This window comes from Chondromyces crocatus (assembly GCF_001189295.1).
Classification (GTDB): domain Bacteria; phylum Myxococcota_A; class Polyangia; order Polyangiales; family Polyangiaceae; genus Chondromyces; species Chondromyces crocatus.
Window position 1 is genome coordinate 1,153,430 of sequence record NZ_CP012159.1, and the last position, 57,671, is coordinate 1,211,100.

45 protein-coding genes (2 of these 45 running past the window's edge) are annotated in these 57,671 nt (G+C 67.1%); 21 read left to right on the top strand and 24 right to left on the bottom strand.

Going from position 1 to position 57,671, the window contains the following annotated elements; genetic code table 11:
* The 6 genes from CMC5_RS04390 to CMC5_RS04415 form a co-directional block, all read left to right on the top strand.
* On the top strand, positions 1 to 879 hold the 3' portion of the coding sequence (locus tag CMC5_RS04390) for a metallophosphoesterase (protein ID WP_245678625.1). Its footprint begins 660 nt before the window's first position; only the last 879 of its 1,539 coding nucleotides appear in the window; the start codon falls outside the window, past its left edge; its stop codon occupies positions 877 to 879.
* Positions 876 to 2,936 carry a CHAT domain-containing protein gene (locus CMC5_RS04395; protein WP_050429238.1) on the top strand — a complete coding sequence of 687 codons (2,061 nt, stop codon included), beginning with the start codon at positions 876 to 878 and terminating at the stop codon, positions 2,934 to 2,936. Before CMC5_RS04390 ends, CMC5_RS04395 begins: the two co-directional genes overlap by 4 nt.
* 117 nt (positions 2,937 to 3,053) lie before the next feature.
* Positions 3,054 to 4,469: a phosphomannomutase/phosphoglucomutase gene (locus tag CMC5_RS04400; protein ID WP_050429239.1), complete on the top strand. Its 1,416-nt coding sequence runs from the start codon at positions 3,054 to 3,056 to the stop codon at positions 4,467 to 4,469.
* Positions 4,466 to 5,350, top strand: coding sequence for a peptide chain release factor N(5)-glutamine methyltransferase (prmC, locus tag CMC5_RS04405; RefSeq protein WP_050429240.1), 885 nt, complete (start codon positions 4,466 to 4,468; stop codon positions 5,348 to 5,350). The genes CMC5_RS04400 and prmC overlap by 4 nt, the downstream gene beginning before the upstream one ends.
* Positions 5,351 to 5,405: 55 nt before the next feature.
* Positions 5,406 to 5,789 (top strand): phage holin family protein, encoded by a 384-nt coding sequence (locus CMC5_RS04410; RefSeq protein ID WP_050429241.1) that lies wholly within the window; start codon positions 5,406 to 5,408, stop codon positions 5,787 to 5,789.
* On the top strand, positions 5,786 to 6,313 hold the full coding sequence (locus CMC5_RS04415) for a hypothetical protein (protein ID WP_050429242.1): 528 nt from the start codon (positions 5,786 to 5,788) through the stop codon (positions 6,311 to 6,313). The genes CMC5_RS04410 and CMC5_RS04415 overlap by 4 nt, the downstream gene beginning before the upstream one ends.
* A gap of 5 nt (positions 6,314 to 6,318) precedes the next feature.
* Here the strand turns inward: CMC5_RS04415 and CMC5_RS04420 are convergent, their stop codons facing one another.
* Entirely contained in the window at positions 6,319 to 6,729 is a 411-nt protein-coding gene (locus CMC5_RS04420; RefSeq protein WP_050429243.1) for a hypothetical protein, read from the bottom strand.
* 264 nt (positions 6,730 to 6,993) lie between these two features.
* Between CMC5_RS04420 and CMC5_RS04425 the strand changes: the two genes are divergently transcribed.
* A complete protein-coding gene (locus CMC5_RS04425) occupies positions 6,994 to 8,451 on the top strand; it encodes a lipase maturation factor family protein (protein ID WP_245678286.1) in 1,458 nt (485 codons plus the stop codon).
* Positions 8,452 to 8,501: 50 nt separating this feature from the next.
* Here the strand turns inward: CMC5_RS04425 and CMC5_RS04430 are convergent, their stop codons facing one another.
* A complete protein-coding gene (locus CMC5_RS04430; RefSeq protein WP_050429245.1) occupies positions 8,502 to 9,800 on the bottom strand; it encodes a PAS domain S-box protein in 1,299 nt (432 codons plus the stop codon).
* Positions 9,801 to 9,932: 132 nt separating this feature from the next.
* The gene (locus CMC5_RS04435) at positions 9,933 to 12,155 is read right to left on the bottom strand and encodes a putative metal-binding motif-containing protein (protein ID WP_245678287.1); all 2,223 of its coding nucleotides are present in this window, start codon (positions 12,153 to 12,155) and stop codon (positions 9,933 to 9,935) included.
* A gap of 95 nt (positions 12,156 to 12,250) precedes the next feature.
* Here CMC5_RS04435 and CMC5_RS04440 point away from each other — a divergent pair, with 95 nt between their 5' ends.
* Positions 12,251 to 13,558, top strand: coding sequence for a sensor histidine kinase (locus CMC5_RS04440; RefSeq protein ID WP_245678288.1), 1,308 nt, complete (start codon positions 12,251 to 12,253; stop codon positions 13,556 to 13,558).
* 98 nt (positions 13,559 to 13,656) lie between these two features.
* Here the strand turns inward: CMC5_RS04440 and CMC5_RS04445 are convergent, their stop codons facing one another.
* The 4 genes from CMC5_RS04445 to CMC5_RS47220 form a co-directional block, all read right to left on the bottom strand.
* Entirely contained in the window at positions 13,657 to 14,091 is a 435-nt protein-coding gene (locus tag CMC5_RS04445) for a hypothetical protein (RefSeq protein WP_156338187.1), read from the bottom strand.
* A gap of 61 nt (positions 14,092 to 14,152) precedes the next feature.
* A complete protein-coding gene (locus CMC5_RS42030; protein WP_082363389.1) occupies positions 14,153 to 14,536 on the bottom strand; it encodes a hypothetical protein in 384 nt (127 codons plus the stop codon).
* Between the two features lie 93 nt (positions 14,537 to 14,629).
* On the bottom strand, positions 14,630 to 15,823 hold the full coding sequence (locus CMC5_RS04450) for a site-2 protease family protein (RefSeq protein ID WP_342673931.1): 1,194 nt from the start codon (positions 15,821 to 15,823) through the stop codon (positions 14,630 to 14,632).
* A 228-nt stretch (positions 15,824 to 16,051) separates the two neighbouring features.
* Complete coding sequence (locus CMC5_RS47220) at positions 16,052 to 17,212, bottom strand: sensor histidine kinase (protein ID WP_245678290.1); 1,161 nt, start codon at positions 17,210 to 17,212, stop codon at positions 16,052 to 16,054.
* A 556-nt stretch (positions 17,213 to 17,768) separates the two neighbouring features.
* Here CMC5_RS47220 and CMC5_RS48330 point away from each other — a divergent pair.
* The 7 genes from CMC5_RS48330 to CMC5_RS04485 all read left to right on the top strand — a co-directional run bounded on the left by CMC5_RS48330 (position 17,769) and on the right by CMC5_RS04485 (position 25,971).
* Positions 17,769 to 17,903, top strand: a complete 135-nt coding sequence (locus CMC5_RS48330) for a hypothetical protein (RefSeq protein ID WP_281180826.1) — start codon at positions 17,769 to 17,771, stop codon at positions 17,901 to 17,903.
* 289 nt (positions 17,904 to 18,192) lie between these two features.
* Positions 18,193 to 20,340 carry a methyl-accepting chemotaxis protein gene (locus CMC5_RS04460; protein ID WP_050435710.1) on the top strand — a complete coding sequence of 716 codons (2,148 nt, stop codon included), beginning with the start codon at positions 18,193 to 18,195 and terminating at the stop codon, positions 20,338 to 20,340.
* 16 nt (positions 20,341 to 20,356) lie between these two features.
* Positions 20,357 to 21,412: an FHA domain-containing protein gene (locus CMC5_RS04465; RefSeq protein ID WP_050429250.1), complete on the top strand. Its 1,056-nt coding sequence runs from the start codon at positions 20,357 to 20,359 to the stop codon at positions 21,410 to 21,412.
* Positions 21,413 to 21,619: 207 nt separating this feature from the next.
* Positions 21,620 to 21,994, top strand: a complete 375-nt coding sequence (locus CMC5_RS04470) for a cupin domain-containing protein (protein WP_245678292.1) — start codon at positions 21,620 to 21,622, stop codon at positions 21,992 to 21,994.
* Positions 21,995 to 22,040: 46 nt separating this feature from the next.
* Entirely contained in the window at positions 22,041 to 23,210 is a 1,170-nt protein-coding gene (locus CMC5_RS04475; RefSeq protein ID WP_050429252.1) for a flavin reductase, read from the top strand.
* A gap of 1,460 nt (positions 23,211 to 24,670) precedes the next feature.
* Positions 24,671 to 25,486: a hypothetical protein gene (locus CMC5_RS04480; RefSeq protein ID WP_050429253.1), complete on the top strand. Its 816-nt coding sequence runs from the start codon at positions 24,671 to 24,673 to the stop codon at positions 25,484 to 25,486.
* A 101-nt stretch (positions 25,487 to 25,587) separates the two neighbouring features.
* On the top strand, positions 25,588 to 25,971 hold the full coding sequence (locus CMC5_RS04485) for an SPW repeat domain-containing protein (protein WP_050429254.1): 384 nt from the start codon (positions 25,588 to 25,590) through the stop codon (positions 25,969 to 25,971).
* Between the two features lie 121 nt (positions 25,972 to 26,092).
* On the opposite strand, the gene CMC5_RS04490 is transcribed toward CMC5_RS04485, so the two are convergent.
* The 4 genes from CMC5_RS04490 to CMC5_RS04505 all read right to left on the bottom strand — a co-directional run bounded on the left by CMC5_RS04490 (position 26,093) and on the right by CMC5_RS04505 (position 31,516).
* The gene (locus tag CMC5_RS04490; RefSeq protein WP_050429255.1) at positions 26,093 to 26,392 is read right to left on the bottom strand and encodes a hypothetical protein; all 300 of its coding nucleotides are present in this window, start codon (positions 26,390 to 26,392) and stop codon (positions 26,093 to 26,095) included.
* A gap of 93 nt (positions 26,393 to 26,485) precedes the next feature.
* Entirely contained in the window at positions 26,486 to 27,544 is a 1,059-nt protein-coding gene (locus tag CMC5_RS04495) for a hypothetical protein (RefSeq protein WP_156338193.1), read from the bottom strand.
* A gap of 249 nt (positions 27,545 to 27,793) precedes the next feature.
* The gene (locus CMC5_RS04500) at positions 27,794 to 30,739 is read right to left on the bottom strand and encodes a hybrid sensor histidine kinase/response regulator (protein WP_050429257.1); all 2,946 of its coding nucleotides are present in this window, start codon (positions 30,737 to 30,739) and stop codon (positions 27,794 to 27,796) included.
* Between the two features lie 15 nt (positions 30,740 to 30,754).
* Positions 30,755 to 31,516 carry an alpha/beta fold hydrolase gene (locus tag CMC5_RS04505; RefSeq protein ID WP_245678293.1) on the bottom strand — a complete coding sequence of 254 codons (762 nt, stop codon included), beginning with the start codon at positions 31,514 to 31,516 and terminating at the stop codon, positions 30,755 to 30,757.
* Positions 31,517 to 32,256: 740 nt separating this feature from the next.
* Here CMC5_RS04505 and CMC5_RS46825 point away from each other — a divergent pair.
* On the top strand, positions 32,257 to 32,721 hold the full coding sequence (locus CMC5_RS46825; protein WP_063796208.1) for a TM2 domain-containing protein: 465 nt from the start codon (positions 32,257 to 32,259) through the stop codon (positions 32,719 to 32,721).
* Positions 32,722 to 32,795: 74 nt separating this feature from the next.
* Positions 32,796 to 34,589, top strand: a complete 1,794-nt coding sequence (locus CMC5_RS04515; protein WP_050429259.1) for a hypothetical protein — start codon at positions 32,796 to 32,798, stop codon at positions 34,587 to 34,589.
* Positions 34,590 to 34,773: 184 nt separating this feature from the next.
* On the opposite strand, the gene CMC5_RS04520 is transcribed toward CMC5_RS04515, so the two are convergent.
* From CMC5_RS04520 to CMC5_RS47225, 6 genes are all read right to left on the bottom strand, one after another.
* Positions 34,774 to 35,205 (bottom strand): hypothetical protein, encoded by a 432-nt coding sequence (locus CMC5_RS04520; RefSeq protein WP_050429260.1) that lies wholly within the window; start codon positions 35,203 to 35,205, stop codon positions 34,774 to 34,776.
* Between the two features lie 133 nt (positions 35,206 to 35,338).
* Positions 35,339 to 37,489 (bottom strand): beta-galactosidase, encoded by a 2,151-nt coding sequence (locus tag CMC5_RS04525; RefSeq protein WP_245678294.1) that lies wholly within the window; start codon positions 37,487 to 37,489, stop codon positions 35,339 to 35,341.
* Complete coding sequence (locus CMC5_RS04530; protein ID WP_156338195.1) at positions 37,482 to 39,689, bottom strand: complex I subunit 4 family protein; 2,208 nt, start codon at positions 39,687 to 39,689, stop codon at positions 37,482 to 37,484. The genes CMC5_RS04525 and CMC5_RS04530 overlap by 8 nt, the downstream gene beginning before the upstream one ends.
* The gene (locus tag CMC5_RS04535) at positions 39,686 to 41,308 is read right to left on the bottom strand and encodes a hypothetical protein (protein WP_050429262.1); all 1,623 of its coding nucleotides are present in this window, start codon (positions 41,306 to 41,308) and stop codon (positions 39,686 to 39,688) included. Before CMC5_RS04535 ends, CMC5_RS04530 begins: the two co-directional genes overlap by 4 nt.
* A gap of 15 nt (positions 41,309 to 41,323) precedes the next feature.
* The gene (yihA, locus tag CMC5_RS04540; protein ID WP_050429263.1) at positions 41,324 to 42,187 is read right to left on the bottom strand and encodes a ribosome biogenesis GTP-binding protein YihA/YsxC; all 864 of its coding nucleotides are present in this window, start codon (positions 42,185 to 42,187) and stop codon (positions 41,324 to 41,326) included.
* Positions 42,184 to 42,519: a gamma-butyrobetaine hydroxylase family protein gene (locus CMC5_RS47225; RefSeq protein ID WP_050429264.1), complete on the bottom strand. Its 336-nt coding sequence runs from the start codon at positions 42,517 to 42,519 to the stop codon at positions 42,184 to 42,186. Before CMC5_RS47225 ends, yihA begins: the two co-directional genes overlap by 4 nt.
* A gap of 252 nt (positions 42,520 to 42,771) precedes the next feature.
* On the opposite strand from CMC5_RS47225, the gene CMC5_RS04550 reads away from it, so the two are divergent.
* Entirely contained in the window at positions 42,772 to 43,938 is a 1,167-nt protein-coding gene (locus CMC5_RS04550) for a metallophosphoesterase (protein WP_050429265.1), read from the top strand.
* Between the two features lie 46 nt (positions 43,939 to 43,984).
* On the opposite strand, the gene CMC5_RS04555 is transcribed toward CMC5_RS04550, so the two are convergent.
* The 4 genes from CMC5_RS04555 to CMC5_RS04570 form a co-directional block, all read right to left on the bottom strand.
* Positions 43,985 to 45,370: a hypothetical protein gene (locus CMC5_RS04555; protein ID WP_050429266.1), complete on the bottom strand. Its 1,386-nt coding sequence runs from the start codon at positions 45,368 to 45,370 to the stop codon at positions 43,985 to 43,987.
* Positions 45,371 to 45,460: 90 nt separating this feature from the next.
* Positions 45,461 to 46,438, bottom strand: a complete 978-nt coding sequence (locus CMC5_RS04560) for a Gfo/Idh/MocA family protein (RefSeq protein ID WP_050429267.1) — start codon at positions 46,436 to 46,438, stop codon at positions 45,461 to 45,463.
* Between the two features lie 258 nt (positions 46,439 to 46,696).
* A complete protein-coding gene (locus CMC5_RS04565; protein WP_050429268.1) occupies positions 46,697 to 47,647 on the bottom strand; it encodes an acetyl-CoA carboxylase carboxyltransferase subunit alpha in 951 nt (316 codons plus the stop codon).
* 24 nt (positions 47,648 to 47,671) lie between these two features.
* Positions 47,672 to 49,684 carry an adenylate/guanylate cyclase domain-containing protein gene (locus CMC5_RS04570; RefSeq protein WP_050429269.1) on the bottom strand — a complete coding sequence of 671 codons (2,013 nt, stop codon included), beginning with the start codon at positions 49,682 to 49,684 and terminating at the stop codon, positions 47,672 to 47,674.
* Between the two features lie 143 nt (positions 49,685 to 49,827).
* Between CMC5_RS04570 and glpK the strand changes: the two genes are divergently transcribed.
* Entirely contained in the window at positions 49,828 to 51,345 is a 1,518-nt protein-coding gene (glpK, locus tag CMC5_RS04575; protein ID WP_050429270.1) for a glycerol kinase GlpK, read from the top strand.
* A 294-nt stretch (positions 51,346 to 51,639) separates the two neighbouring features.
* Positions 51,640 to 52,479, top strand: a complete 840-nt coding sequence (locus CMC5_RS04580; protein ID WP_082362239.1) for a UPF0158 family protein — start codon at positions 51,640 to 51,642, stop codon at positions 52,477 to 52,479.
* A 469-nt stretch (positions 52,480 to 52,948) separates the two neighbouring features.
* Here CMC5_RS04580 and CMC5_RS04585 read toward each other — a convergent pair whose 3' ends face one another.
* Positions 52,949 to 53,881: a hypothetical protein gene (locus tag CMC5_RS04585; protein WP_156338200.1), complete on the bottom strand. Its 933-nt coding sequence runs from the start codon at positions 53,879 to 53,881 to the stop codon at positions 52,949 to 52,951.
* Between the two features lie 156 nt (positions 53,882 to 54,037).
* Positions 54,038 to 55,180 (bottom strand): lysylphosphatidylglycerol synthase domain-containing protein, encoded by a 1,143-nt coding sequence (locus CMC5_RS04590; RefSeq protein WP_245678295.1) that lies wholly within the window; start codon positions 55,178 to 55,180, stop codon positions 54,038 to 54,040.
* A gap of 80 nt (positions 55,181 to 55,260) precedes the next feature.
* Between CMC5_RS04590 and CMC5_RS04595 the strand changes: the two genes are divergently transcribed.
* Positions 55,261 to 55,797, top strand: coding sequence for an OmpA family protein (locus CMC5_RS04595; RefSeq protein ID WP_050429272.1), 537 nt, complete (start codon positions 55,261 to 55,263; stop codon positions 55,795 to 55,797).
* A 468-nt stretch (positions 55,798 to 56,265) separates the two neighbouring features.
* Here CMC5_RS04595 and CMC5_RS04600 read toward each other — a convergent pair whose 3' ends face one another.
* Positions 56,266 to 57,671 carry the 3' portion of a solute symporter family protein gene (locus CMC5_RS04600; RefSeq protein ID WP_050429273.1) on the bottom strand. Its footprint extends 142 nt past the window's final position, so only the last 1,406 of its 1,548 coding nucleotides appear in the window; its start codon lies off the right edge, out of view; the stop codon is at positions 56,266 to 56,268.

Genomic DNA, 57,671 nt, shown 5'->3' on the forward strand with positions numbered 1-57,671 from the left:
GTGCCCGTCCCCGCCGTGCTTCTGGGATTGCCGGCGAAATACAGGACCTCTCTCTTTTCGTTCGCGAGGATCGCGGTGCGGCGCCTTTACGACCAGGGGCGGCTGTCTGCCGGCTTCCTGGGTGGGGGAATCGACGAGGGGATGGCGATGGACCCGATCGATGGCCAGCGAGCACTCGATATCCTCACGAGGCCAGAGATATGGGCGGCCGGGACCCGCAGTGGGTCGAGCACCACGGCTGAAACGCCAGTGCGTCCCGTCGACTGGCTGCGTCAAGCATGTGAGGACGACGCTGCGGGACTGCGCCCTACCGACGTGGTGTTGACGGGTGGGGATGAGAGACTGGGTATTTCTCGCATCCTTCTGGACCGGGCACGAGGGCGCGACGCAAGGGAGAGCTTGCGGGATGCGCTTGCTCGCTACCTGAAAGATGATCAGAGCTTCAGCTTCGGGGCCGAGGACGAGACGTTCGTTGCTCTGGACAAGAGCGTGGGCGAGGCGGACTTCCTGGTCGCCGGTCATACCCACCTCGCTCGGATGATCCCTCGTCGGGCTGCGTCGGGGTTCTATTTCAACAGTGGGACGTGGATTCGGCTGATCCAGCTCACCGGGAGCATGCTCACCCAGGAGGGCTTTACACCGATCTACGATGCGCTGCGTGCTGGCTCCCTGGAGGCGCTCGACGTGATCCCGCAGCTGGTGATGCAGCGGCGGACCGTGGTGTCCATCTGGGCCGAGGGAGAAGAGGTGGTGGGGGAGCTGCGGGCTGCGCTTCCGGCTCCGTCGCCTGGCCATGACCCCAACGAGGCGCCGTGGCGTCCCGAGCCAGGGACCCGAGTCCGTCTTCCTCGTACCGAGAGCACGCAGGTCACCCCATGATTCGCACCGTCACCCTCGAGTTGCTGCGTCATGGACCGGCGCACAACCAGATGCTGTCACCCCTCACGCCCTATCTTGCGCTGTGCGGCAATCATGATGCCGAGACCGTGCAGGTAGGGTTCGAGCATCTTCAGCTGATGCGCCGCATTCGGGCCCTCCGTTACGAGGAGGGTTCGCGTCAGGCGCGTGCTGCGCTCTCGGAAGCTGCCGATGAGGTTGCACGGATCATTGCGGCCATCCGGTCGCTGACTGCCGAGCTCTCGTCAGCGCCCCGAGGTGATCGGCGGCTGGTGCATCTGCGGCTCGTCCTTTCAGCGTCGGAGCTGTCGCTCCTGCCCTTCGAGCTCGTCACTGCGCCGTCCGGTTTTCCTGGGCAAGGGCAGCCGCTCTGTCTACAGACCGTCGCCCCCATTGCGCTCACCCGTGAGGTCCGGCGCGTCTCTGCATCGACTGTTCGCTGGCCTGCTGCGCCGCGGATCTTGGTGGTGGCGGCTGGGCCCCGGACGGCGCGCGGCGTCGACGGTCGACCAGCGGCACCGATCCCGCTTCGGGCCCATCTGCTCGCGATCCGGCGTGCCCTTGCGCCGTGGCTCGTCAGCAGCTCGCCCGAGGAGTTCAGTCGACACGTCACCGTTCTTCCTGAGGCCACGCTCGCAGAGGTGCGCGACGTGTGCGCCGCGGCGACCTTCACGCACGTGCATATCCTTGCTCATGGCTACGGCTCCGAAGAGGATGGCGAGCTGCGTTACGGGCTGGCCTTCCACAAAGACGAGAACCGAGAGCTGGTCGATGTGGTCTCCGGGTCCCGCCTGGCGGCTGCGCTTCGTTGCCATCCGCACTCGGCAGAGGGCACAGAACTGGCTTCGCCCACCGTGGTGACCGTCGCGAGCTGTGACAGTGGCAATGTAGGCTCGGTGGTCGCGCAAGGGGCGAGCGTTGCTCACGAGCTGCACGAGGCGGGGATTCCGTTGGTGCTGGCGTCTCAGTTTCCTCTCTCGGTGCGCGGTTCGGCGATCCTTGCCGAGGTCGTCTACAGGCGACTGTTGCGGGGGGACGATCCGCGCCTGCTCGTTCACGATGTCCGGCAAGAACTTCACGTCACGTGTCCAGACACCCACGACTGGGCAGCGGTGGTCGCCTATGCAGCCCTTCCGGCGGACATCGAGGCGCAGGTCAAACAAGCGCGGTTCCAGCGGGCCCGCAGGGCCGTGGACACGGTGATGGCGCGGCTCGATCGGACACAGACCCCTTCGGATGCGGACCTGCGCGATCTGGAGGAGGTGATGCGCTCGTTCGAGGGGGCCGTCCCCGACGAGGACACGCCTGCAGAGCGGGTGCGAGCCTACGGGTTGCTGGCGAGTGCAAAGAAGCGTGCGGCGTTGCTGTACTACGGCGACCCTCCATGGCCGTTGCTCACGCGAGGGGGGCAAGTCGCGGCGATCATGGCGCGTGCTGTTCCAGGTGGCTCGTTGCCTCCGCCTCCGGTCCCCGAGCACCGCGAGCTTCCCGATGGTGAATCGCGGGCGCTTCGAGCGCAGCTGGCAAGCAGGACGGCCCTGGAGGAAGCGCGCAGTTACTACATGAAGGCCTTTCGCCTGACGGCCAACGAGCCTTGGTCTGCCGTCCAGTGGCTTGCACTCACTGCCGCGCTCGATCCTCTCGATGACGAGCCGGCGCAGCAGTCGTTCTTCGATCGGTGGACGGCGGCTCGCGTCATCGCAGAGGACAACCTGACGTCTCCGTCGATCCAGCAGGTCGTGTGGGCGCATAGCGCCCTGGTGGAGCTTCACGTGCTCGCGCAGGTGTTCCCGGAGGGGAGCCAGGCGCAACGCGATGGGGAGGCCAAGGCGAGCCGCTACGTCGACGACCTGCTCATGCTGGTGGCTTCAGACCCCTATCCCAACGCGCGCTTCGATGCTTACTCGGTGCTGCGCCAGCTCTTGCGCTACGTGGAGTGGTGGTGGCGTGAGCGGCCCGCCCTGCGCGCTCTGCCTGCGCGGCTCGCCGAGCGGATGCGGCTGCGCGGTGTGCGGGTACGCTGGGAGTTCGTGGACTGAGCGAGGGGCCAGAATCGTCCTGGCGCTGCCCCGCGCAGATCTCCTTGCGCTCGGGCCCTTGGCGGTGTTGGTTTCGCACCGGCACGCCAGCTCCTGCGCTCGGCGGCCAGGCCCAACATGACCTTCCCTCGCCACATCTTCCGCGAATACGACGTCCGCGGCGCCGCCGATCGTGATCTGTCCGATGATCTCGCCCGCGCGCTCGGGGGCGCGTTTGCATCGATCCTCGGGAGCCACCCGGAATTCCAGCAGGCGAGGGCCGCGCTTGGGCGACGGCCTCGGGTAGCAGTCGCCCGCGATGCGCGACTTTCCAGTGATCGGCTGTTCGACGCGCTCACGGCTGGCCTGCGTGACGGGGGAGCCGATGTCATATCCGTCGGAGTGGGCCCCACACCTTTGCTCTACTTCGCTGCGCACCACCTGGAGACGGACGGTGCAGTGATGATCACGGCGAGTCACAACCCGGGCCCCGACAATGGCTTCAAGCTGATGCGAGGCAAGGCATCGTTCTTCGGTGCCGATGTCCAACATCTGGCGGAACTCGTCGAGACGCGCCGCTTCTCTCCCGCGCCGGAGTGCGGAAGCCTGGAAGAGATCGACGTCACCTCGGCGTACATCGATTCCGTACGCGCTGCGACACGGCTGGAGCGAACGCAGCTTCGCTTCGTCATCGATGCAGGGAACGGAGCCGCCGGGCCTTTGGGGTTGCGTACGCTGCAGGCCCTCGGTTTCTTGCCCGATGCATTGTTCTGCGAGCTGGACGGGACCTTCCCGAACCATCATCCCGACCCGACGGTGCCCGAGAATCTCGAAGCGCTACGCTCCCGTGTCCTGGAGACGGGGGCTGACCTGGGAATTGCCTGGGATGGCGATGGCGATCGCCTCGGTGTCATCGATGATCGAGGCGATGTGATCTGGGGGGATCGGTTGCTGGTCGCCTTCTCCCGCGCGGTCCTCCGTGAGCGCCCTGGAGCGACCATCCTGGGGGAGGTGAAATGCTCCGAGGTCCTCTATGCCGACATTGCGGCGAAGGGAGGCAGGCCCATCCTCTGGAAGACCGGCCACTCGCTGATCAAGACGAAGATGAAGGAAGAGGGAGCACTGCTTGCCGGTGAGATGAGCGGGCACATGTTCTTCGCCGATCGTTGGCCCGGGTTCGATGACGCCATCTACGCGACGGCGCGCCTGCTCGAGATCCTCGTCAGCGAGGGGCGGCCACTGCGTGAGCTGCTCGCGGATCTGCCGGAGACCCACGCCACGCCCGAGATCCGCGTGCCGTGCCCCGACGAGATCAAGTTCGAGGTCGTACGCCAGGTGACGGAGCAGTATCGGCGCACCCATCGGGTGATCGACATCGATGGCGTTCGTGTCGATTTCGGTGATGGCGCCTGGGGGCTGTGCCGTGCGTCGAACACGGGGCCGGTGCTGGTGCTTCGTTTCGAGGCCAGGAGCCCGGAACGGCGTGATGCGATCCGTGCGGAGGTCGAGAGGGCCGTCGACACCGCGCTGCGCGTCGTCATGGGGGCACGGTGAGCAACTCGACCCAGGAGGGAGCAGGCGATGCATGGACGGTTCGCCGCATCCTCACCTGGTCTGCCGATGACTTGAAGAAGCGTGGCTCGGCGTCGCCTCGGCTCGATGCAGAGCTGCTCCTCGGGAAGGTGCTCGGGCTCAGTCGGGTCCAGATGGTGATCGATCCGGAGAGGCCGCTGCAAAAGATCGAGCTTGCGGTCTACAAGGCGCTCCATCAACGCCGGAGGGCGGGTGAGCCCGTCGCTTATCTTCTCGGCGTTCGCGAGTTCTACGGCCGCCTCTTTCGTGTTGATCGGCGCGTCCTAATCCCGCGACCCGATACGGAAATCCTGGTCGAGGTCGGGCTGGCTGCGACACGTCACATCGCCTTGTGCGCGCGGGTCCTCGACCTTTGCACGGGGTCCGGCTGCGTGGCCATCTCTCTGGGTAAGGAGCGTCCCACGACCCGGGTGCTCGGCATCGATCTTTCGGAAGATGCGCTCGTCGTGGCGCGCGAGAATGCGCTGCGGCTCGGCGCCGTGAACGTGGGGTTCTTGCAATCGAACAGGTTTGGCTCCCTGGCTGCTGGGGCCCGCTTCGACCTCATCACGGCGAATCCGCCTTACGTCTCCGATGCCGACATGGAGGAGCTGGCCCCGGACATCCGCGATTACGAGCCACGGTTGGCACTGGAGGGGGGACGTGATGGTCTGAATGTTGCTCGCGCCATCATCGAGGAGGCCGCGCCCTGGCTCGCACCGGGCGGGGTTCTCGCCATGGAAGTGGGCGCGGGACAGGCCGAGGCGGCGGCTGCGCTGTTTGAGCGCGCTGGTTTTGACGAGATCAAGCGCACTCGTGACCTGGGCGGGCACGAACGAGTCGTCTCAGGCGTGCGCAGGTAGGCCACGGCACCTGGCGCAAGGCATGCATCCCAATCGTCCGGGAGAGAGGTGAGGCATGCAGCACGTGGAGCCCGGTCCGTCGACGCCGACGGTCGACCTACTCAAAGAGGCCATCCTGGACACCCGGGAGCTGGTGCAGACGGAAATCGCGCTCGCGAAAGAAGAGGTGCGAGGAGAAATCCAGCGAGCGAAGATGGCCGGCATCGCCCTGGGGGCTGCGCTCTGTGCGGCGATCATCGGCGTCACGATGCTCTTCGTGGCGCTGGCCCTGGCGATTCAGCTCAGCGCCTTGCCGGCGTTGCTGATCGGTGTGGTCCTGCTGGTCGTTGCTGCCCTGGCCATGTTGCTTGGCTACAAGGCCATCCCTTTGAAGCCCTTGCCTCGTACCCGGGCACGCGTCGAGGAGGACCTGCGCACGTTGAAGGAGCACCTGGCATGAGCGACATCAAGCTTCACGAGGACCACCTCGAACACCGTGCCAACTTGCTCCGCCAGCGGCTCACACGCACGCTGGAGGAGCTGGATCGCCGGCGACGGAGCGCGCAGCAGATGGTCAGCGTCAAGACCCAGGCGCAGCGTCATCCCGAGGTGCTTCTTGCTGGAGGAGCGCTGGCGATGCTGGCGATCGGTGGTGGGATCCTGGCTGCCGTGCTGGGGATACGCGGCCGTGAGGAACGCCTCCGCAAGGAACGGGTTGCGGCACTTCAGCGAATGTGGTGGCAACCACAGTATGTCGCTCGCAAGAAGCGGGGGGTGCTCGCGAGCATCGGTCGCGGCGTGATCGTGTCTGTCAGCGTGAGTGCTGGAGCCTGGGGACTCAGGAAAGCGGCGCGCTATGCGCTGCTCACTGCGGCGCAGCGATACCAGATCGCTCCGGGTCGCGTCCCCTTGGCACTCCCCGAAGGAGAGGTTGTGCCTCGTCACGAGGTCATGGATGGGCCCCCGTCACACGACGAGGACTGAGGGACTCAGAACACCACGGCTCGAGCGAGCCCGGTGAGGCTCAATGTTTCGTAGGACAGGACCTGGCCTCTCACCATGCGTGGGCCCCCGACGCTGCTGCGATGCCGCGTCACGATGGCGATGGTCGAGATGGCTGACGCCTCCCCGTCCAGATTCACGGGCGGGAGCAGCAAGGTCAAGGTGAGCGCCTCGAGATCAGGGGTTGCTTCGAGGGTAACGCTGAGCTGGCGTCCCAGTTCCGTGGGGACGGTGCGGATCTCCTCAGCCCGGAAGACATAGCTGCGATCCGGAATGGCGTAGCTCAGCTGGGGCTTCCCATCGATTCCGCTCTCCGAGTACGAGATCGAGGCCTCCTCGCAAGACAGCTCGTAGAGGTTCAACTCGACAGGCGTCCGCGGGTCGCGAGGTGAATCCATGGCGGCAGCGTAGTCTCGTCGTGACCGAGGGCAAAGTGAGCGGAGTCCGGTCTCACGAGCCGCAGCGATCTCATGACGTGGGAGACATCCCTCTGTGAAGGTATTCTCTCTCGTCACCGTATGATCGCAGCGCCTGAGTCCCCAGATCGTACGGAAGCGTCGGACCCGGAGCATGACGCCTGGGTTCTGAGGTTGAGGACAAGCTCTTATCGAAAGCTGGCCTTCCTGGTTCACGCCGGTGCTGGGTACACATGCACCCGGTTCGTGCTCCTGCGACTGCTCGGCCTCGTCTACCTGGCGTCGTTCGCTTCTGCTGCGACACAGATCGTGCCACTTCTGGGGCCAGAGGGGCTCCTGCCCGCGACCAGCTACCTCGATCGTGCGGTCGCCGAGGCTGGCTCTCGTCTCGACGCATTCCTTCGGGTGCCATCCCTTTTTCTGTGGCTTCCACCCTCGGAAAAGGCACTGCTGGGCACCTGCTGGCTGGGTGTGGCGCTGGCCATCGCGGTTCTGTGTGGCGCCACCAACGCCCTGCTGCAGCTCCTCCTCTGGGCCCTTCATCTCTCGCTCATCAAGATCGGGCAGCTCTTTTATGGGTACGGCTGGGAGATCCAGCTCGCAGAGACAGGATTCCTAGCGATTTTCCTCTGCCCTTTGGGCTCTGTCTCCCCGCGAGGGGCCAGTCCGCCGCCCGTGATCGTCATCTGGCTTTTTCGATGGCTCATCGCGCGCATCATGCTCGGCGCTGGCCTCATCAAGCTTCGCGGAGACCCCTGCTGGCGGGATCTCACCTGCCTCGTTTACCACTACGAAACTCAGCCAATACCCAGTCCTCTCAGCTGGATTTGGCATCACGCGCCGCGTGACGTGCACCGCATGGGGGTGCTCTTCAATCACCTGGTCGAGCTGGTTGCGCCGTTCTTTGCATTCGGCCCGCAGCGCGCACGCTGGGTGGCGGGGGGGTTGTTCGTCGTCTTCCAGGCTGCGCTGATAGCGAGTGGGAACCTGTCATTTCTGAACTGGCTCACCATCATCCCCGCGATCGCTTGCTTCGATGACGAGCTCATGAAGAAGCTGCTGCCTCGGAAGCTGAGTCTGTGGCTCTCGGACGAGATGCCTGCCGAGCCTTCGCGCCCACACCGAATCGGGGCTGCAGGGCTGCTGGTCGTCGTGCTGGGGCTCAGTGTCGATCCGGTGGTCAACCTGATCTCGCCACGCCAGGTGATGAATACTTCATTTGATGCCCTCGCTCTGGTGAACTCCTACGGTGCATTCGGTAGCGTGGGTAGAGAGCGTTATGAGGCCATTCTATCAGGCAGGCGTGGTTCCAGCGAGGAGGACGATGCCTCTTGGCTCGCTTATGAGCTGCCCTGCAAGCCGGGCGATATCCATCGTCGTCCGTGTTTCCTGACGCCGTGGCATCTCCGGCTGGACTGGCAGATATGGTTCGCAGCGCAGTCGGACATCGAGCGGCAACCATGGCTCGTGCACCTCGCATACAAGCTGCTGAGCGGCGACCCTGCAGTGAAGCAACTGTTCGCCGTCGATCCATTTCCCGACAGTCCTCCCCGCTTCATTCGCGCCGAACTCTACCGGTATGAATTCACCCGACCAGGCGAGGAAGGCTGGTGGAAGCGAACCTATGTCGGTGAGTACCTGCGGCCTATCGCGCTGGAGGATCGCACCCTGCGCAGCTTCATGAGGGCACAGGGATGGAAGTAGCACGAAGTGCTGCACCCTGTTCGGGAGGACGAGACGGGAGCTACGTGGGGCTATCGAGGCCGCCGCACCGGAGATGCGCCTTCACGCTTCAGGCGAAGAGCATAGGCGATGCCGCTTTGCAGCGTGTTCAGTGTGACGAGATCGTGCAGATCCAGGCTCAGTGCTGCCAGTGTCTGGGCCACTGCTGGGCTGATGCCCGTGAGGAGAACCTTGGCACCCAGAAGGCGTGCGGCGCGTGCGACCCCTACGAGGGCGTTGGCCACCTGGGTGTCCACGATCTTGACGCCAGTGATGTCGAGAATCGCCGTGTGGGCATGCTCGCGCACGATGCCGGCGAGCAACGTTTCGAGGATCTCTTTCGCCCGGATGCCGTCGATCGCTCCGACGAGCGGCATTGCGAGCACACCATCGATGATGGGCATCAGGGGCGTCGAAAGCTCACGGAGTGCGTCGCGCTGCGCCTCGATGATCTGCTCCTGGAGCGCGAGCCGATCGGCTTCAGCGCGCTTTCGATCCGACACGTCCGTGGTGATGCCACATATGCCGAGGGTTTTCCCGGACGGTGCGCGTACGGGGAATTTGAGCGTGAAGAAATCACGGAGTCCCTCGGTCGTAGGGATCACTTCCTCGTATTGAACGGGTTCCCCCGCGGTGAGCGCCGCCGTGTCCACGTTCTGGAGGGCTGCTGCGACGTCTGGCGGGAAGAGTTCCGAGTCCGTTCGGCCCAGGATCTCTTCATGCGTCGCCCCGAGGATGTCGAGGAAACGCTGGTTGATCATCACATAGCGACCACGAGTGTCTTTGACGAAGATCACACTCGGTGAGTTGTTGAGCAGCGCGATGAGGAACGTCTGGCTGTGTCGGAGGGTCGCGTCCAGCTCGTCCTGCTCTACCAGCTCGATCCTGCTCAGCACGGCATGGGGCACGCCTTGCTCGTCGCGAGCGATCGTATTGGTCCACTGGCATTCGATGAGCTGACCGTCACGGGTGGTGTTCGAGCTGCGCGCGGATGCGAGCTGTCCGGTCAGCGTCACTTGTATGCCCAGCCGTACTTGCTCTAGGGCCACGCCGGGGGGGATGACGATCTCCCAGAGAGGTCGACCGAGGACTTCTTCCCGCTTCCAGCCAAAGAGCTGCTCGGCCTCTGGAGACCAGTCGATGAGCAAGCCCTCTGGACTCCACTGAATTTCGGCAGGTCTCGATGTCAGGAAGGCTTTGGTGTCGAAGGTGTCGGCTGGCTCGCCGAAGTGTTCCTCGTACTCCCGCAAGCGTGCCTTCAACGCGGTGTTTTCTGCGTGGAGCCTCGCAAGCTGCGCCCGCGTATCCTGCTCCGGGTCCGCTTTATCCATGCACTCCCCGTCGATGGAGGGTTCCCTCGGGTTGCTGTTCGATGATGAAGGCATGGCGTCGAAACGGGTGAGACGCTCCGTGGAACGGTTCGGGGATCGACTTCTGGACTGCCCCTGACGTGCGAGAGAGCTTCACGATGGCGGATCGACGACGCGAACATCCAGGAACCACGGACCTTCGTTGCCTGCGAGGCCGTCAATCTGCAGGTAGTAGGTCCCCGGATCCAGGACGAGGTCGAGGAAGCTGCCTTGGCCCGTCCCGATCGTGCAGGCGAACGGCATCTCGGCGCCGGGGCACGCTGGACCCCGCCGCACGTTCAGCAACGTGGTGTAGCCCGACCCTGCCATGTCGAGAACCACCCGCTTCCGGGCGGGTAGAACGAGCTTCAGTATCTGATCAGCGGCGCCTCCAGGGGGTACGCCGGACTGATCACAGCCTGCATCGAAGTCGGCCCTGGCATTGGCGGTCGTGCCTTGGAAGCGCCCACCCCCAGGAGGAATCTCCATGGCGTCGCTGCATCCGTCGGAGAAGACCACCAGGGTGGGCGGCGACGCCGGCCTGACGAGAGCCGACACCTCGACTGGCTGAGCGAACAGGGTTTCGGCGACCACCCGGTACTCACCCGTTGGCACGTTGTACCTGGCGGCTCGCATCGGGGAAGACGAGCCGGAAGAGCACACGAGCAGATCCGAGGGGGCCTCGCAGGCCGGGGCCAGGAGCGAGATGGCCCCGGTATCGCCCTGGGAGAGCCTTTCAACGAGCAAGACGTCCGACGCCACCGAAAGGTCCAGCGTATAGGCGGCGTCTCGTGCGCCGACGAGACAGGTCGCCTGAATATCGTCCTGGTGAGCTGCCAGGCTGATCTGGACGGTCTGGTTCACCGGCATCGGAGGGGCTCCGAGGCAGGTTTCGTCAGCCGGGGAAGGGGTGGGGGGCGCAACTTCGAGGGTCAAGGCGACGGTCGTCGGAGCCGTCGCGCTCACCCCGACGAAGTACGTGCCAGGGGGGAGCGCGTGGCGGAAGAGATGGCTCGGATTCGCGGTCTGGCAAGTGACCTCGTTCTCCGGCAGGGCGCACCCCGGATCGCGGAGCGAGATCGAGGGAACACCGTCTCCGTCGAGGGAGGTAGCGTAGACGTGGACATCCTGGGGCGTGAGCAGCTCGAAGCTGTAGACCAGCTCACCTGGTGTCGTCTCGCATGCACTTCCGAGATCCTTTGTTGCGTCGAGGATCTCCACGTTGACTGGCGCCCCGGCGACCAGCGGGACCGCCGTGCCGCATGTTTCGTTGGTTGGGATGGGGGTCGGGGAGCGGAAGGCAACGTCGAGGAGCACCGCCGAGCCTCCAGCCGTCGTCACGTAGAGGGGCAGGGCCGTCGATGCCGTCGGATCTCCCAGGTTTCGGCCACGTAGCTTCGCGATTTTTCCGAATTGCGGGGCCGGGTAGGACTTGCCACAAGCAATCTCGCTGGCCGCGTTCCCACACTGCCCGGCCAAGGCTACCGCCACGTCCGCGAAATCGGCGCGAGCTGTGACCTCGACGTCGACCGGGGGACCTGGTGGCAACAAGATGGCGGCGACGATGTCGTTGAGCGGTGTAGGCCCGGCTGGACTGCACTGGGTGGCATAGTCGAAAGCTGCCCCGATCGTGTTCACGGCATAGGTGCCCGGCTGGGAGATCTCCAGGGCGTCGATGCACGTGTCGTGAGCCGGGGCCACACACGCCGCCTCATCGATCACGCCGTTGCAGTTGTCGTCACGTCCATTGGCGCAGATCTCGGGGAACAGGGAAGATACCGTGGGATCAGTGTCGTCACAGTCCCCTCCTCCGCAGTGGATGTCAGGATCGCCATCCTGATCGGCGTCGCGCAGGACGTGGTCGCACTGCCGCGTGGCTTCGACGCAGGTATCGATCGTGCAGGTGTTGGCATCGCCGCAGTCGACGGGTTCGCCCGCGCGACAGCCCAGCTTCGGCACGCAGCGCTCCACACCATCACAGTAGATGTCGTTCTGGCAGACGAGATCATCCGGTGTGAACCGACAGCGGTTGATGGACTTGTCACATGCGTCGAAGGTGCATGACAGTCCGTCGTCACATTGCCCGTCGTCGACGCAGGGCCCCCCGAGGGTGGGATCGAGGTCGTCGGTGCCGCCTCCTCCTCCTTCACCACCCTGCCCACCACCTCCCGAGTCGCCGCCGACGCCGAAGGGGGTCGGGGCACTCGACGCGCATGCGGCAGGGGCCAGGAGCGCAGCCACGGCAGCGCCGAGCGCGAGGGCCAGGAACGGGGTGGAGGTGCGGTCGGGCATCGACGCGAGGAGAGCGTAGCAGGGGCGGGCTGCGTCTGGCATCATGGTGCCGCGTGTCGACCGACCGACTCACCCATCCCGAGCTGACCTGGCTTCTGGCACAAGAGGCGCGCAGTGCTGCGCGGAAGTTGCGCCAAGGCGTGGGTTTGACTTCCGAAGCTGGCCCTCCACCCCCTCTGATCATCGAAGAGGGGACAGGGGGGGTGGAAGGGACGCTCGAGCGGCTCGACGAAGCCGTCAGTATGCTGGCGTCCCTTCACGGTCGGCCTGTGCATCGAGGGAGGCGTGGCAGGATCGACCTGGCGGAGCTCGTCTGGGAGGTTGCCCCCGAGGCGCGCGTCCAGATCGAGATGGGCGATGGGACCGCGGTGTTCGGTGATGAATCGGAGCTGCGGCGCATGCTGCAGGTGCTCATCGCCCAGAGCGGCGATCCGAGTGGCGCAGCGAGCACGCCAGAGGTGAGTTTGCGTCGCGTGGGGGACGAGGTGGCGGTGAGCGTGAACCTCGGTCCGGACACGACGGCGAGCATCGCCCATGAGCGGGCATGGCTCTCACGGATGGCGTTGCGGTACGGAGGCCGGCTCGAGCTCGACGGAGCGATGCAGACGCTGACCTTCCCCGCCGACGTGGATCTCGCCCGACGTGAGCTGGAGAGCCTCAAGAAGGAGCTCGCTGCGGCGCAGGCGCAAGGAGAGGCGTATGCGCGTGAGCTGGCGGCCGTATTTTCTCAGGGTGATCGCAGTGGGGGCCGTGGTGCGCACATGCACACGTCGCAGCTTCCGCCAGCGGAAAGTGGGCTACCGCTCCTCGTCGCGGCGACACGCGTCCTCGGTACGCAACTGCGAGGCATTCTCGCGGCCGTGGGGCGTGACATCGCGCCACTCCGCGAGCATGGCGGCGAGGCTGGTGAGGTGGCAGCATCCGTGGGCCGGCATGTCACCGCCGCATCGGAGATCGTCAGCGATCTGGCTCGTCTCGGCGCGTGCCCGCTCGATGAGCTTCCTCGCCATGCCGATATCGCCCATGTCTTGCGGGACGTCGTTCACGACGAGCTCGCGCGCGCTGCGCGACGTGAAGTGCACGTTCGGGTCGAGACCCCGGACAGCGCTCATGAAGTGGTGCCCCTGGGCGCCCTGACGGTTCTGCTCCATGCCCTCCTCGATCACGCCATCGGCGTGTCAGCGGGTGGGAGTGATGTGTTGCTCACCTTGACGGAGCAGGAGGCGAGCTGGGACATCACCTTCGACGATGCGGGAGCACCCATTCCAGCGCAGGCACGTGGAATCCTCCTCAGCCGTGACTTCGAAGCAGTCGCTCATGGCCGCCCGTCGAGCTTCCCCCTCATCGTCGCGCATGCGGTGGCAGCCCATGCCCACATGGATCTCACCATCGAGGACCACCCCGGAGGTGGGACTCGTGCTCGCCTGAGCATCCCAAAGACTGGCTGAGAATCTCACCTCAGGGGAGATGCCTGTTTCATCGAAGAGAGCATCTTCCGTCGCCGCGCCTGATGGCGTCACCATGACGCCGCCTCGTGAAGGCGAGCTCAAAGCATGGAGCTGGGTGGGAAGTTGACGCTCAAATCGACGGTGGTTTCTGGCTCGACCCAGATGCTGCTGAGCGTCTCCGTGGTGGATTTAGCCATACTGTGATCCGCGGCATCCACCATCGTCACTTCGGCATGGTAGTACTGTTCTGCAGAGATGACGAGCGAGAGGGAGAATGATTCGCAATCAGCATACTCGACCGTCACCGTATTGCCTCGATCGTCCAGCAGCACGAACTCCAGGTCCAGAGACGAGCCAGGAGTTGCATAGGTCGCGCATTCGCGTGGACTCGTCGAATTGTCGACAGTCCAGTTGAAGACCATTTCGCCCGTTGGTTCGGCCGAGACTGGGTTGCCATCGACGGATACGAGGCAGCCGGAGGTGAGTGCCGCGAGCGCCCAGCCCGTACCAATGACGATCCATTGCCTGACCATAAAGCGATCTCCTTCACGAGCAGAGTTTTATGCGATCGGACGATTGCATGCCAAAGCTGGCTCAGCGCCATCGGTGGTACTGACGTGGTCTTTCTTGTGGGTAGCCATAACCTCGATCCCGCTCATAAACCCGCGGTGGTGGAACGTATCTGGACCGATAGCGGTGAAGCTCGGGTGGTTCCTGCTGGAAGACGACCCAACGATTTTGGTTTCGGTAGTACCAGTTGCCATCGACCAGGTAGGCGTACGAGCCGCGGTACATGACACGCGGATAGGTCTCGACCATCACGGGCTCGGCGTCGGCGTAAACGGTTGGGTAGCCGTAAACGATGGCACCGCTCGTCCCCAGGGTGCCTGTACACCCGGAGAGCGCAATGCCGGTTACGGCGGCAAGCAGCAAAAGAGCACGACGGACGTGTAGCCTGTCACGGATTGCAGCTTTCACGGGCTGACCCCCTTTGCCTCTGTACGTCAGCAACAGCAGTGCCACGCTCGTCATGGTCGGAGAGGGTCCAACGGTGACGCTCGAGCCTCTTGCTCAGCCAGGCCGACCAGCGACGCCGAGATGGCGTGCTCCCGCCTGGACTGCACCGAGGAGCGCCATCGCCCGCTGGATCTCGGCGGGGGTCACCAGCCCGACCACGTGCTCCGTCTCATCGAGTACCGCGACCGCACCCGTATCACCTGCGGTCAAGGCATCGATGGAATGAGACGCGTCATCCCGGGCATGGACACGGGGGAGATCGGAGCGGATCGCGGCGGCCATGGTCAGAGGGAGTTCGCCACGCTCTGCCATGCGCCCAAGGTCCCAGGCCGTCACCACGCCGAGCTCGCGATCGAGATCTCCCGGTCGGAGTGGGCCCACGACGCGCGCGCCTGCGAGGTTGTGTCGGAGCAGGCGCTCGGCGACTGCAGGGGCACTCTCGTCGGCGCGGGCCTCACCGAGACGATCCGTCATCAAGCGTGCCACAGGCATTCCACGAAGGATGGCCTGGGCGCCGAGACGAGCCTGCTCCGCAGTCGCTCCCATGTACACGAAGACGGCAATGAACAGCAGGATCAGGTTGAAGGAGAGGATCCCTCCGAGGCCGAGCAGGACGGCCATGCCCTTCCCGACCGAGGTCGCCACCTGAGTCGCGCGTTCACGGCCGATGCGACGACTCAACAGCCCTCTCAGCACCCGGCCTCCATCCATCGGGAAGGCGGGCAGGAGGTTGAACACCCCCAAGACGAGGTTGGTGAGCGAAAAGGCGAGGAGCGTCGCGCTGACACCGCTCGGACCCGACGCGAGGAGATAGGCCAGGTAGGCCATTGCGGCGATACCGAAGCTCATCAGCGGACCCGCGAAAGCAATCCACGCTTCGTGATCAGGATCGTCGTCCTCGATCTGCGATACCCCGCCCAGCATCATCAATGTGATCGCACGCACGCGAAGTCCTTTCCGGAGTGCGACGAGGGAGTGCGCGAGTTCGTGTGCGAGGATTGAGCAGAACAACCCGAGCGCCAGGATGATTCCCCACACAAGCGGAGGCAGCTGCATGGTTTCTTCGGGAACTCCCAGCGCTGCTGCAATCGATGAGAACTGAGTGGTCGCGACGAATGCGAGATAAGGAATGAACAGAAGAAGAGAGATATGCAGCTTGATGGGGATGCCGCGGATCGTGAAAACCGTCACACCCTGACTGAACATGGGTCTCCTGAAGCGTGCGCTGGAGACCCCACCAGGTGCCATCCTCGCACTGCAGGCACGTACGAGGAGCAACCCTCATACCATTCAGAGTTTCGAGAGTTCGTGTGAAGTGGAATGGAACAGGGCTCTTGCGAGCGTGCGGTAGCGCGCCAAAAAAACGACCTGGCGAGTCCACTTCCTCAGGTTGTGTTCGAGCGGTGGTGTGCGCTGAGCGCAGACCCGTCTCCTCGTCCACCACTGGACTTCGCGGGGCCCTTCAAGGCTCGATCTTCAATCTTTTCCTGGAGTGTCACCGAGCGGGCGGGCGGTTTGCTCGTGGAGAGGCTTCTCCAGCAGGGGTGGCCCCCCAATGGGCAGCCAGATCTCGAAGACAGCGCCGCCTTTTTGGGCTTTTCGATACCTGATCTCGCCACCGTGCTCGAAAACGATGCGCTGCACGATGGCCAGACCGAGGCCGGTTCCCTTCTCCTTCGTGGTGGCATACGGCTCGAAGAGCCTGGGGATCATTTCCTCCGCGACCCCGGGCCCATTGTCCCGCACCACCAGCCTCACCCGGTCGTTCTGCTCGGGTGCGACGGTGAGCACTACCCTGGGATCTGGGCGCACACTCGTGGCTGCCTCCAGGCCGTTCTGGATCAGGTTCGTCAGGACTTGGACGAGCTGATCGCGGTCGGCGGACACCTTTGGGATCGTGGAGGCCGATAGCTCCACCTTGGGCGTTATCGCGACATGCTCCTCTCGTGAGTCCGAGGCGGCTTCGGGGGTGGAGTGAAGCGTCACGACCCGTCGGGCCACTTCCACGAGATCGATGAGCTCGGGGTTGGGCGGCGGCAGGCGCGCGAAGCGCGTGAACTCCCCCACGATGTTGGCGATCCGGTGCACCTCTTGGAGCACCGTCGCGGTGGCCTCCTCGAAGTAGTCGTCGAAGGCGGGATCTTCGCGATCACGGAGTCTTCGCAGCGTCTCGACGGCCGCTCGGATGGGAGCAAGCGGGTTCTTGATCTCGTGTGCGACCTGCCTGGCGATTTCCCGGCGTGCCGCGATTCGCTCTGCGGTGGCCAGTCGTCGTCGCATGGTGGCCAGCTCGTCGAGCGTTCTGTTGAACGCGGCCGCCAAGGTGGCCATCTCCTGGCCCCCTCGTCCCTGGACTTTCCTGGGCTCGCCGTTCATCACCTCTCTCGTTTCTCGAGCAAGCGCGACGATTGGCCTCGACAGGCTGCGTGCCAGAACCACGGCGATCACGATGGCGATTGCCAGCACCGTGGCGCCAGTGGCGAGGATGTCGCGGTCGAGTCTGGCGAGAGCCTTCTGGAGAGGCTCACGGGAGACCGATGCTACCACCCGAAGACCTTGAACCTCTGGAATCTCCAGCAGCCGCACCACCTCGGCACTGGTACTCGTGAGCGCCGGAGGGTCGATCTTGCCATCCATCGGTGTGGCCAGTGCCACCCCATAGGCAGCCCCCAGTCGTTCGAGAAGGGGGCCGATCTTGCGTGAACCGATGAGTCCAAGCGTTACACCATGGCCGGTGCGAGCGCAGTGGACCTCCAGTGACGGTCCCATCTCAGCGACTGCCGGACGGAGGCGCGGTGCTCCACCCGATACGACCGAACCCTTGCTCTGCCGAGCCTTCCCATCATTGCTCTTCACTTCGCCGAGGAGGGCTGCGAGGCGCCGATCCTTCGTCCCGATCCGCGACACATCCTCCGCTCCGAGTACGAGGCCATCGCCAGTGGCCAACGTGAGTTCATCGAGGCGGAGCGCTTTGGCCTGCTCTGCGACCTGATGACGGAGCGCGATCCGGCTCCCTGGATCCAGCGCATCCGGGTTGCCTCGTGTCCTGTCGAGCTCCAGGTGAGCCCTGTCCACGAAGGTATCGTGCTGGCAAAGCGGAGCGAGCAGCCCTCGCAGGGCTTCGGCCTCCCAGGTGAGTTGCTGGCGAACGCCAGCGTGCGCGGCATCGATCCGGTCGAGGTAGCCACTCTCGATGAGCTCGCGCGACGCTTCTCGAAGCGTGAAGCCGACCAGCGCGGTCGCGATGATGGCGACCACCCCGAAGGCGATGAGCAAGCGGGCGGCGAGGGTCATGGCGGTGGAGTCCGGAGGCGAGGTGGCGCCGTGACTGTAGGCCAAGGGAGCGAGATGGCCTGGAGCGACGCCCGGAGGGTCGGACGGCACCTCCGACGTACCTGGTGCGTCTCTGGGCGTGTCACGAGGGGCTGGGCCTGGTGCGGTACTTGCGCCCTTGCATACCAGAACCCGCGCCTCGGGGCCGACTGTCCGCGCTCTGAGGGGGCTATGTGAGCCCTCCTGGGCTCGACGACTCCGCCTTACTTGCGCCGGAGGCCTTTCGGCTCTTACGCTCGGGCGCCCTCCCGCCGGAAAAAACGGCGGGCGCCGTGGACCACGACATGAACGCGAAGCTGCTCGGCCCCATCGGGATCTTCATCGTCATCGCCTTCGCACTCAGTTTGGTGGCGAAGCCGGCGGCCGATTATGCGAGTCAACTCTTCATCCTCCTGGGTGGGCTGGGAGTGGTGGGCATGGCCTATGTGGCCAGGATGGGAGGGGGGGCGCCCACAGGTGGTCTACGTGACGCACTCCGCGCTGCCGCCAAAGGGAAGCGGCTGCAGCTGCCCGAGGGAACTCCGCCGGAGCTGGTGGAGACCTACGAGCAGATCGGTGAGCTCGCGGAGAAGGGGGCCGAACTCGTCGCAGAGCGCAGCGAACTGGCCAAGGAGCGGGACGCGGCGGGCAAGGAGCGGGACGCCATCGCTCGGGAGCGAGACAAGCTTGCGGTGGAGCGGGACGCGCTCGTTCGGGAGCGAGACAACGCATCCCGCGAGCGGGACACGCTCGAGCGCGATCGGGATCGGGTGGTCACGGACAGGGACGGTGCGCTGCGGGACCGTGACGGGCTGAGCAGAGAGCGGGACTCACTGGAGCGCGATCGTGACCGCCTCTCGGCGGAGCGCGAGAACCTTCTGCGCGAACGAGACCGGCTCGCCGCCGAGCGAGAGCGGACCGTATCGGAGCGGGATGCGCTGCTCCGCGAGCGAGATACGCTCAGCCTGCGCGTTGCAGAGTTCGCCGATCGTGGGCCCGACGTCGATGTGGAGGGCCTGATCGAGGCGGTGATGCGGGTGACCGAGGGTGAGCGTGTACGTACTCCATCCGGCGTACCGGCCGAGGTGGCCAGGGTTTACGCGGAACTCAACGGCGTGGCCGATCGGATCGGCGCTGCCGAGCAGCGTGAGCGTCAGCGACGTGCCGAGCTCGCTCAGGCGACGGCCATGCTCGACGATGTCGTCCCCCGCCTCAGCGATGGCGTGAGCGCGATGATGCACGCGAGCGAACAGGCCACGATGTCCATCCGCGAGATCACGACGGCGCTCGCGAACATCGCCCAGTCGGTCGAGTCGCTGGCTTCGAGTGCCGAGGAGTCGAGTTCGAGCATCCTCGAGATGACCGCGACCAATGAGGAGGTCGCCGAGAATGTGAGCGAACTCAGCTCGAGCGTTCGCGAGACAGTCTCCTCCATCGAGGAGATGGCCTACTCCATTCGCGAGGTGGCGAAGAACGTGGACGCGCTTGCGCTCACGGCCGAGGAGACCAGCTCGTCGATGAACCAGATGGATGTGTCCATCGATCAGGTGCGCTCCAATGCGGACGAGACCGCGCGCCTCTCCGAGGAAGTCGCGACGGACGCCGAGAAGGGGGCCGAGGCTATCCTGAAGACCATCGGCGAAATCTACCGCATCAAGGAGTCGGCTCAGGAGGCCGTCGCCGTCATCTCCAACCTCGGCTTCCGTATCGAAGCCATCGGCCAGATCCTTGCCGTGATCGATGATGTTGCCGAGCAGACCAACCTGCTCGCGCTCAACGCCGCCATCATCGCCGCGCAGGCCGGCGAACACGGCAAGGGGTTCGCGGTCGTTGCCGACGAGATCAAGGACCTCGCGGAGCGCGCCGGGGTCAGCCTCAAAGAGATTGCCGAGCTGATCAAGACCATCCAGGCCGAGTCGAAGAACGCGATCGCTTCCGTCGAACGTGGTGCTCACATCGTCGATCGTGGCGTGGAGGTCTCCAACGAGGCCGAGCGCGCGCTCAAGAAGATCCTCGAAAGTTCGCAAAAATCGACGAACATGGTGCGCGCCATTGCGCGCGCGACCGTCGAGCAGGCCAAAGGCTCGAAGCAGGTCACCGACGCCATCGGACGCATCGCCGAGACGGTACAGCAGATCGCGGCGGCAACGGCCGAGCAGGCCCGTGGCTCGGAGCTCATCATGAAGAGCGCCGAGAAGATGCGTACGATCACTCAGCATGTGGAGCGTTCCAGTCAGGAGCAGGCGCGTGGCGGCCGCCAGATCACGAGCGCGATCGAGCAGATCTCCAACATGGTGCACAATCTCAATGCAACGCACCGAAACCAGGCACGGGGGGGAGAGCAGCTCGTCGACGTGGGACGACGCATCGAAGAGGCGGCGCGTCAGCAAGAGCAGGCGGTGCGGCAGCTCGTCGCTTCGGTCGAGCGCCTGAGGCGCGCGTCGATCGGCTAGCGGTAGCGGTCCTCAGATGGCAGTAAAAATCTCGGTGGTCACCGCCGAGGTTGGCTCATCGAAGGCCACCTCGGAGAGTGCGGAGCTGTCGCTCACCCTCGACGCGCCACGCCTCGTGATCGGGCGTGGCGATGGCTGTGAGGTGCGCCTGCCCGATCCCAGTGTGAGCGCTCGCCATGCATCGATCCGCCAGCGTGGCGCCGAGTACACGCTTGCCGACGAAGGCAGCTCGAACGGGACCTTCGTGGGTCAGCGCAAGCTCGCTCCCCACACACCGGAGCCGCTGCGCGATGGAGATCGCGTCCGGGTGGGGCGGGTGTGGCTGATCATCCGCATCGGCCCTGCGATGGTGCAGGGAACTCCAGCGGCAGCTGCGCGCGAGCTGGCGCTGGCGCTCGTGACCCGGGGGCTCCGCGCTCAAGGCGAAGATCCGACCCCCTGCGTCCAGGTGTTCGCTGGTCCCGACCAAGGAGCCTTGCTCGCGCTCGAAGAGCCGGGGCGTCCCTACGCCCTCGGACGTGCTCGGGACGTCGAACTACCACTCTCTGACCAGGCTGCAGCCCGACGACAGCTCACCGTCACCCGCAAAGGTGATCAGCTCTTCGTGCGTAACGTGGGCACTCAAGGGGCAACCTCCCTGGATGGCGTGCCACTCCCTTCCGCAGCCGACGTCCTCTGGCGTCCGGGCCAGATCATCGCTTTCGGTGCCACGCGCCTCGCCTGTGAGCTTCCAGTGGTCCAGGCGCTCGCAGAGCTCGAGCGTTGCCCGGACGAGCCACTGCGCGAGGACGACGATGTGGCGTTTCCAGAGGCGACAAAGCCCGATCCTGGATCACCTCCGCTTGTCGACCCTGTGCCATCGTCCGACATCCCTTTCGAGGCTTCGTCGAGCGCCTCGTCCCCTGACGCCTCGCTGACTGCGCCGCCTGCATCGCGCGCGCCGACCCCTTCCTCCGAACCACCGGAGTCGCGTGCCGGATGGAGCCTGATGGATGCAGCCGTGTTGCTCCTCGCGCTCGGGGTTTTGGCCGCCAGCGTGGCTGGACTGAGCTGGCTTTTGAACCGCGGTTGAAGCGTCTGTTCCTGACTCGGTCGGGCCAGCTGCCGCAGAAGATGGCTGGGAATCGGCGTGACCGTCTTGACGCGCGTGCGCGCACGTGCGCTTGGTTGCCCGGTCCGGAGGCATGTGATGCGTACGGTCCGCTTGCTCGAAGGAAGAGAGCTGGAGTGTAGCGAAGCCGAACTTCGTGCCGAGGGCATCGGGTGTGAAGCTTTCGACGTGGGCCAGATCGCCTCTATGGTGCAGAGGGTCCTCACCGCGCGCGCTTGGATGGAAGTCGAACAGGTACGTCGCTCCGCTGCGCGTCTTCAGGATGAGGTCGAGATCGTCCGAGAAGCAGATGAGCACTGCCACCTCGAAGACGAGGTCCGGCTGTTCTCCGGCGGCGAGGCGCTCTATGACATCCGCACTCGTGGTGAACAGTGGCTCCGGGTCTTCGTTGGCCCTGGTGATCTCGTCGTGATCCCAGCGAGGCGGTATCACCGTTTCCTCGTCGGCCAGGCCTCGGAGCTTGCTTACCTGCAACCCTTCGGCAATCGACCGTCGCTCATCCAGCTCTACCGCGTTTCCGACGATGCGACCCGCGCAGGGTGACGAAAGCCCCCGCCCTCCGGGCCACAGGGCGCGTACACTGAGCGCGATGTCGATCGCTCCCTCGGAGTTCCGGAGGGTCCTCGGACAGTTCGCGAGCGGGGTGACCGTCGTCTCCGCGAACCATGAGGGCACCGCGCAGGCGATGACCGTCAGCGCATTTTGCTCCGTCTCCATCGAACCACCGCTCGTCCTTTTCTGTGCCGACAAGCGTTCGCGAACGCCCGTGCTCGTGGCAGAGAGTCGTGTCTTCGCGGTGAGCTTCCTGCGAGAGCATCAGCGGGCGCTTTCGGATCTGTTTGCAGGCAAGGGAACCGACGAAGAGCGCCAGGCGGCGCTCGTCGACGCACCACGCACCGCGTCCGGCTGTCCGATCGTGGACGACGCTCTCGCGTGGCTCGGGTGCCGCGTCACCCAGAGTCATGATGCTGGCGATCACATGATTTTCATCGGTGAGGTGACGGACGGCGGAGCCGGCGAGCCGGGGGCACCATTGCTCTACTACCGCGGGACGTATCAAGGCCTCGAACCTGCCTGGCGGTGGCGTGATCGCCACGCCGTGCGTGACAAGGTCGTTGCGTTTCATGATCTGGTCGATTTCTTCGAACGTATGCAACATGAGGAGCCCTACCGAGGGCTTCTGGAGCAGCTGGCCTCGCTGTGTTCCCTGCGTCCCGAGATGACCTGTCTCGATCTCGGCTGTGGTCCGGGCATGCTGACCCAGAAGCTATCTGCCCGCGTACGCGAGGCCGTCGGAGTCGACAGTTCTGCCGAGATGATCGCGCGTGCAATCCTGCGAGGGCGGGCAGCCGGCATTTCCAATGTTCGGTATGTGGAGAGCTCACTCTCAGCCCTCCCTTTTGGCGACGCTGCGTTTGATGTGGTGGTTGCGGCCAATGCGCTATTCCACGCACCCGAGCCGTATGAGGTGTTGCGTGAGGCCGGACGCGTCTTGCGGGTGGGTGGCTGTCTGGGTCTGCTGGAGCCCTCATCGAGCATGACCCACGAGGCTGTCGCCGCCCATCTGGAGACCAAGGACGCGCTGGTACATGCACCCCTGGGAGGGTCGTCGCTCCTTGCCTGGGCTGACGCCGTGGAGGCACGACCCCGCTACACGGAAAAACAACTCGGCGCGGACCTGACCCGGGCTGGGTTCACCCAGGTGACTCAGGTGCGTGCACTTGGTGGGCTCGTCACGATGACCCGCGCCACCCGCTGAGCGCGCCTCTCCTGTTCGGGCGAACCCCGAAGAGAGGTCACGCGTCGTGGGTCGACGCAAAGCGTCAAGCCTGAGTCGAAACTCCATCGCAGAAAATTCGCCCTCCTTGACGAGCTCTGCAAGCTTGCCCCGCGATGCGCCTTGATCCCGTCGTGGCCTCCAGCGCTCTGCTCCGAACCGGCCACTCCTTCCCGTCCTCTGACTCGGCCTCGCGCCAGGTGCGTTTCGCCTCTGGCGGGGCCATCGAAGAGGCATGGTCCGATCTGGAAGCGGGCCGCTTCCTTTGCGCAGCAGCTGCGGTGACGCTACGCGGAGGTCTCCGCGTCACGATCGATGACGCCGTGGAACTGGCCCTCGCTCTCCGGGGAGCGCTGCCTCCGCGAACGGCCGCAGACGCCCCGATAGCGCGCATCATCGAGGACCAAGTCTTCCGGACCCTGGCCCTGGGAGCCGCTGGTCTCTGCATCGCGCTACCCCCGCTCCTTCCCCTGACCCGCGAGGACGGGGCGCTGGAGCCTGCTGACAGTGCCGTGCTGTCCGCCTGGCTCTCCGCCGCCCGTGAAGCTCCTGTTACCCTCGTTTTTGGCGAGCAAGATCGCAACATCCGCGTCCTTACACCCGTGTCCCTCGCCCAGCTTGCTGCCGAGCTTGCTCCCCCTGACTCGGGACCCTCCTCGACGTGTTCATCGTCTCCGCCTTCAACCGTGCCACCCTCGTCGGGACGTGAGTCCGTATCGCCTCGGGTCGACGACGACGTGCCCTGCATCGATTCGGAGGGAGTGCAGCCTTCGAGCTCACGCCGCTTGCTGCCCGACGCGGCGACGCTGTTTGGAGAGCCGCGCTTGTATGCTGACCCTCCCACGCTACTGGGCGTTCTCCCTCCGGTTCCAGAGCCCGGGACGCTGCCCAGCGCGCCTCCGGTCCAGCTTCCTGCTGCGCCTCGGTTGCCGGGGGTCTCGGTGGCTGCCTCGCTGTCCGGCCCCGAGCTGGGAGCGAGCCCCCTCGATGGCGTTCGAGCAGATACTTCCCTTCGCGGTGAGGGGCCAACGCCGCGACCCACCGTCGGTGCGACCCCAGCACGTGACACCCGCCCGCGCGGGGTACTTCCCCCGCGCTCCAAGTCACGCCGCCCCGAAGCGCCCGCCTCCGAGCCGACGCTGCCTTCCGCGACGCCTCCCTTGGTGCCCGCCCCTGAAGCATCGCGCGGAGCCAGTGAAGGCCCTTCCACGCCTCCTGCGGCTCCTGTGAGGAATTCTCCTTCCATGGGGACCAAGGGATCCACGCCCAAGGGGGACTCTGTGGCTCATCGGCCGACGCAGACACCAGCCTCCTCCTCACCTGTGGCGTCCCGAGGCGGGGTGCATGGCCAGGATGCTGTGCCGCACGAGCCAGATCTTCCACCCCTTCGTCATTCGACCCCCCCACCTTCCCGCGTCCTGAGCGCGGCGGAGTGGCGCTCCATGGCCATCGCGCTGGACGACGCGCGTGGCCCTCGTCCGGTCCGTGTCATCGAGCAGCTCTTTGCGAGTCATTATCTTCCGTTGCTCGGCGCCACCCTCTCGGGCGAAGCCGACGCAACCATCCGCTCGGTGGTCGAGACTTGGCGTGCGAGCTTCGAGCGCAGCTACCGCGAATCTTTCTCGGCGCTGCGGGTGACCGGGAAGCGACCGCCGATGGTGCTCGACGCTCCTGACCTCGCGGCGCGCATCGGGAGGCTCAACGGTGCGCGGGCCGTCAAGCTGCTCCTCGTCGATTCCATGCGTTACGATCTCGGTGAACGAGTCGCCGCCCGTCTGAAAGACACTCTCGAAGATCGCGCGGCGCTCGTCGAGCGCACCATCCTCTGGTCCGCGTTGCCCACCACCTCTGCCACGCAGCTCGCGTTGCTGTCACGCGGCCCGGAGGCCTTGCGGGATTCCCTCGCCGTCGACCCGGAGCCCGCCATCGCGCGTGGTCGCGCCGTCTCCATGCTGAGGAGAGAGCGTGCTGGTCGTTGTGAGCTGATGAAGCTCGATCTGGTCGAGGCGCGCCTCCGGAATGCTGGTCCCCCGCTGCCGGAGCGGCTCGAGGGCATCGCGGAGGAAGTGACGGAAGTCATCGCGCGTTTCATGGACACCTTGCCGCCGCGTACGCTGGTGCTCGTCTTCGGGGATCACGGTTTCCGCATCGGTTCGCTCTCCGATGGTGTGAGCACTGGCCCCGCGAGTCAGGGAGGGGCTTCTCCAGAAGAAGTCCTCGTGTCGGCCCACGCTTGGCTCGTCGGTGGCGTGCACTGACAAGGCATCGTACCGATGCCCGCGCATCACGCTGCTCGATCGCTCCTTCCGCGGCACACGTAATGCTTCCGATCCGAGGAGAAACCTCTCGGGAGGGAGCCATGAACATTCTCAATTCTCGGATTCACGGCTACATCGATTACGCGCTGGTGGCGTTGCTCGTGCTCGCGCCATCTCTCTTCGGATTTGCAGGGGTTGCCGCGACCATCTGTTACATCCTCGCCGTCCTGCAGCTCGGGATGAGTCTGCTCACTGCGTATCCACTCGGTGTGGTGAAGGCGATCCCGTTTCCGGTGCATGGCGGCGTGGAACTCGTTGCTGGCGTATTTCTCCTTGCCGCTCCCTGGCTCTTCAACTTCGCCCACGTCGCCAGTGCGCAGATCTTCTTCATCGTCGCCGGTGTCGTGCTGGCCATCGTGTGGCTCGTGACGAACTACCGCACGGCCGAGGCGGAGATGACGGTTGGTCGGAGCTACTATCGCTGAGCTGGCATGGGACGCTTCCCATCTGCTCTGGGCCTCCCGCTGGTCGATGCCGCGTGGAAGGACTGCTCCCATCGGTGACACCCCCAGCGAACTCCTGAACGGCTCGAATGCAGCCCTACCGTCAATCCTCTTCCCAGCGGGGTAGAGGTGGGGAGGGACGAGCCGCCAAGGCCCGCTCCAGATCGAGCACCTCTGCCCTCATCCGTGCTGCCTCGGTCGCCAGTTCGGCGTCTCGGACGAGCCATTTCTTGCTGGCGCGGATCCCCTTTCCGAGGTGGCGTCCGGCCATGTACATCAAGCGACCGAAGAGGGAGGTCGCGTAAGGACCGACGCCTTCGGTGCGGTCCCGCTCATCGAGGCGTGCCCTCAGCTCGCGAATCCTGGCGCGCAGTGAATGGACTTCACTCCTGTAGCGAGACATGGGCATCCACTATGGCTCCCCGGGCTGTCGCTGCACAGCGAGGGAGCTGTGGAGGAAAGGGGGCGGAGCGCTCCTGCGGGACAGCTCGGCAACTCACGAACCGGGATGCCGGCGTCGAGAAAGCAGGGCGAGCAAGGAAAGAGCGCCGAGGAGCAGCCCGACATGGGAGGAGTTTGCAGCCACAACGAGCTGGCAGCCGCCAGATGTTGTCGACTGTGCTTCGGGCGTCACTCCAGGGCCCGGATGATGCTGGAAGTCATCGTCGATCGGGTTGATCCAGTCCGCACATTGCCCGCCTGGATAGAGAGCTGCCTCATTGAAATCGATGAGGGAGAAAGGGCTATCTGGATCCGCACGATATCGGCATGGCTTGCAAGTCACCGAGGAGGAAACGCCGTCATTCCCTGCGAGATCTTCGATATCGACACGGAAGCAGTACGCATCTGCGAGTTGAGGAACCACCAGCTCCGGCGCACCGGAGATGTAGAAAGACTCTGATCCACCCTGTGTGATCCGGCGCCAGCTCCCGACCGCATTCGTGAGTGAAGCGTCGGTGAACGCCTGGATTGTGTACATGAGCGGGCTAGCGTCCTCCGGTTGAGGAGAGCCATCGACGTGCAGGGTCACCGTGAACGCGCCCAGGTCGACACAGCTTCCGACAGCGGCGTCATCGTCTTTGTGATCGTACAGATCGAACCAGAGCGCAGGGCTCTCGGTGGGGCCCTCCACATCGGGTGGGGCGGCTACGAACGCCAGGTTCACCGGAGGACACCCTTGGGAGGCGGGGCAGAACGTTCCAGAGAGAAGGACTTGCTGTCCGGGGATCGGCGGAGGCTCGACGACCACCTGAAGTCCTCCCGCCCGGCTTCGTTGCGCCTGCGCAGCTTCGACGAGGGTCGCCGGTTGACCATCGACGAGCACCGAGTAGAGCGGCACCCCCGCTTCATCGAGGGTGATGTCGAGGACGCTGAAGAGGTGAATGGGAAGGTTCGTCGGCCACTGTTCGGCGCTGGTGGTAGGCAAAGTCCCATGAACACCAAGTGCGGGTGAGCACGCTTCGGCGCGCGGTGCAGTCACGAGCGCCGCGAGGGCGAGCGACGAAGCAACAAGAAGAGGCATTGTTCTCATCAAGAAATCCTCACCAGTCGACACGCCCAGGGAAGCCTCGTCTTTCTGTCATCAGAGCCACCCTGGAGAAATTTGCTGTCGTGCGGATGCAAGCCTCTGGCCACTGGTTAGGCGCTGCGAGGCATGTCAGGACGCGGCCTGATCCGAGGAGCCGTGAAGGGGCATCGACTCGCATTCTTCCGTGGTGAGGAAGACAGGGAGGGTCGGGCGTGTGCCAGATCGTGTCGATCGCTCCGGCGCCCAGCTCGTGATGACGAGGAGGCGACATCGGTCTCAGCGAGGTTCCTGAGCAGCTGGCGTGGGCAGTGAAGGAGGGCGTGTGATCGGGCGCCGAAGCGAGAGTTCTCGAACGACGGCTTCTTGCTCGGTGAGCACCGACGCGAGCATCGGCTGCGTATCGATCCCAGCCTCCACGGCGCGCTCCAGTTCGCTACAGGCGCGGGACAACCGAAGGGCGCCCACCATCGCAGAGCTCCCTTTCAACGTGTGTGCGGCGCGCTCGAGCAGCGGCCTGTCTTTCTCGGCGTGGGCCTTGCGAAGCTGTGTCGCGAGTTCCGCCAGATCTTTCAGGAAGGTGTCCATGACACGTCCGAGCGACGACGCCTTGCCACCAAACAGGTTGCTGAGACGCGCCCACACATCCGGATCGAGCGCCGGATCCCCATCGCGACCGACCGTTGGCTGTGGGGTGAGAGAGAGCGGCCGTGGCGATGGGGTCGTGGAGCGCTCCAGCGCGGCAGCCAGCTCTTCGAACTGAACCGGCTTGGCGACGAAGTCGTCCATGCCCGCCGCGATACAGCGCTCCTGATCGCCGATGAGCGCGTTGGCCGTCATCGCCACAATCCGAGGTTGAACGAGCCTGTCGTCGTCGAGCGCGCGGATGGCACGGGTTGCGGTGAGGCCATCCACGCCCGGCATCATCACGTCCATGAAGATCATGTCGTAGGCGCCCGTCTTTGCAGCGTCGATTGCTGCCTGGCCATCCGTGACCACATCCGCCGTGTAGCCCAGCCGATCCAGCATGAGCAGCGTCACTTTCTGGTTGGTCGCGTTGTCTTCGGCGAGCAGCAGGCGGAGTTGCCTTCGGTGTGATGCTGCTGCTGGTGTCTGCGTGGTCGTCGGGGACGACACGCGCGCGTCCGGGGGGAGGGTGACCGCCAGCAGCGCATCGCGGAGCGCACGTCGTCGGATCGGCTTGCGGACGAATCCGGCGATGTCGAGGTGAGCCCCTGCGCCATCCACCGGCGTCTCGCCACCCACCACCAGCATGATCACGGACTCGATGGGTCGGTCGTGGAGGTCGCTGAGCTGCTTCGCGAGCTCCCATCCCGATTGTTCCCCGAGCGAGGCGGCGATCAGGGCGACCTTGAAGCGCAGCCCTCCCTCCAGAAGTGCCAGCGCCTCGTCGGGAGACGCCGCGTGCGTAATCTCCATCCCCCATGCCTCGGCGTGACGCGACACGATGGCTCTGCTCGAGGCGCTGTGGTCCACGACGAGGGCCTTCGATTCCTTGAGCGAGGCGCGCGCATGGGCATCCGGAGCGCGGAGTGCGGCAGAGATCGGGGCAGGTGTGAGTGGAAGCGAGACGCGGAAGGTCGACCCCTTCCCGACCGTGCTTTCAGCATGGATGGAACCCCCGAGCAGCTCGCTGAGCCTCTTGCTGATGGCGAGGCCGAGCCCGGTTCCGCCGAATTCACGCGCGATCGACGCATCTACCTGGCTGAACGACTGGAACAGTCGGCCCATGCGATCCGCCGGGATCCCGATGCCCGAATCGTGGACGGCGAGGTGGATCGGCCACGGCTCCCCCTCGCCATGATCGTCGACAGCAGGACCGGCGGCCGGGGGGGCGCGGTTCACCTCCACGAGGACCTCTCCCGTGCGCGTGAACTTCACCGCGTTGCCGATGAGGTTGATCAGGATCTGGCGCGTCCTCGCTGGATCCCCGGTCACCCGGAGCGGAAGATCCTCGGCGATGAGCGCTCCGAGCTCCAGCCCCTTCTCCGCCGCTCTCGGGCCGAGCAACACCATCGCCTCCTCCACGCACGTCCGCAGATCGAACGAGATGCTCTCCAGCTCGAAGCGCCCCGACTCGATGCGTGACAGATCGAGGATGTCGTTGATGATGGTGAGGAGGGCCTCGCCGCTCGAGCGGATGGTCCCCACGAAGTCACGCTGGTCCGCCGTCAGCGGCGTCCCTTCGAGTAGCGTGGCCATGCCCAGCACACCGTTCATGGGCGTGCGGATCTCGTGGCTCATCGCGGCGAGGAACTCGGACTTCGCTCGGTTCGCCCTCTCCGCCTCGGCGCGTGCCACGTCGAGGGCCTGGTTCTTGGCCATCAGCTCCTGGCTGGCGAAGTGCTGCACGGTCACGTCCACGAACACCCACAGACGTCCCTGAACCCCTCGCACCGAGGTGGGCGTGCTGGACACAGCGAAGACGCGTCCCTGCTGCGCGGCTCGCTGACCTCGTGCGGGCTGGCCGGAGAAGATCCACCGCTGGTCGCGCAGCTCGGCCTGGGGTGAGCGCAGCACCTCGGCGAGGCGTGCGCGGATCTCGTCGCGGTTGTCGGCGCGCGCCTGCAGCGCTCCCATCGCCGTGGCGACCAGGTAGGGAGCGACGGCTCCCTCCGTCACCTGGAGCAGCTCGGCCGCGGCGTCGTTGACCCACGCTTCGGACCCGCTCTCATCCATGAACACCAGCCCATGCGGGAGCGTGTGCACCATGGCGTCGAAGCGCGCCCTCAGCTCCTCGGCGCGGAGCGCCTCCGCTTCGACCTCGGCGAGAGCACCGAACAGGACCGGCATCGTCTCGAGCATGGCCTTCTGCTCGGGGGGGTAGGGGACGCTGTCGTGACGGATGAGCACCGCGGCCCCACGCAACCCGCGCCGTGCCATGAACGGCAGGATGGCGGTGCTCCCCTGGAGCATGGTGGGCAGTGGGCTCAGCGGCGACCGGGTATCACGGTAGACGCACTCACCGCTCGTCAGCGCGTCCACGATCATGTCCGGGCTCACCGCGATACCTTGTGGGAGCGCCGCTGGCACGCTGGCCAGGACGAGGGCGGTCACCGGATCGGCTTCCTGGAGCACCAGGCCCACGTCGGCGTTGCATCCTTCGCGTACGCTCGCCAGCACGCGCTCCAGGTTGTTCTCTGCGCCGGCACGCTGGTTCGCCGCAAGTGCCGCGAGCACGCGTCCCGTGAGCTCCGCCCCCATCACGTCATCATCGCATCACCCGAGATAGGAGTGAATGAGCTGCGTCGTCGCCTCGGGCGCGCTGATGTGAGGAAAGTGCCCCGAAGCCTCCACGGTCCGGTACGTGGAATGCGGGATCCTCTCTGCCATATACCGGCCCACGTGCTGCGGGACCGCGAGATCGCCGGTGGACTGCACGACGAGCGTTGGTACCGTGAGGCGAGGGAGGTCCTCCCGGTGGTCGGACTCGAGGATCATGCGGATGACGGCCTGCGCGATGTCCGGGCGGATCGACGAGAGGGACTCGGCGAACTCCACCGCGAGGTGAGGGCGATCGGGCGTGGCCATCATCGCGCCGGCGTAGCCCGCAGCCCAAGCGTGGTAGTTCGTCGACATCGCCTCGTAGGTCGCGTCGATCTCATGAGGGTCGAAGCCGCCGCGATAGACCTCCTCGTTCACATAGCGCGGCGAAGCACCCAGGAGGATCAGCTTCTCGAAGCGCTGAGGCTGAGCGATGGCCGCGAGCAATCCGATCATCCCGCTCATCGAGTGCCCCACGAAGTACACCCGCTCGGCCTGCGCCGCGCTCAGCACCTCGAGCAGATCCATCGCGTAGCCATGGAGCGTCCCGTAACGCCGCGGGCTGTAGGCTGACCAGTCCGAGAGCCCGTGGCCCACGTGGTCGAAGAGGAGGATCTGGTAGTGCGACGAGAGCACTTCCACCTGGCGCCGCCACGCCGTCTGGTTTGCTCCAAAGCCGTGTGCGAAGACCAGGATCTTCTCCCCGGCTCCCATCATCTGGACATGGTTTCGGCGCATCACGTCACTGCCCGCCATACCGACCCTCCCGGAAGACACCATCGCACGGCCTGATGACCTGACCCAATCAGGAGAGCACGCCTCGCGATCGTTCTCTCACTCTCTCAGCGTACGGGTAAGCGCGTGAACGCGCTGGCGTTTGGTCATCGCAACGGGAATGTTTTGCACCATCCAGTGCGCCACAAAACGACCCTGTGAACGTTTCGGAGATCTCGATGGCCGTGCATCGAGGACGTGCCGCTTGCTGGGGCACCTACCGATCCCTCGCAGAGCGTGCAGCTCATGCGCGGATGAACCGCTGACGTTCCTGGCGCAGTTCTCTCTCCCGTGCCCGCGTCACTGCCGTGGCAAGGCCTCCAGAAGTCGAGCCCGCCGAGGACCTCGGTTGTCTCGAAAAACAGGCGGGCCGTTCGTTTTGGGGTCCGGACGACGTGAGAGCGCAAAGGATGGTGGGGTTACGCTACCATGCTCGCTGAACGGCAAGGTGGGCCAGCCCTCCTCGTCAAAGCTCAGGAGAAACCAACATGAGCTCAGGCAATGGGTACCCGCCTCCGCCCGGTGGCGGTTGGGGCAGCGGCTCGGGCAGCGGTGGCGGTGGATGGGGATCGTCGCCGCCTGGTGACGCCTGGGGCACACCGCCTGGTGCGCCCCCTCCGGGTGGAGGCTGGGGGGGACCACCCCCCGGCGGCGGTGGTTGGGGCGCACCGCAGGCGGCTCCCATGGCGCCGTACCCCTCCTCGGCCATGGTGCCCTACTCGGACAAGGATCAGGCGACGGCCTTCGTGCTCTCTGTCTTCCTGGGGTACCTTGGCGCGGATCGGTTCTACATGGGCCAGACCGGGCTCGGTGTCCTCAAGCTCCTCACGTGCGGTGGCTTCGGCATCTGGTCGACCATCGACGCGATCCTCATCGGCATCGGCTCCATGCGCGATGATCGCGGCCTCGTCCTCAAGCGTGAGCCGATGGTCGGGCACCCGCAGTACAGTCAGACGACCCTCTTCGTGCTGTCGTACTTTCTCGGTATCTTCGGCGCTGACCGGTTCTATCTGGGCCAGACGGGTCTCGGTGTCCTCAAGCTCCTCACCTGTGGCGGCCTCGGTATCTGGGCCCTCATCGATGCGCTTCTCATTGGGATGGGCAAGTTCCGTGATTCGGCGGGCAACTCGCTTCGCTACGAGTCCTGAACGGTGACGGTGCAACGACGAACCCCTCCAACGCCCTGCCGGCCTGAGATCCTGGCGCTGAGCGGGCTGCTCGCATGACCGCAAAACAGACCGCAAAGAAGGCACCGAAGCCTCGGCTGCCCGACGCACAGTTCGCCCACCTGAGTGATCAAGAGCGGCGCGCGCTCAAGGAACTCGCCGAGGTCGAGCGCGCCATCGCCATCCTCGAAGGGCGCAGCGACTCCAGCGGAGAGGACCTCGCGTTCGCGCGGAAGGAAGCCGAGCGTCTCCGCGAGGCCGTCACCTCCGCGCTCGATCGCGTCGATCTGAACCTCCGCGAAGCGCGCCGAGCGCGGCTCCATCGGGCGCTCGGTGCCACGCTGCTCCTCGGTGCCATCGGTGCAGGTGCCTTCCTCGTGCTGCCTCGCGCACGCAGCTACATGTCGGAGCGGGCTTCGGTGATGGAGGCAATCGACAAGGCATCCACACCGTTCTTGCGGGAGGGATTCGAGGTCACGGAGTCTCGTTCCTCCCGAGGGTCTTTCACGCTCTCTGCCGAAAGGGGCCGCTGCTACATCGTGGTGGCCGCAGCGGAGACCGGGGCGGTACGCGTGAAGGTGGAGCGAGGCCCCATCTCGACCGAAGGTCTCTCGGTCGGCGTCTGTGGGTGCGGTATGGAGCCGCTCCAGGTCAGTGCGGCCGGAGGAGAATCGGTCGAGCTGCGCGTCCTGTCCGCACCCGCTTCGACCAGCGGTGGGGCCGACCTGCTGCACATCCTGCCCACTCCCCCCGAGGCACACATCGCCGAAACTGCTGATCGTCGCTGCGCCGAGGAGGCCATCGACTCCTTCATCGCTGCGCATCCCTCCGCAGGGGCCGGGGAAGCGCGAGAGACCCGGCTCGAAGCGCTGGGCCTGCGCCGGGTCGCGTCGGCTCCTTCCTCGACACCGCTCGTGGTGCTCCCTGCTCTGAAAGAAGCGTGCTTCCTCGTCCAAAGTGACGACCCGGCGGACACGTTGAGCCTCCGTCTGCCGGGAGGCGAGCGACCCATCCAGAAGGCGCGCGCAGCGATCGCCAGTTGCGGACGAACGCTCGAAGGGGTGAGCGTGTGGCGTGAAGGTCGCGGTGAACTCACCGCCTTCTCGGCTCCAGCGCGTCGTGCAGGAGGCCTCCTCGGGATGCGGGAACTCGCTACGCTCGCAGGGCGGCAGGCCGAGCTCTGGGTCCCCCCTTCGGACCAGGCTTTCGACGCCTCGGCGACCCTGATCGCCAGCGGCCTGGGCCCTCTCGGGCCAGATGAACCGGCCACCACCTCTGGCAAGGATGGCGCGCTTGCAGGAGGGGCTCACGCGATGTTCCTCGCGGCCTCCACCGACGCCCGCTCCCTCCTCGACGTGCCCGAGAAGGCACCGGACATGCTGTGCCATCCTCCCGTCCATCTCGGGGTCGCCCATGGTCTGTGCCTGGAGACGCGTCCGGGTGCACTCGGCCTTCCGAGCAGCTTCCCACCCGGCGCAGTGCGGGCCAGGCGCCCCTTGTGGCTCCCCATCGCCCGTGGAAATCGCGCCCAGCAAGAGCGGGTGCTCGAAGTGCTCGCCTTCGCGCGGCGGATGTCCGTTGCCGGGTTCGAGCTGACGACCTTGACGGGCTTCGTGGAGATCCCTGGCGGTGTGGAGGTCACGGGCCGCTCGGGCGAAAAGGAGGTGGTGGCGTTGGTGCTGAGCCAGTCGCCGCCCTACGTGTACCCTCTCACCGACGGTCCTGCGTGGACGCTGGCGGGAGAGCCCCAGATCGTTCAGCTCCCGGCGGGCAAGTCGGTGAAGCTGAAGGCCACACCAGCACCCGTCGGCCCGCGAAGCAGCCGGGAGACCATCCTCTGGCGGCGCTAGCACCGCGCACCTCAGGACGGGGGCCTGCCAGTCCGCAGGCCCTGCTGGTCGCTCCCCACGTCGCATCTCGGCTGGCCGAGAACCCTGGGCGGGCTCGGGGAGCGGTGAGCCACGATTCAGAAGAAGAGACTCGTTCTGCCGTCTCCGGAACGGACCCGTCGGCGCGACACGTTCCGGGCGAAGCTCACTTGGCGTGACAGAAGCTGTTGATGTCGCCGACCAGCTTGCTGTTCTGAGTCGCCAGATCCGTCAGCTGCTTCAGCGAACCCATCGCCTTCACGGGATCGCTCTCCATGCTCTGGCCTGCGCCACGCGCCGCAGCGGAGAACTCCGTGTAGGACTTCTTCATGTCGTCGCGGAATTTCACCAGCTCGGGGGTCTTCACCTCGACTTCTCCGATGGTCTTCACCGCGGCGTCCAGATCGTCGGCCATCTTCTTGAAGACGCCGGCGTCGGTGCCCTTCATCCCCTCGGAGATCTTGCCGCTCTCCTGGTTGAGGACCGTGATCAGCTTGTTGCATTCCTCGACTTTGCTGTTGCACCCCGCGGTCAGGAGGAGCGCGAGCGACACAAGGGGAAGGCAGACGAGGCGACACGCGACGGAGCCGTTACGCATGATGAGTTTTCCTTTCTGACGCCCACGACGAGCGGATCGAAACGCTGGGTGCGGGCGCACCAGCCCCCCGCCCCCCGCTCCGGCCAGGCCGGCGGAGCAGAGCAGAGCGAGGGGAGGAATTCAACCGCAGCAGCTAGTCGAGGGCCAGCATTCTGACCGTTCGTGGCGTCAGCCGCAGCTCCAGCAGACCGGCGGGCGCGCCGCGTGTCGCCCGGCCCACGCTCCCGGCGCCTCGGCGCATCTCGTAACGACCCTCTTCGAGCATGTCGGTGGCGCGCTCCGCGTCGATGGCGACCCGCGCGATCACGTCCATGTCGCCTGGATTGATCAGGAACAGAACCCGCGGGCGCCCCTCTGCATCCTCGTGAACCGTTGCGAACACGCCATCTGGGTCGCAAGCGTACGTTGGCAAGCCGAGCACTTCGATGGCGCGCGCGACCGCCGCGTCGGCGGCCGCAGGATCATCCTGAAAGAGCCACGGGTCGGGCCCTTCGACAGCGTTCTGCTCCTGCGGCGCTGTCAGGGTAGGGCGCGGCGTGCGCAGGCGCGCGAGATCATAAGGCTCCGTGAGCGCGCGGAACGACCCGTCGAACACTGGCTGTTGCGGACCCAGGGTGATCAATGTCCCTCGCGCCGCGGCTTCCTCCAGACGCTGCGCGAGTGTCGGGTGCAGTCCGCCCGAGGTTGCGCAGATCAACCACTGCGCGCCTTCCAGCGACACATCACGATCCTCTCCGCCGACGTGAGCGTAAGGCACGCCGCGGGCATCCAGCGCTTCTTCGAACGCGCGAGCGAACGTGTCGGCTTCCACGGCCAGCGGATAGCCCAGCCCCAGATCATCCTCCAGGCAGCGCTCTCGCGCGCCGGCCCCGAGCACCGAGAAGAAGGCGCCAATGAGTGGCCCGAAGGCGTGCATCGCGCGCGTCAGCCGCCGCTCGGAGCGCGGGATCAAGATACGCACGGGGGTCCGGCGCCGGAGCGTGTGGAACGAGGTCGCCTCGAGCGCTGCGCTGAGCTTGCGCCAGAACTGGGCGAAGGGGCGTGACCGACCTCGCCGATCGATCGGCGCTCCTACCCACCGATCGCGCTCCACGGCCATGTACACGTTGTAACCGCGCAGTCCGTATGCGAGCGCCGTCAGGACCGTGAAGGCGCTGTCACGCTCCTCCAGCGGCGGAAAAAATGGCGGGAACCCCGCTCCCATCTCGCACGCGAAGGCTGGCAACCCCAGGCCTTCGCACCGCACGGCGAGCTCCGTCGTGCGTCTTGCGATGATGGCGCGGCTCACGGGCGCGGCCGTGTTGTAGTAGTCGAGCCCGCACAGATCGACCGCCCGCGTCACCCGCGCTGCGTTCAGAGGACCTGTCTCCTGCCCCATCGGCAGGTTGTGCGTCGTGGGCAGCCCCTCGAGCCCTGCGACCTCGAGCGCCTTCGCGAAGCGCCCCATCGCGGTCTCCAGCAGGTGTTCATGGAACTCGCACCAGTCCAGGTGTCGCGCCAGATCCTCCGGTCGCTCCGCATCGAATGTGGTCGGGGGCATCAGCGATGCGAAGCGCTCGCCTTCGTCGCCCGGCGGCCTCGAAGCCCGCTTGCCGTACGCGTGTGTCAGCGCCTCGATCGTCCGGTACTTGTCGCGCAGAAACCTGCGGTAGAGCGCGATGGCGTCCGGGTGATAGTCCTGATCATAAGCCCCATCTCGGAAATAGAGCGCCCCCTCGTTGTCCACCTGCAACAGCACGATCGGCCCTGCCGGATACAGGAGCGGCGAAAGCGACGGCCCCAGCGCATGGAAGTACCGCGACACCTCGTCGTGGAATGCCTCGCTCGCGTAGCTCGGTACAGGGAACGCGAAGGGCAGCATGGGCAACACTACCGGATTCCCCTCCGCCGACCGGGCCTGGCAGCTCGGGTCCCAGATGATCCGCTCTGGGAGCCCGAAGTAGGTCATCTCCGCGTTGATGTGCGGCCCTGGACGCACGATCGCGTACAGCCCGAGTTCGTGAGCGAGGCGTAGAAACGCGGCGGCGTCACGCTGTGCGTCGCGCTGACCCAGCTCGAAGCGGCCCGGCGCCGTCTCGTGAACGCTCCAGGGAACGTACGTGTCCACAAAGTGCAGCCCGAGTTCCTTCACGGCCTGGAGGCAGGCCCGCCAGTCCCGCGGATCGAGCCGCCAGTAATGCACGCTGCCTGCGAGCAGCGGCAGGACCTGCCCACCGAGATCCACGCCGCCCGGGACCAGGTGCACCCCTCGGGTCCAGCGCGTGCGTGCCCGCGTGTCATCCATGAGTGAGTTCCCCTGATGTTTCATCCCGACCGCCGAGCCAGGCGGGCGCTTCCCCGTCACGTGACTCCAACGCGATCTGGGTCGGCGACGCCGGATCCAGTCGCCGATGCAGATCGAGGGTCGTCCGGTCGATCACCCCGAGCAGCAGCCGCGGGAACAGGCCGAGCAACAGAACCAGGAGCGCCACTGGCAAAACCGCTCCCAGTTCGAGCTTCCCCAGATCGCCGGCTCGCTCGTGTCCGCCTCCGGGAAGCACGCGGCAGAGCGCCCGCACATGGGCTGCGGCGCCAAGGAGCAGCCCGATCGTCACCACCGCCGCGAGCCACGGATACCGTGACGCGGCGCCGAAAAGCACGAGCGCGCTCCCCCAGAAGCCGCTCGACCCCGGCACGCCCAGCGAAGCGAGCAGCGCGAGCCCCAGGAGCCACGTCGCGCGCGGCATGGTGGCAAACCGTCCGCCCAGCCCGTCCAGCTCGCGCGTCCGGGAGCGTGCCTCTCCCCACGACGCCACCGCGAAGAGGAGGGCAGCGACGAGACCGTGCAGAACGAGCTGCGCCGCTGCTCCCTGGATCCCCTGAGGTGTCAACGTCCCCGCCCCGAGGAGGACGAGCCCCGCCCGGCTCACCGACACATAGCCGAGGAGCCGCACCAGATCGCGCTGACCGAGGGCCAGGACAGCGCCGCTGATCAGCGTCAGCACACCCAGCGCCGACATCCCGGCCGCGGCCCACCGGGTCGCGTCCGGGAGTACACCCACGTGCATCCTGAGCACCCCGTACCCAGCCGCTGCCAGCAACCCAGAAGCGATCACCACCCGCGCTGGCGCTGGTGCTTCGGTCTGCGTCGTCGGCAACCATCCGTGCAGCGGTGCGATCGGCAGGAACAGCCCGAACGCGATCAGCAGAGCGATCCACACGAGCTTCAGCGCGTTGACCCCGGCGAGGGTCAGCCCCTCAGATACCCAGTCCACCCGCGCAAGCTCTGGCAGCGCGGCCGTTCGTGCCGCGACCCCGCCATCGACCAGGTAGCTCGGCCCCGCATGCTGGAGAAGCCACCCCGTGGACAGCACGAGCAGCACCACGCTCACCGCGGCGAACGCGAGGAACCTGTGCGTCCCTGGTTGCTGTCCTGATGACTTTCCGCCCAGCAGGTGCGCCCCGAGCGACGCCAGCAAGACCACCCACGACACCGAGAGCAGGAGCAGGTCCTGAGCGACGAACATGCCGATCATCGCGGCCACGGCCACGTCGAGCAGCACCGGTTCTCCCCGCTGTGGCAGCACCGGATCCCGACCCCACCGGAGCAGCGAGGTCACGACCCCGACCACCGTAGCGAGCACCACCAGCGGCACGGACAGGCCATCCACGCCGACCGAGTATTCGGCCCCCAGCGACGGCAGGAGCGCCCGTCGCTCGACGAACTGCAACCCATCGTTGCCATCGCTCCGAGCAAAGCCCGTGTCGAAGACTGCGTAGATCCACACCGAAAGGAGCAGATTCAGCCCGTGCGCCGCGACCGGGAACACCCGCCCGAGCAGCGCGTCCCCCGTGCGCCGGAGGAGGCCCGCGCCGAGCGCGCCCAGCAAGGGGATGAACATCAGCAACGACAGCGCATGCGCGCCTACCCAGCCGAGACCACGGCCTCGATGGGCGTGGATGCCCATGGCTGCTGGCAGCGCGTGAGGATCCTCGGCGTGCTCTACCCCGCTCGTCGCGTGGTTCTCCGGACGCCCTGGGGCTTCGTCCGCGGGCACGACCAGCACGTGACCGTACAGCTCTCGCGCTCGTGCTACCGACGTCCTCCAGCGCACCCTCACCGTGCGCTTTTCGCCGGGCTTCATCACCATCCCTGGCGATCCGCGCTCCAGCTCCGCGCTCAGCCCTGGGGGCGTGCGTGGATCCTCCGTCGAGGTGCGCACCGCGATTTGCTCCAGGCGAACGGGCCTGTCGCCCACGTTCTCGACGACGAACCCCCCGACGAAGTCGAGCCCATCCGTCGTGAGTTCCAGCGGCCCCGAGCCCTCGCGGTGCAGTACGAGCCGGCCGCTGCCATCCCTCGACGCATGCTCCGGCGACTTCGCCTCCACCCCATGCTCCCGAGACGTCTGTGCGTCGGCCTGGGGCACGACGCCAAGCAGGATCGCGAGCACGCACAGTGGCCCGAGCAAGGCCTTCATCGAACGGCACCGGTACGCGATCACGACGCGCCTCCCTCGACGGGTTTCACCGCTTCAGCCTTCCGAAGCAGCGCGCGCGACAGCGCGAACCCCATGAACGGCAGTCCGAGCAGCGCGAGTGCGGCGGCTCCGCTGCCGACAGGCCCCAGCGCGAACACCGGCTCCAGGCGCAGCACGAGGACCACGCCAGCATACGCCGCCGCGATCGCTCCGACCCACGCCGCCATGGGCGTCCCTCTCGTGGACGACCACCCAGCGAGCCCCGACTGGAGCGACTTCAACGCGGCTCCCAGCATGAAGAGCAAGCACGAGAGCCCCACGAGCTGCACGCCGCCCCAGCCCTTCTTGCCCGCGAGATCCTTGCGCAGAAAGGCGGAGCCGTTCTCGTCCTTGAGACCCAGCTGATCGGCGATCTCCCGGAAAGACAGCGTCGGGCCCACCATGGTGAGGACGATGTCCTCCCCCGGCTCCACCGAGATCCGATCGATGGCGGCAACCTCGAACCCGTCGCCGGACACCGTGGCGCCTCCGCCGGGCACGAGGATCACCGAGTGCGCCCCTACCGAGATCTCCTTCCGCAGGAAGGGAGCCACCGCGAACGGCTCGGGCGCTGCCGCGAGCTGTGCTCGGTCGGCGATCCCCAGGTACACCTGCGCCCCCGGGTGTCCTGTGAAGCTCAAGTACCCGCGCGCCCCAGCCCTCACGCGCAGCTGGTCGAGCGAGGTTCGACGCCGCCCGTCTCGCTTCGCATCCGGCTCGTCGGGCTCACCCTCGGGCGCTCCGTAGATGGTGCCCCCGCTACCGCCTCCCGCATGAACGGCGACGAAGCGGGCGCGGTAGTCCGACAGGTAGCGGCCATCACTGGTCCACCGCCCCCCGAGCCCCCAGAACAGCGTGGCCGCGCCGAGCAGGATCACCGCATCCCCAGCGTGATGGGCGAGGAACGCCCGCCCGGAGGCGCGGCTCAGCCCCTCGGCGCGCGCGGGCGCGTCCTCGGCCTCTGCTCCGGACGCGCCCGCGCGCCACAGCAGGATGACGAGGGCCGTTGCGGCCGCGAGCATCTCGCTGCCGAGCACCATCACCACCAGGTTATCGGCCAGGGCCACCGTGACCGCCCCGCCGGCTAGCAGGCACAGCGCCGCGGTCAGGCTCGGCGACGCCCCCTCGGAGCGGGCCGGGGCCTTCGGCGTCGTACCTCCGCCCGCGCCTGCGCTCGAATCCCCAGCCGCACCGCGCCGCGCCGCGACGACGTGGAGCGCGCCCACGGCGAGCGCCACGAGCATCGACACCGCTCCGCCCAGGCGATCCATCGCGAACGCGAGGTCCACGTCGAGCGAGCCCACGCGTACCAGGTTCCAGGCGACGTCGTGGAAGCTCTTGCGCGCGCTGTCCTGCCCCAGCAGCGCCGACAGGTTCACCGCGGCGAGCGCGCTTCCCAGAAGCGATGCGCCGATCCCGAGCAGCACCACCCCGGACCGACCGAGCCGCAGCCGCTCGGCGAGCCCACGCCCCAGACCTGCGCGTCGGATGCGTGGCCCGAGCGCTGCACACGCCAGCGCGGCGAGGAGAAACAGCAAGGGGAGACACCACAGCGGCGTCGGCGGCGACGCGACCTGCGTGATCTGGCCGTTGTACTCGAGCATGAGAACCCGTTGGGATCAGGACTTGTCGACGGCAACCGTCCGCTCGGAGGAGCCATCGGGGGGCGCGGGGAGGGCCGACCCTCCGGCAGTCTTCGATGCGTCCGACGCGGTGGGCGTCTCCGACGTCGTCGATGGGGTGGCTTGGGTTGCCGTCGCCTCGCTACCGAGGGTGGCCCGGCGGATGGCGGCCCACAGCTCGCGGCGCCCATCCCCGGTGACCGACGAGAACCCGAGGATCGCGCGGGGCTTCTGCTTGGCCGCTGGCGTCCCGGCCTTCGCGTCGTTCTGGACCGGCTCGGCAGCCGCCTTTGCCAGCCGGGAGAGGACGCTCTTGCGCTGCGAGCTGGGCAGCTTGTCGATCTTCGTCGCCACCAGGATGAGTTGCACCGGTCGCCGCGTCACCTGTCTCGCGTTCTCGACGAACTGGATCAGCTCCAGATCGTCCTCCAGGAGGCCTCGCCGCGCGTCGACGAGGAGCACCACTGCGCCCAGCGTCACCCGCCCGTTCAGGTAGCCCTCGATCAACGAAGCCCAGAGGTTCTGCTCCGACTTCGAGCGCCGCGTGAATCCGTAGCCAGGCAAGTCCACCAGCCGGAAGACCGCCGCGTCCCGCGCGCGCGCCTCGAACACATTGATCTGGCGGGTCGAGCCCGGAGTCGAGCTGGTCCTCACCAGACCATGCCGCTCCACCAGCGTGTTGATCAGGCTCGACTTGCCCACGTTCGAGCGCCCCGCGAACGCCACCTCCGTCGACGTGGGGGGCGGGAGGGCCTCGTACGATTTCGCTGCCTTGTCGCGGCCTGCGTCGGCGGCCGCGCCCACGCTGCCCACGTACGACGCCTGAACGATCTGAAACGGATCCAGTCGCTGACCGCTCACGATTGCCCCGGCGGACGGAAGGACGGCTTGCAGTCGTCGCACTGGCAGAGCGAGCGCAGGTAGCGGTACGTGTAGATCCCCGTGTCGTGCCGATCGCCCCAGGTGAACTGGAGCGCGTAGTTGCCGACCTGCTGGAGGTCCCGCAGATCCAGGTCGCCTCCGGGGACATACTTGATCGTGCCGCTGTGGCCCTGACAGTGGGCGCACGGGCAATACCCGCGCAAGATCTCGTGGGGGAGGACGGAGCGGTGGCCATCGGCCCACCGGATCTCCATCACCCGTGCTCCATGGGGAGCCTTCACGTCGCGGGGAGTGGTCTTCGGGTCCTGCATGAGATGCCTTGTTTCGCGGCTGCACCACCTAACACGCCGATCGCCTGGCGCAAACTGGGGCCTCCTGCTCGCCGCCGCGTCGCCTCGGCGCGTGGCCGTCACACGAGCCGGACCGGACCCGCATCGACGTCCACGGCGAACCTCTCGCGGCCCTGCGAGGAGGCAACCGTCACCTGGAGCGCTAAGCTGGCCCGGACGTCCTCAGGCGGTCGCGGCACGAGCGCGCGTCGGACCCGAGGGGCGGCAGCGCTCATGAGTCGATTCGCGATCTACCTCTTCGTGTTCACCGCCGTGTGCCAGGTGCCGTTCGGCCTGGGCCTCCACCACGTGCTCCAGCGCCTCGCGGTTCCGGGCGCGCTGCCGCTCGCGCTCGTGACCAGCATCTCCGCCACCTTGCTGCTTCGAGTCCCCCTTCGCCGGATGATGGCCGACAAGCCGCGCAAGGGACCCGGCGCGCAGCTTTCCCTCCTCGCCGACGAACTCTACTTTACCCACTGGTGCGCCGCGTTCGGCGCCACCATGTTCTTCCTCCCCGGCCTCCTCGTGCTCGGCCTCACCTACCTCGTCGCGCCGGCAAGCCTCCCGCTGGGTGTCGGGGCGCTCGCCGCCGGCTGTTACGCCGTGGCCCTCGTCATCTCCCTCTACGGCGTCCTCATCGGCCGTCGCTGGCTGCGTGTCCGCACGCTGGACGTCGCCGTGCCCGGCCTTGGCGCGGCGTTCGATGGCTACCGCATCGTGCAGCTCTCGGACCTCCACGTCGGCTCCATGTGCCCTCGCGAGCGCATCGACGCCTGGGTCGAGCGCGCCAACGCCCTCGAACCCGATCTCGTCGCCCTCACGGGCGACTACATCACCAGCGGCACTGCCTTTCACGACGACGTCGCCGCGGCGCTGGGGGCCCTGCGCGCGCGTGACGGCGTCGTCGCGGTCATGGGCAACCACGACTACTTCGGCGAAGGCGACCCGTTGATCGAGCGCCTGCGCGCGGCCGGCATCACCGTCCTGCGCAACGAGCACACCCAGATCGCACGCGCTGGCGACCGCTTCACCCTCGCCGGTGTCGACGACGTCTGGACCCGCCGCGCCGACGTCGATCGCACCGTCGCTGGCCGCGATCCGGCTCTCCCCCTCATCGTTCTCGCCCACGACCCGGCCCTCTTCCCCAAGTTCGCAGCGAAGGGAGCCCACCTCGTCCTCAGTGGCCATACCCACTGGGGTCAGCTCGCCGCACCCATCGCCCCCACCCGCCACAACCTCGCTCGGCTCGCCTACCGCTTTCATGCGGGCGTGTACCGCGACGGCGACGCGATGCTCTATGTGCACCCGGGCATGGGCACCACCGGGCCACCGCTCCGTGTCGGTGCACCGCCGGAGATCACCGTCCTCCGCCTCCGCACACCAGGCGCGAGCGAAGCGTGAACGCTGACGGGCGCCACCGTGCGACTGGCGCTCGTCAGAACCCAGCTCAGCGCGCCATGTCGAGCAACATCAACGTCACCAGCGTCGGCCCTTGGCTGCTCGGATTCTGCACCACCACCCGGTAGCTCCCCGGCTCGACCACCGCATTCGGGACCGCATCCTCGTCCTTGTCGAACGCGACGACCCTGTCGCTCGAGCCCTCCTTCACCTCGATGTCCAGGTCCTGCGCGCTGTCGTCGCCGGCCGCGAGCGCCACCATCGGCATCCCCACCACGTCGATCCCGTTGAACGTGTTGCTCTGGTTCGGTTCGAGCACCGTCCCGAAGAACGACCAGTCCCCCTCCTGGTGGAAGACGAGGCCCGAGGGAGACTGCTCGGAGAGCTTGCCGCCATAGAGAATCGCCCTCGAGAACGACTGGAGCAGCCGGTCGGAGGAGATGGCGTATCCCCCATCGTGCATAACGGCGATGGCGACGAACGAGCCCGGCCCGCTGGCGTCGGCGAGCCCGATCATGATCTCGTAGGGGCCGGTGACCGGCGGCCTGAAATGCACGATGGGTTTCGCGTCGTCTTCGGTGTCACTGATCAGGACCTTCCCTTTCGGGTCGGCGATGGCGATGTCCACGTCGATGGCGCTGTCCCCGCCGCCTCCGAGGATCGCGTAGTCGACACCACCTCGGAAGACTTGCCGCATGCGCTGTACGGTGCGTGTCTTCACGTAGGCACCGAGCAGGCAGGCGTGATCCCGGTCGAACCCGAGGGAGGTGCTCTGCTCGACGTGGTGGGCGGCAGCCGCCACCCGTGCGACCGCCTGCATCATGTGGACTCCGGGTTGCCATGGGCCACCCTCCTCCTTGGCGGGCGGCAGGGGCTGGTCCACGATGGGATGCTGGGGAGGAGGCAACGGGGGCAGCGATTCGGCGCCTCGCCGTGCGCCGGGAAGGAGTGCACCTCGCTGCCGGAGCGTGTCGAGGAGCTTCACCGTGGCCTGCGCCTCTTGCTCGCTCATGCGCGGCAGCCGCTCGGCCTGCGCGTCCACGACCGACGTGGTGTCGTCGATCCGACGCCGCTCTTGCCGGTACTCGGCCGTCGTCAGCCTGCAGGCGTTGAAATCGTGGCAGAGCGCTTCACGCTGCGCTCTCAAGGTCTCGAGGACACGGCTCGTCTCGCGTTGCGCGTGGGTTCGGGTTGCATGCTGCGCATCGCCTGGGTCAGGGCGGCCCGTGGCCGCCGCGGCCGCCGCGGCCGCCTGGCTCGGCCCGAGCCCGGCGCAGTCTTTCTGCACGATGGGCCCGATGGGGGCTGGACAGGCGAGCGTGGGGCGGCTGCCCATGGAAGACCCCCCCGGCTTCTGCGCTTCGCCGCAGGCTCCGGCGAGGACCAGGGCGACAGCCAGGTGGGCGCCGGGCACGCCAGGGCGGCTCGTGTGCATTCGAGCAATGTACCGGGGAGGAGCGCCTCCCGAAAGCGCGCCCGGGCGCGGGGTCAGGGCGAGATCCGGGGGTGACGGAAGCTCCCAAGCTCAGGCCGGGCTGGCCATCGCGCCGAGTGTCTGCGCCGTCAAAGCGCGCTCGGCGCGGGCCAGTGCACGGACCACGGTGACGCCCTCGGTGAGTGGTGTGAGGGGCGGCGTCCGGTTCTCCACGCAATCGAGAAAGTGCGAGATCTCGACGGCCAGCGGATCGACGGACGGCAGCCGGATCTCGCGCTCGATGATCAAGGGATCCTCGGTGAGCAGCGAACTTCCTCGCGTCGTCGCCAGGATCACGCTCTCGGGCGACTGCACCTCATCGAACCATGCGACCCGGCGGCTACCCATGACCCGGGTCCACCGCTCCTTCGTCGGGCTCGATCGGCAGAGGCTGATCCGCGCTTGCGTCCCGCTCGCGAGGCGTGCCGCGACGGTGATCGACGCGCCGCGCACCGAGGCGACGACGCTGCGCGCTGGCGTCGGATCGAGGGCGCCGAGCACGGCGAGGTCATGCGGACCGAGCGCCCACAGCGTGGCGTGCGGATCGGCGCTGCCCGCGAGCGCCCGGGCGGAACGGCGGGTGGCGGAGAACCGCTCGACCTCGCCGAGTTCCCCGGCCCCGCAGAGCTCTGCGAGCGTCGTCACGGCGGGGTGATACCGGAGCAGGTGACCCACCATGGCGACCCGGCCCAGCGCCTCCGCCCGCGCTGCACAGCGCTCGGCGTCCTCCGGCGCGAGCGCCAGGGGCTTCTCCACCAGCACGTCGACCCCTGCATCGAGCGCGCGCAGGGTCAGCTCCGCGTGGCTCGTGGGCGGGGTCGCGATGACCACCGCATCGAGCTGAGCGGCCAGCGCCTCATCGAGTGAGGGGACCCGCCGTGCGGAGGGCGCGAAGTACCGCACCCGCTCGAGCCGCGCCGCGTTCGGATCGGCGACGACCACCACCTCCGCTTGCGCGTGGCACGACAGCACCCGCAAGAGGTTCTCGCCCCACACACCGCAACCGATCAGGCCGACGCGCACACTCACGGCGTCCTCACGTGCCTCACCTGGATCGTTTGCATCGTCTGCTCCACACCTCGCGCGGCCTATAGCGCCTGCCCGTCCCGAGGGCCAGCGCGTCACGCGTCTCAGTCACACGGCAGGGGCACGCGCCCCCGCTGCCCCGCCGAGCCAAGCTCGTCGGGGCCCCACCACCCCGCGATCCACTCGGGAAATCTGACATGTCTCGCCGCCTCGGGCCTGACCTCGTTGCATCGAGAAGCGGGCGAAGTCACTGGCCGTGTCTCAGGCCAGGAACGCACCCAGCGCCCTGAACCGCCGGTACCGATCCTCGACCAGCTCCTCGTCGCGCAGCTCGTCCAGCGAGGTCAACGACGACCAGAGCGCCTTGTCGAGCCGGGCCGCGGCGTCGTCGTGATCCTGATGGGCGCCGCCGGTCGGCTCCTCGACCACGCTGTCGACCACCCCGAGCTGGAGCAGGTCGGGCGCCGTGATCTTGAGCTGTGCGGCTGCCTCGTCGGCGCGCGAAGCGTCCTTCCACAGGATCGCGGCGCAGCCCTCGGGTGTGATCACCGAGTAACAAGCGAACTCCATCATCAGCACCCGGTTGGCGACCCCGAGCGCCAGCGCGCCACCGGAGCCCCCCTCGCCGATCACCGTCGCCACGATCGGCACGCTCGCGCGCGCCATCGCCGCCAGCGCGGCGCCGATGGCCTCGCTCTGGCCGCGCTCCTCCGCCGCGATCCCCGGATAGGCCCCCGGCGTATCGATGAACGTCAGGATCGGCATCCGGAACCTGTCGGCCAGCTCGTAGAGCCGGATCGCCTTCCGGTAGCCCTCGGGGTGCGGCATCCCGAAGTTCCTCTTCAGGTTCTCCTTCGTCCCGCGGCCCTTCTGGTGACCCACCACCACCACGCTCCGGCCGTGGAAGCGCGCCATGCCGGCGATGAGCGCCGCGTCTTCCGAGTAGCGCCGATCCCCCTTCAGCTCGACCCAGTCGGTGAACAGCCGCTTCACGTAGTCCAGCGTGTAGGGCCGGTGCGCGTGCCGCGAGAGCTGCACCTTCTGCATCGCCGTGAGATCGGCGAACAGCTCGCGGGCGAGGCGGTTGGTCTTCTCTTCGAGGCGAACGAGCTCGGGCTCGAACCGCGGGTCGGACGCGGCGAGAGCGCGGAGCTTGCGCACCTTGTCGATGAGGTCGGCGACGGGTTTTTCGAACGGAAGGGTGAAGGCCACTGGAGCTTCGGGACAGGAGCGGGTTCAGCCCGCTGCGGTGGGCTCGGCGACGTAGATCTGGGCAGGGACCTGCGCCGATGGACGCTCACGTAGCACGTTGAAGACGCGGAGCGGCTTCTCTTTGCCCTTCACCTTCGCCGGCTGCAGCTCCTGGGTCTCGAAGCGGCTGCCGAGCTTGGCGTACGTGTTCTCGCTGATGACGATCTGACCGGGGAGGGCCACCGAGCAGAGGCGGGCCGAGGTGTTGGCGACGTCGCCGATGACGGTGTAGCTCAGCGCCTTGGTGCTCCCGATGTACCCGGCGACGAGCGGGCCGGTATGGACGCCGATGCCGATCGCGAGCGGCGATCGCGACTGCTCCAGCCTCCGTCGGTTGAACTTGCCGAGCACCTCGCCCATCTCCAGCGCGCACTGCACGCTGCGCAGCGCGTCGTCGGGGTGCTGCACCGGCGCGCCCCAGAGGGCCATGATCCCGTCGCCCATGAACTTGTCGAGGGTCCCCTCGTACTTGAAGATGGTGTCGACCATCTCCTCGAAGTACTCGTTGAGCATCTCGACGAGCTCTTCCGGGCTCGTGTTCTCGCTCATCTGCGTGAAGCCGCGGATGTCGCTGTTGAAGACGGTGCACTCTTCGACGCGCTGACCGCCTTGCTTCACCTCCAGCTGCCCGTTGATCACCTGCTCGGCGACGTTGGGCGACAGCAGGCGACGGAGGCGCTCGCGGCTGACGATCTCGGCCTCGATCTTCTTCCCGAGGATGTTCACCTCGATGAACATCGACGCCTGGTACGCGATCGAGGTGACCAGTTCCAGGTCCTTGGGCTGAAACTGCGCGAGCATCTCGGAGTCGAGCCAGAGCACCCCGAGCACTTCGTTGTTGTGCTGCAGCGGCGCGACGAGCGGCACGACGATGGCCGAGCTGATCCGGTTCAGGATCATGCTCTTGCCCTTGGAGGCGGCGAAGTCCATGGCCGCGTCGTGCGTCAGGACGGCGGCGCGCTCGGCGACGACGTGATCGAGGATGGTCGACGAGACGCTGATCGGCGTCGTCGTACCGTCGCGGCGCTGCATCGCCCGTGGCGTCAGCTCGCCGTTCTCGTCGCGAAGGAAGATCACTCCGCGGTCGGCGCGGATGAACTTGAAGATGCTCGCAAGGATCTTCTCGAGCAGCCGCGTGGTGTCTCGCTCGGCAGCAATCTCGCGGCTCAGCTCGTGGGAGAGGCGGAGGCGCTCGTAGTCGGCGCGGAGCTGCGCCTGATCGGTGGCGATGCGCTCGAAGGCGAGGAAGCCCTTGTCGACGGCCGCGATCTGCGTGCCGATCTGCCGCGCTTGCTCCTGCACGTCGATGCGGGTGCCCGCCGCCACGAACATGTGCGGGTTCTGCGCCCGGGAGAGCGCGCTGAGGGGACCTCCGGGAAGCGGACCGGTCCCACCGGGGCCCAGGGGAGGTTGTGCAGGTGGCGGGAAAGGGTTCGCGTCCGGGTATCGGCCTGCACCCGCCGCTGGCGCGGCACCGGGGGCACCCGGAACCCCTGGACCACCTGGAGCGCCCGGCATCCCAGGGGCACCTGGAGCCCCCGGTACCGGATATGCCGGCGAGAGTTGCGGCGACGACGAAGCGCGGGTGAAGCCTCCGAAGGGATTGGGATAGCCAGGCTGCGCGGGCGGTGCGGCGCCGACGCCCACGGGAGGTGGCGCTGCGACGGCGGGCGGCTGCGGCCAGCCTGGTGCGGGTTGCGGGTGGACTTGCCCTTGCGGATCGTCGAACCGACCCCGGGTCGAGCCCAGCGCGATCTCGTCACCGTGCTTCAGGCCTTGCTCGCCGCGGACGCGCTCGTTGTTGATGAACGTGCCGTTCAGGCTCCCGAGGTCGCGCAGGACGTAGTGATCACCCCTCAGCTCGATGATGCAGTGCTCCTTGGAGACGATCTTGTCGAGGAGCTGGATCGAGTTGTTGGGATGGCGCCCCAGTGAGTTCACGGGCCGCAGATCGATCGCCTGCGTTCCTTCGGCGGTCTGCAGGATGAGGCGGGCCATCGGTGCGGGGAGATTACTCCCGCTGGGGCGACCGTACAATCATCCCCCGGGCTCAGGTGTGGTGATGTGGGCTGCGAGGTGGCATGCGGCGACGCAGGGATCGAGCCCTTTGCGCGCCTGGAGAGCCGGGTTACGCGGCCTCCATGGAAGCCGATCTCCTCCTCTCCATCGATCAAGGCACGACGGGGACCACGGCCCTCGTCATGGAGGCCTCCGGGGTGACCCTGGGCCGTGCCACACAGGAGTTCCGCCAGCATTTCCCGGCGCCCGGCCTCGTGGAGCACGATCCCAGCGAGATCTGGGAGAGCGTCGGGGACGCCGTGCGGGAGGCCCTGGCCGCGGCCGGGGTGCGGGGCGAGCGGATTCGAGCGATCGGGATCACCAACCAGCGAGAGACCACGGTGGTGTGGGAGCGCCACACAGGCCGGCCCATCCATCGCGCCATCGTCTGGCAGGATCGTCGGACGGCCGACCAGTGCGCTGCTCTCCGCGCGGCGGGCCACGAGCCTGCGGTGAAGGCGACCACGGGGCTCGTGCTCGACCCTTACTTCAGCGGGACCAAGCTCGCCTGGATCCTGGATCACGTCGCCGGCGCGCGCGCGCGTGCCGAGCACGGGGAGCTGGCGTTCGGGACCATCGACAGCTTCCTCGTGTGGCACCTGTCCGGCGACGCGAAGGGCGGGGCGCCGGTCCACGTCACCGACGTGACCAACGCCTCGCGCACGCTGCTGATGAACCTGGAGCAGCTCGCGTGGGACGACGGGATGCTGGAGATGCTGAAGGTGCCGCGCAAGGTGCTGCCGACGATCGTCGGCTCGGCGGAGAAGGTGGCAGTGACGCGCAACGTGCCCCACCTGCCGGACGGCATCCCCATCACGGGCATCGCGGGCGATCAGCAGGCGGCCCTCTTCGGTCAGGCGTGCTTCGCGGTGGGCGAGGCGAAGTGTACGTACGGCACTGGCGCGTTCGCGCTGGTGAACGTGGGCTCGCGCCCGCTCCGGAGCCGCTTCGGGCTGCTCACCTCCGTGGGCTGGCGCATCGGCGACGAGGTGGTGTTCGTGCTGGAGGGCAGCGCGTTCATCGCCGGCGCGGCGGTGCAGTGGCTTCGCGACGGGCTCGGCGTGATCCAGAGCGCGACCGAGATCGAGGCGCTCGCGCGACAGGTCCCGAGCAGCGAAGGGGTGACCTTCGTCCCGGCGCTCTCCGGCCTCGGCGCCCCCTACTGGGATCCCGAGGCGCGCGGTTTGATCTGCGGTGTGACCCGCGGGACCACCAAGGCCCACCTCGCTCGTGCGACGCTGGAAGGCGTCGCGCACGAGGTGGCCGACCTGCTCGGCGCGATGGCCGAGGATCTGGAGCAGCCGCTCGCGCGCATGCGCGTCGACGGAGGCGCCGCGGCGAACGACCTGCTCATGCAGTTCCAGGCGGACACGGCAAACATCACCATCGACCGACCCACCGAGCTGGAGTCGACGGCACGTGGCGCGGCGATGCTGGCGGGCGTGGGCGCGGGGATGTTCAAGACCAAGGCCGAAGCGGCGCAGATGACGAAGCTGCAGCGGACATTCTGGGTGGAGATGGGCGAAGCCGAGCGCGCCGCACACCGCGTGCAGTGGGCGGAGGCCGTGCGCCGGTCTCGATCGTCTGCCCCGCGCGGTTGACGGTGCCGTCCTTCCGCCCATGAGGCGTCCAGCGTCGCGCCACGGTGGATCCAGGCTGCCGAGGGGGGAGAAGGTGCGCCGTGGAGCGCCCTCGAGAGGCGCGCGTCATCCAAGGGACTGCGCGCTTCGGTCCTCGGAATCAGCCACGCCCTGGGCGGGTTGAGCCAGAGAACCCCCCAGCACCCCGGAAGTTCTATGACGATGGCGCAAATCCGTTCAAACTTGGTCCACTTGAACCGGGGCATCCGGACAGCCCACCGGGACCCCGTCGCTTCTACGAGTCACGAGGAGGACATGCCGAACAACGAGAACCCTTCAGCCGGTGGGGCCGCCATGCGCGACATCCCGATCGACTGGGAGGCGCTAGAGGACGCCTTCGAGAACAACGCGCCAGAGGTGCATTCCTATCTTCACCTCAGCACGGGGGACGTGCTGCGTGTGGTGGACGGCGTGGCCGATCCGCAGATGCACGCGCGGATCGCCTCGGACCTGAACTACCTGCGCATCGATCCGGTCAGCTCGCGAGAGCAGTACCGCTGGATGGAGCGGTACATCCCGATGGTGGAGGACCCCGAGCTTCAAGGGAAGCTCACGCAAGCGATCGACGGCAAGGGGGCGTTCCGTCGCTTCAAGGACGTACTCATGCAGTACGGCCCCGAGCGCGAGCGGTGGTTCGCCTTCCGGAGCGAGCGGCTGCGCATCTTCATGGAAGCGTGGCTCAACGCGCATGCGCTCACCCCGGTGGCGCGTCCGATGTGGGTGCCAGAGCCGTCCCGCCCGGGCCAGGAGGCGCCTCCGGTGCCCGAGCACCCGGAGCCGCGGGAGGTGCGGCGTGGCAGGAGCGTGGAGACCCTGCGCAAGAACCTGCGCGAGATCGCCGAGGCGCTCGGTCCCCGGGATCTCGACACGCTGACGGCATTCGCCGAGTTCCTCAAGGCGCGGCGCGCAGCGCGCTCGTTCGCGCAGCATCACCAGTTCGAGACGCCCCACCACGACGAGGACGTGGGACCGGCCTCGCACGAGTCCCACACCTCGGTGACGTCGGACGCCGAGCTTTCCCATGCCTCGTCGAAAGACGGGCCCGAGAGCGCCGAGTCACGCATCGAGCGAACGCCCGCGAGCGACGTGGGCTGATCCCGAGAGCAGCCGCCTGACGAAGGTGGCTGCTTTCGCGGGCAGCCGCCTGACGACGGTGGCCGCCCGCGGACCCCATGGGTCTGAGCCGGCGGGCCACCGCCGGACGGAGGCGATCGCCCTGGGAAGGTGCCCAGCCCGAAATCCTGGTCGTCAGCGCTGCCGCCCCGGAGAGGTTGCCGCGAAAGTGGGTGCGTCGGCGCGCGACCTCGCCGCTCTCCGCGCTCGACCCGCAGGCGCCGACGCCGCCCAGGCGGGTTGCTGGAGAGACAGGGGGGCGCTGGCCGGCGAAGGCTGGTGTTGCCACAAAACGCCGTGGATCGACGGAAGACGAGGGCATGGACGCCGCGACATTCCTCTCGCCTCCGGCTGGCGACCGCGGGAGTTTCCCGGCGAAACTCACCCCGTCGGCGTTCGACCACCGCACTTCACCGGGCCATCCGTCTTCTGACACTGCCAAAGGGGGTGATCAGCCTTCGGTGAGCAGACAGCGCTGGTAGCCGTCACTGCACCACCCGCGCTGGTGCAGCGGACTGAGCGGCGCAGAGGTCCCCGGCAACGTGCGCTTCGCCCCCCATGGACCGAAGGGACGCATCACCTCCGACAGCGCGCGCGGGCGTGCGCGCTCGCCCAGGTTCGCCAGGCCACCCCCCTCCCAGGTGCGCCAGCGTGGGTGCGCGCAGTTTTCGAGGTCGCCACACCGCGCCGTCGACTCGAACCAGGGCACGTCGGCGGCGTCGGCGTAGGTCGCGTGTGACCCGCGGGCGGAGAGCACGACCGGATGATCGCCAGCGCGTCGCACCCTCGCCCACGGTCGGAACGGACCGGGCGCATTGTCTTCGTGCCGGGCCAGGTACACGCCGACCGGCTCCCCGCGCGCGTCGAGCCGCACGGTGACGTGCTCCCAGTCGCTCTCGTGATCGAAGAACAGGAGCCCGTCGTTGTAGGGGTAGTAGAACCAGTACTGGATCAGCGTGCCCCCGTCGGCCCGCGGGTACACGTGGGCGTAGCACGTCCAGTCGCTCGGCTCGTCGCTGCCCGCGCGGGCTTCCGCCCCGAAAGGCTCGGCGTCATCGCCTTCGAGCGTCGGCGGTGTCATCCCCGCGAACGCGGCTCGCAGTCCCTGCGCTCCCGGGAGCCGCGCGCGCGCGAGCAGCCAGGGCACCGAGGCGGGACGATGCGCATCCAGCGCGTCGAGCACGACGACGGGAGCGAAGCGCTGCGCGACCTCGTCCTCCCAGGCGTCGAGCAAGCCATCACCATCCACATCCCCTTCGGTGAGGGGCTCGGGCCCGCTCTCCAGGAGCCCGAGGATCCGCGCGCGCAGATCCCCTGAAGGCTCGTCGAGGTGACCGTCCGCGAGTTCTGCCGCGCCGAGGGTGAGCGTCAGCAGGGTCGACACGACGAGCCGCCTCTTCGCGCGATGACGAGCGCCGATCGAAGCGAACAGAACCAGCCTGAGCACCGCCTTGAAGTATACGGGGTCTCCCCAGGGTCCATCCGGCGATCGACGTACGATCCATGCGGAGATCGAGGCGTGGATGCGCTCCCCGAGACGTCAGGCCAAGGTCTCCGTGATCACCGAACGTTTCAGACTCTCGCGCGTGGGCGATCGGGGCTCGCTCGGAGCCCTGACTTTCCAGAGAAGGGGGGTGAGCGCGCCGAGCGGCAGGAGCGCGATCTGGAGGAGGTGAGCGAGCAGCGCGATGGCGATCGCCTTGGCCTCGGTGGTGTGCAGCGTCGAGGCGGAGAGGGCGAATGCGCCCTCGCTCACCCCGAGCTGGCCGGGGACCAGCACACCGACGGCGAGCGCCATCAGGTTCAGGCCCTGCGAGAAGAGCGCTTGCACGGCCGAGACCGACACGCCCACGGCGTGGACGATGACGCCGTACTGGAGCACTTGCAGCGCACGGCCGAGGAGCAGCGCGGCCGTCGGGCCCGGAGAGAGCACGGGCGTCTCCTTGGCCACCTGCTGGAAGGTGGCGGCGTTCCGGCTGAGCCGCTCCCGGCGCGCGAGCCATCGACCGAGGCGGGGGGAGCGCATGACGAGGCGCACACCGACGCCGAGCAAGAACAGCACGGCCGCATGGATCAGCAGGGCCACGGTGATCCAGGAGGCGCCGGTCAAGCGGGAGGCGGCCCACGCGCACGGCAGAGAGATCAGCGCGGTCGACAGCAGGGTGGCAGCCTGGGTGGTGGCCGCGCCCGCGGTGGCGGGGGCGCCGCCCGTCCAGGGGGCGAGCAGCGCAGCCTTGGTGGCCTCGGCGGCGGTGCGCCCCGCAGGCGCCAGGGTACCGACGGCCGTGCCGATGAGCTGAGCGCGTGCGAGCACGGGGATCGGCACGGCGTGGGCGCGGCGTCCCAGAGCGAGCCAGGTGGCGAGGGCGTCGGTGCCCATGCGCGCCACCTCGATGGTGAGGAGCAGCGGAATCCACGGGGCGGCGGTCTCGAGCACCTCGAGCAGCGTGGCCGGGCCGGCGTCGCGGACGAGCAGCGCCACGGTGGACACGCCGCCCACCGCGAGGGCGCCGCGCAGCGCCCACATGCCCCAGCTCTTGAGCCGCTGCCGTCTCGCCGCGCGTGCGGCGTCCGTCACGACAGCCTGGACCGAGCTTCCTGGCAGCGCGAAGGCTGGATCCCGTTTCGCGAGCGTCCCTGTCACCACACCATCACCCTGGGCGTAGCGGACAGCACGATGCATGCCGTCGGGATCACGCGCTCCGGGCGGACGGCTTGGTGTCGTCAGTGCAACATGGTAACAGCGGAGCACAAGGAGAGAGCATGCGGACGGGTGAATCCCTCGTGTTCGGGCTGTGCTTGGCGCTGATGGTGGGGTGCGGTTCCGCCAAGGTGGAGGTGGAAGCGGCGTCGCAGCCGCCGCCGCCACCCGATCCCCAGCCAGTGCAGCAGCTCCAGCCTGCGCCGCCACCGGCCCAGGTCGCCGTGGGCGACGCGGTGCTCGAAGGCGACCGCATCCGCATCGCCAAGAGCATCCACTACGACACGGACAAGGACGAGATCCGGTCCGAGTCGTTCCCGGTGCTCAACAACGTCGCCGAGATCGTGAAGACCCACCCCGAGATCGTGCAGCTCACGGTCGAGGGGCACACCGACAACCAGGGGTCCACGGAGCACAACATCAAGCTCTCCGAGCGACGGGCGAACGCGGTGGTGCGCTACCTGATCGGCGCCGGCGTGCGGACGCCGATGGTCGCTCCGGGTTACGGGGCATCCGCTCCGGTCTGCTTCACCCCCGACGAGGGATGCAAAGCGCAGAACCGGCGCGTCGAGTTCCGCGTGAAGCGCACCGGGCAGTGAGCCAGCGCCGGACCGCAAGCCAGAGCGTCGCGCGCCCACCCTGTTGCGCCCTGCGCTCGAAGCGCCCCTCTCGGAGAGCGCGTGGGCGCTGGTCGATGGCACCTGGCACCGACAGTCGCTCGGTGACCTCGACGATCTCGTGACGCCTCGACGGAGCCTCGTCGCGGGAGCTTGCTGCGTTCGTAGAGGGCATCCTCTGCCGGGCCATGGACGACGACCGTCTCCGGTCGCACTTCAACACGACGGTCCTGGCGCGGACTGCGTGGCTCCGTGAGCTGGTGCAGGCAACCCGCGCGCTCGATGGCGCGTCGAGCGAGAGCGCCGATGGGATCGAGCGGCGATGGGCTTACCTGAAGGCGCTGGCCGAGGAGGCGCTGGCCGAGGACGAGTGCAGACCCCTTGCGAACGTCGCTGAAGGGGTTGCGATCCACGCGAGCGCAGGGGCCGTGAAGCCCCTGATACGCCGTGTCAGTCCGCGGTGGTGGCGCCGAGGTGCATGCGCCGTTCGACCTCGGCGAAGCGCATCGAGGCCGTGGGCTCGGGGGAGAGCAAGGAGACAACGATGCCCACGAGGAACGACAGGGGCATGGTGACGAGGGCCGGATTCTTCAGCGGGAAGATCGCCGTCGCCTTGTGGAGCAGGTCGACCTGAATGGTCGGCGACAGCGCGATCAGCAGGATGGCGGAGACGGTGCCGGTGATCATGCTCGCCACCGCCCCCCGGGTGGTGAAGCGCCGCCAGAACATCGACAGGACCAGGGCGGGGAAGTTGGCGCTGGCTGCGACCGCGAACGCCAGGCCCACCATGAAGGCGACGTTCTGGCCCTTGAAGACGATCCCCAGCACGACGGCGAAGAGCCCGAGCACCACCGTCGCGACGCGCGCCACCTTGAGCTGCTCCTGCTCGTCGGCGCTGCCCTTCTTGATCACGCTCACCCAGATGTCGTGCGAGAGCGCGGCGGCGCCGCTCAGGGTGAGGCCGGCGACCACGGCCAGGATGGTGGCGAACGCGACGGCGGAGATGAACCCGAGGAACGCCTTGCCGCCCGCGACCTCGGCGAGCAGGAGCGCCGCCATGTTGCCACCCTTGTCCACCGCCCGGATCGCGTCGCGCCCCACGAGGACCGAGGAGCCGAAGCCCAGCACGAACGTCACCAGGTAAAAGAACCCGATGAAGCCGGTGGCGATGAACACCGAGCTGCGGGCCGCCCGCGCTCCGGGCACGGTGTAGAAGCGCATCAGCACGTGCGGCAGCCCCGAGGTGCCGAACATGAGCGCGAGGCCGAGCGACACGGCCTCGAAGGGGCTCGTCACCAGCTTGCCAGGGGCGAGCACGTCGGGCCCGTACTGCTGCGCCGCCGCGTCGAAGAGCTGGAGCGGGCTCCAGCCGAAGCGCGAGAGCACGAGCAAGGCGAGCAGCGAGGCGCCGCCGAGGAGCAGCACCGCCTTGATGATCTGCACCCAGGTGGTGGCGATCATCCCGCCGAAGAGCACGTAGGCGAGCATCACCGCGCCGACGATGAGCACCGCCGTCTCGTAAGGCAGCCCGAACATGAGCTGGACGAGCCCGCCGGCGCCGACCATCTGCGCGATGAGGTAGAAGGCGACCACGGTGAGGCCGCCGACGGCGGACGCGATGCGCACCGGCGTCTGGCGCAAGCGGTAGGCGACCACGTCGGCAAAGGTGTATTTGCCCAGGTTGCGGAGCGGCTCGGCGATGAGGAACGTCATCACCGGCCAGCCGACCAGCCACCCGACCGAGTAGATGAGGCCGTCGAAGCCGGACGACGCGACGAGGCCGGCGATGCCGAGGAAGCTCGCGGCGCTCATGAAGTCCCCCGCGAGCGCGAGGCCGTTCTGGAAGCCGGTGACGC

Excerpts from the sequence above, each read along its gene's own strand:
- CMC5_RS04550 (WP_050429265.1), top strand. The coding sequence starts at position 42,772 with ATGAGTCGATTCGCGATCTACCTCTTCGTGTTCACCGCCGTGTGCCAG.
- CMC5_RS04435 (WP_245678287.1), bottom strand. The coding sequence starts at position 12,155 with ATGATGCCAGACGCAGCCCGCCCCTGCTACGCTCTCCTCGCGTCGATG.
- CMC5_RS04420 (WP_050429243.1), bottom strand. The coding sequence starts at position 6,729 with ATGGATTCACCTCGCGACCCGCGGACGCCTGTCGAGTTGAACCTCTAC.
- CMC5_RS04520 (WP_050429260.1), bottom strand. The coding sequence starts at position 35,205 with ATGCGTAACGGCTCCGTCGCGTGTCGCCTCGTCTGCCTTCCCCTTGTG.
- CMC5_RS04410 (WP_050429241.1), top strand. The coding sequence starts at position 5,406 with ATGCAGCACGTGGAGCCCGGTCCGTCGACGCCGACGGTCGACCTACTC.
- CMC5_RS04555 (WP_050429266.1), bottom strand. The coding sequence starts at position 45,370 with ATGCACACGAGCCGCCCTGGCGTGCCCGGCGCCCACCTGGCTGTCGCC.
- CMC5_RS04415 (WP_050429242.1), top strand. The coding sequence starts at position 5,786 with ATGAGCGACATCAAGCTTCACGAGGACCACCTCGAACACCGTGCCAAC.
- CMC5_RS04445 (WP_156338187.1), bottom strand. The coding sequence starts at position 14,091 with ATGGTCAGGCAATGGATCGTCATTGGTACGGGCTGGGCGCTCGCGGCA.
- CMC5_RS04475 (WP_050429252.1), top strand. The coding sequence starts at position 22,041 with ATGTCGATCGCTCCCTCGGAGTTCCGGAGGGTCCTCGGACAGTTCGCG.
- CMC5_RS04490 (WP_050429255.1), bottom strand. The coding sequence starts at position 26,392 with ATGTCTCGCTACAGGAGTGAAGTCCATTCACTGCGCGCCAGGATTCGC.
- CMC5_RS04450 (WP_342673931.1), bottom strand. The coding sequence starts at position 15,823 with ATGGCACCTGGTGGGGTCTCCAGCGCACGCTTCAGGAGACCCATGTTC.
- CMC5_RS04590 (WP_245678295.1), bottom strand. The coding sequence starts at position 55,180 with ATGCATCGTGCTGTCCGCTACGCCCAGGGTGATGGTGTGGTGACAGGG.
- CMC5_RS04500 (WP_050429257.1), bottom strand. The coding sequence starts at position 30,739 with ATGGGGGCGGAGCTCACGGGACGCGTGCTCGCGGCACTTGCGGCGAAC.
- CMC5_RS04595 (WP_050429272.1), top strand. The coding sequence starts at position 55,261 with ATGCGGACGGGTGAATCCCTCGTGTTCGGGCTGTGCTTGGCGCTGATG.
- CMC5_RS04580 (WP_082362239.1), top strand. The coding sequence starts at position 51,640 with ATGCCGAACAACGAGAACCCTTCAGCCGGTGGGGCCGCCATGCGCGAC.
- CMC5_RS04395 (WP_050429238.1), top strand. The coding sequence starts at position 876 with ATGATTCGCACCGTCACCCTCGAGTTGCTGCGTCATGGACCGGCGCAC.
- CMC5_RS04515 (WP_050429259.1), top strand. The coding sequence starts at position 32,796 with ATGACCGCAAAACAGACCGCAAAGAAGGCACCGAAGCCTCGGCTGCCC.
- glpK (WP_050429270.1), top strand. The coding sequence starts at position 49,828 with ATGGAAGCCGATCTCCTCCTCTCCATCGATCAAGGCACGACGGGGACC.
- CMC5_RS04400 (WP_050429239.1), top strand. The coding sequence starts at position 3,054 with ATGACCTTCCCTCGCCACATCTTCCGCGAATACGACGTCCGCGGCGCC.
- CMC5_RS47225 (WP_050429264.1), bottom strand. The coding sequence starts at position 42,519 with ATGCAGGACCCGAAGACCACTCCCCGCGACGTGAAGGCTCCCCATGGA.
- CMC5_RS04480 (WP_050429253.1), top strand. The coding sequence starts at position 24,671 with ATGGCCATCGCGCTGGACGACGCGCGTGGCCCTCGTCCGGTCCGTGTC.
- CMC5_RS04465 (WP_050429250.1), top strand. The coding sequence starts at position 20,357 with ATGGCAGTAAAAATCTCGGTGGTCACCGCCGAGGTTGGCTCATCGAAG.
- CMC5_RS04460 (WP_050435710.1), top strand. The coding sequence starts at position 18,193 with ATGAACGCGAAGCTGCTCGGCCCCATCGGGATCTTCATCGTCATCGCC.
- CMC5_RS04535 (WP_050429262.1), bottom strand. The coding sequence starts at position 41,308 with ATGCTCGAGTACAACGGCCAGATCACGCAGGTCGCGTCGCCGCCGACG.
- CMC5_RS04485 (WP_050429254.1), top strand. The coding sequence starts at position 25,588 with ATGAACATTCTCAATTCTCGGATTCACGGCTACATCGATTACGCGCTG.
- CMC5_RS47220 (WP_245678290.1), bottom strand. The coding sequence starts at position 17,212 with ATGGATGGCAAGATCGACCCTCCGGCGCTCACGAGTACCAGTGCCGAG.
- CMC5_RS04525 (WP_245678294.1), bottom strand. The coding sequence starts at position 37,489 with ATGGATGACACGCGGGCACGCACGCGCTGGACCCGAGGGGTGCACCTG.
- CMC5_RS04430 (WP_050429245.1), bottom strand. The coding sequence starts at position 9,800 with ATGGATAAAGCGGACCCGGAGCAGGATACGCGGGCGCAGCTTGCGAGG.
- CMC5_RS46825 (WP_063796208.1), top strand. The coding sequence starts at position 32,257 with ATGGCGCCGTACCCCTCCTCGGCCATGGTGCCCTACTCGGACAAGGAT.
- CMC5_RS04505 (WP_245678293.1), bottom strand. The coding sequence starts at position 31,516 with ATGATGGGAGCCGGGGAGAAGATCCTGGTCTTCGCACACGGCTTTGGA.
- CMC5_RS48330 (WP_281180826.1), top strand. The coding sequence starts at position 17,769 with ATGAGCTCGCGCGACGCTTCTCGAAGCGTGAAGCCGACCAGCGCGGTC.
- CMC5_RS04570 (WP_050429269.1), bottom strand. The coding sequence starts at position 49,684 with ATGGCCCGCCTCATCCTGCAGACCGCCGAAGGAACGCAGGCGATCGAT.